The organism is Acinetobacter sp. 22512 (genome assembly GCF_052044755.1).
Lineage (GTDB): Bacteria > Pseudomonadota > Gammaproteobacteria > Pseudomonadales > Moraxellaceae > Acinetobacter > Acinetobacter pittii.
This window is the reverse complement of the sequence record NZ_JBQENP010000004.1, coordinates 230,687-279,808: the sequence shown is the minus strand read 5'-3', so window position 1 is coordinate 279,808 and position 49,122 is coordinate 230,687. Positions and strand designations below refer to the sequence as shown.

Here is a 49,122-nt window from a genome sequence, read left to right as displayed (position 1 = left end):
CACAAAATGACATTTGTTTTAAATTAGATCATTAAAAAGTAAGGATAAATAATGAGTTGGTTATTGTTTAAGAGGGGTTTATAAAGGTGGGGGGTTGGCAGCTATAACTTTATAGGTTGTAACCTTTTAACAAGTTTAAAGGTTACACCGCTCAATTAAATTATAAATAGAAATTAGACTTAACCTATTTTCATAAAATATAAATCAGTGCCTTTTGCAATTGTCTGCTCTTGAAAAGGTACTATCACAATACAATTCGCTTTAACAAATGGCTCTATCTGATATGACTGTTGTTGCTCAATAATTTCTAATACATATTCCCCATTTTCTTGAGCCTTATAACACCCCCATAACAACTTTCTATTTGTCACATCAGGAACAATTTCTATGTCAGTTTTACCTTTAAAGTAAGCATGATCAAAAAAGTCTGAGATGTGCTTATTCAAAATGTATTTCACAAAAGTATGCATTAGAATCGCAATATCTTGGATGTCACCCGGTAAATTAATAATAGTCGCTTTGTCTTCTGTAACGACTACACGCATACCTTTATGATTACCGCTTTCATCATATATCTGCACAGTCTCACGACTAGGTGGAGTCCTATCTTGTCCTTTAAGAATTTTAATTTCATTAGCTGGCATACAACGTGTATTCAAGGCTGATGACATGCTGCTTTGATCAAAAATTGGAAGTTTTTCAAGCTGGAATAAAGAAGAACGATTATTTTGATATGTGCAGCAAATAATGACATCAAAGTTTGAAGTTTGTTCTTCAAAGAATTTTATATAATCGTCCCTGCTTGTCGTTAATGAGTCATCTAAAGCTAGATCATTATCTTTTCTAAGATTATTAAATGCAGCATCAAAACGTTCAGGTTTGAGTGATTTGATTTCTACCTGCTTGTAGCCCCATGTTTTCAAGACATTTTTAACATACAGACTTTCCTCACTCATTTCTTCTTTATCAAAAGAATGCATACTTACAATGAGAATTCTGGGATTTTTATATATAGATAATTCTTTGATTCCAGCTCGTCTTAAAACAATTAATTTTTCAGGAGTCAGTTTCTCATCTTTTTTTAGAATCACATCGCCTTGTTTAAATATACTGCCCTTTGGGATAACACCATGCATGGCAGGAATAGAACCAGTAATCTTTTTAGCCTCAGTATCAGAAAGATCTAATCTTTCATCTTGTTCAGCAACCACTGAATCTAAAGACTCTGGTAATTTTGTATAGGCAGGAATTTCTAACAAACTTGGAGCTTTTAGATCTAATTTATACGGATTAATAGATCTATAAAGCTGTTGTCCCCAATAGTACCAATGAGTAATTAATAAAGGGCTATCTTTACTTGCAGATTGAGTTGTTTCTGAGTTAAGAGCCCAACCCGCATATTCAGATAAATTATGCAGAGGATAATCCTGTAAAGCATATACATCACTTGCGTTAACTTGATTTATTGCTTTATCCAGCTCTACAGTTTCTTTTAAATCACCTTTAGGCAAATTTATATTGATATGATAAAAAATGTCCGTTAAATGATTTGGTAAGTTATCTGGTATTGGAAGTTTTTTTTGCATAAATATAGATCCTAGAAGTACCTCAAATAGGAGGTACTTCGCTAATTTTAATTATTAATCAACATTAATAAAGAACTTATCACCATCTAAAACGCGTTCGGTATTAAAGAAAGACCCTAAGCGGCTACCTGCTCTACGGTTATCAGATGCATCAATTTTTTTCACTGAGGCACCTGTGCCGCCTTGATGAGTAGCTGCAAACGGGAACTCATCACAATCGCAATCAGTTGCAACTTCATCAGAATCACCTGTAAAGAAACATTTTGAACCGACCGTTGGTCCATATTTGACTTTGCACATTTTTACAGATTCGGCACGATTATCTTTACGAGTTTGAGCATCTCGTAACCGAGTTAAGGCAGATGCACTTGAACTAGGAAAAACTGAATTGGTTGAACCTGCAATAAATTTACCTGGCTGTCCAGCCGCAAATGCTTCTTTAATATGCTTTGCAGACTCATCTACATCTGGATCAGTAATTTTAATTGTAGTAAGAACAGGAGGTACATCTGGATATACACATCCTTTCGTATTTGCCTTAGCTTTACCTATGTCACAGCGAACACCTGGACTATAAATCCCTGGTTCATAACTTGCCGCATCATTAAATGAAGCGTTCGCTTTGACAACTTGAAAAGATATACTTGGAGATAAAAATAAGGGATTTGAAGAAGCCAATTCAGTGCTAGATGGGGTGAAAGTAGTGGTAGATTCTAAAGATAAACCATTTACTAAATTAATTGGATTGCCGTAGACAGTCTTTGTTGTACAGTTATAACAGTACAACTCAGGTCGTACTTTTAGAGAATCACCAATTTGCCCTATAATTTTTGTGCGCAGTTTATACTTGAATGTCCAAGTTAATGCATTTTTTGGATTATCAGAATAAACATATGCAACTACTTTCGCAGTACCTACATTTAATCCTTTTGCATCAGTCAATGGAATTTCAAATGGTTCTGACTCTAAACAATGCGCCCCTCTATTTATATAGCTATCTAGATCTTTACCAACTTTTTTACAAATTGGCGATACATCCAAAGCACTAGCAGCATAACTAGTTGTTACCATGAATATTGAAGCTAAAGCTATTATATATTTAGTTATATTTAACATGAAGTTTCCAATTTTATAAATTTAAAAAATCATTCTAATAAGCCATTTCGGCTTACCAAAATGAGGGCGCATAATAACATAATTAAAAAATAAGTAAATTTATTGATTATAATTGATAGCTTACATTTACCAATTGGTATTTTTTAAATTATGACCAATAAAAAATTTAAAATACTATTCACGTAATTACTGGTCAAAAATTTTACTAAAACATTTTATTTCAACTATTTTATTAAGCTTTATTTCAATGTATTCAAATAAGAAATTATATTCAAAAGCTTAGATATCATTATTTTTAACTCCCTTAGCTTGGTCTTACAAAAAGAAGGATTTACTTTTTAATTATTATTTTTTTAGAAGCGATCTCGGTTAAGAAATTTATTAAACCAATAAAAAAAGCCCTAAACCATTATAGTTTAGGGCTTTTTAAGTCATATAAAGCTATCGAGTTTATATGACTTTAAATCTTGGTAGGTATATCCAGACTCGAACTGGAGACCTCTACGATGTCAACGTAGCGCTCTAACCAACTGAGCTATACACCTAGAATGGAAAGCATAATATTCATTTTTCAAAAGCAAAACAAGTGATTTACCATCGAAAAAAATACAAATGAGCAAACTTTAAGCAAACTCTTTTTCGTTTTCCAAAAAAGAAAAACGGTACATGGTTTAACCACATACCGTTTCTTTAGCTGACTATTAATCTCAACTTAACAAGGACATTTCTTTAAATTACCACCTGCCGATGGATATCTCGAATCAACACAATGACGATAGAAAGTCGTCGCATCCATTGGTGTTAAATCAGGATGATGAGCTTTCATGTGCTCCAGATAAGTTTGATAGTCTGGAACGCCAACCATCAGTCGAAAGCTTTGCTGCAAACGTTGCCACAAGGTTGCAAAGCGCGACCAGTTCTTTGGAGAAAGTAATAGCTCTTTTTGCGAGAGCACTGTCATTTTAATAATTTTCGCAATAATGACAGTTCCATTTTTTGCAAATTTAAAATTCATCATTACTCTCCTCGTGGGGTTACCACTTTCGGATCAGCATATACAGCTGGTGCTTCATGAGCAGTTGGTGTCGGGCTTGCTAATGCACGGCGCACAATACCAATCGCAGCAATCACCATCACAATCGCAACGATCATAAAGAAGCCACAAAGTGCAGCGTTGATTTGATTTGACATCACAATTGTCTGCATTTCTTCAAGTGTTTTTGCTGGTTTAAGAATTTCACCACGCGCAATCGCATCTGAAAATCTATTCGCTTGTGCTAAGAAACCAATCTTTGGATTTTCGTGGAAAATCTTTTGCCAGCCCGCAGTCATACAGGTAATGAATAGGAAAATTGTTGGGAAAATCGTTACCCATACATATTTTTCTTTTTTCATTTTAAACAGAATAACTGTACCCAAAATGAGTGCCATTGAAGCCAACATCTGGTTACCCACACCAAATAAAGGCCAGAGTGAGTTGACACCACCTAATGGATCAATCACACCTTGATAGACGAAGAAGCCCCATCCACCTACCGCAACAGCAGTACCTAGCAAGTTACCAAAGAATGAGCTTGAAGATTTAACCGCAGGAATAACAATACCCACAGTGTCTTGCACCATGAAACGACAAGCACGAGTACCCGCATCTACAGCAGTTAAAATGAATAATGCTTCGAATAAAATCGCAAAGTGGTACCAGAACGCCATCATTGAACGGCTGTTAAAAATTTCCGAAATGATATGTGCCATACCAATCGCAAAGGTAGGCGCACCACCTGTACGTGAAAGAATTGAGCTTTCACCCACTTCCTGAGCCAATACAGTTAGCATTTCAGGCGTAACCACAAAGCCTAAATTACGCACGGCTTCTGCCGCAGATTCTACAGTTGTACCGAGTACAGCAGCAGGCGCATTAATTGCAAAGTACACACCTGGGTCTAAGACAGTTGCACAGATCATCGCCATAATACCGACGAAAGACTCCATGAGCATGCCGCCATAACCAATCACACGAATGTCAGCTTCGTTATCAACGAGTTTTGGTGTTGTACCACTTGATACAAGCGCATGGAAACCAGAAATGGCACCACAGGCAATAGTAATAAATAGGAATGGAAATAAACTACCTGAGAATACAGGACCAGTACCGTCAATAAAATGAGTCACTGCCGGCATTTTCAATTCAGGTAATGCAATCACAATACCAACGGCCAAGCCAAGAATGACACCAATTTTAAGGAATGTTGATAGATAATCACGTGGTGCTAACAATAACCAAACTGGTAAAACTGATGCGATAAATCCATAAATGATTAAGCACCATGTAAGCTGTGTTCCTGTTAAGGTGAAAAATTCACCCCAGTATGGATCTGCTGCAACCTGTCCACCATAAACAATGGCAAGCATCATTAAAACGAAGCCGATAATAGAAACTTCGGCAATACGTCCCGGGCGAATAAAACGCATGTAAACGCCCATAAACAATGCAATTGGAATCGTCGCTGCAATACTGAAAACACCCCATGGACTATGGGCAAGTGCTTTCACCACAACTAATGCCAGTACCGCAAGGATAATAATCATTACCCCAAGCGCACCAAGCATGACCACAATACCGGCAAAAGAACCGAGTTCTTGTTTTGCCATTTCACCAAGTGAGCGACCGTCTCGACGTGTTGAAATAAATAAAACTAAAAAGTCTTGTACCGCACCCGCCAGAACCACACCGACCAATAACCAGATCGTTCCTGGTAAAAAGCCCATTTGTGCAGCCAAAATTGGTCCAACTAACGGCCCCGCTCCTGCAATGGCAGCAAAGTGGTGACCGAAAAGCACATATTTATTGGTGGGAACATAATCCAGACCATCGGCCAAGCGATGTGCTGGGGTTAAACGTCTTGGGTTTAATTCAAATACTTTAGTTGCAATAAATAGACTATAAAATCGATATGCGATGCTATATACACATGCTGCAGCAAGTACAAGCCAAACCGCATTGACATGTTCACCACGACTGAGTGCCAGCATCCCAAAAGAAATTGCACCTATTATTGCCACTAGGCTCCAGACCAGCTTGGAGGGAAGCGTAGATTTCGCTTGCATTGTGTCCATTCTTAACCTCTCAATAAATAACTACAGCATTTTTATATTGTTATGTACTGTTTCTCTTAATCCCTGTGACTCTACTCCTCCTTTTTCTTTTTTCCTCTTATACTTTCGCATAAAAAAAGGGATGATTTACATCATCCCTTCGATAATAGTGTATTTTTTAACTATTATGCACGCTCTAAATAATCGCCAGTACGAGTATCTACACGAACGCTTTCTTCTTGCTGAACAAATAACGGAACACGAACAACCGCACCTGTTTCAAGCTTAGCTGGTTTACCACCACCGCCAGATGTATCACCACGTACACCCGGATCAGTTTCAACAATTTTCAATACAACGAAGTTCGGTGGGCTTACTGTTAAAGGTACGCCGTTGAACAACATAATTGTACATTTTTCATTTGAATCGTCTTTTAACCATTTAGCAGCATCGCCCATTGCAATTTTGTCTGCAGCGATTTGCTCAAAAGATACAGGATCCATGAAGTTCCACATTTCACCATCGTTGTATAGGTATTCCATTTCAACTTCAACGATGTCAGCTGCTTCTAAAGAGTCACCTGATTTGAAAGTTTTTTCTAATACTTTACCGGTTTTAAGGTTACGTAATTTTACACGGTTGAACGCTTGACCTTTACCTGGTTTTACATATTCGTTTTCCATGATTGAACATGGGTTACCATCAAGCATAACCTTAAGGCCTGCTTTGAAATCATTTGTAGAATAATAGGCCATGAAAGGCACACTCCAAACTTAACAAGTCAACTATGCGATATAATGCGTTGTTGCATTATCTTAATCGTGTCAAATGATAAACTATTTATACCAAGAGCAAAACTGGCAATCTCAACTGAGTGACCTTATTACTGATCCTTCGGAATTGCTAAGCCTACTCGAGTTATCCTCAGAACAGCTATTATCGGGTGCGATTCTGGCTTCTGAAAAGTTTAAATTGCGTGTTCCTCGTGCGTTCGTCGGAAAAATGAACGCTAAAAACCCGCTTGACCCGCTTTTGCTACAAGTATTACCCCATCATCTAGAGCTTGAAGAACATCCTGAGTTTGTGACTGACCCATTAGGCGAAGAAGCAGCAAATCAATTACCGGGTGTATTGCATAAATATAAATCGCGTTTTTTACTGACTTTGACAGGTGCATGTGCCGTACACTGCCGTTATTGCTTCCGTCGTCATTTCCCCTATCAAGAAAATTTGCCAAAAAATGAAGATTGGCTAAATATTAAAAACTATATTGAAGCAAACCCGAATATTAACGAGATCATTTTAAGTGGTGGCGATCCGCTTACGCTTTCTAACCGTAAATTAGCACTTTGGTTAGAACGCCTATCATCTCTCAAACAAATTCAGATTCTGAGAATTCACTCACGAGTCCCAATTGTTATTCCTAACCGGATCGACGAACAGCTAATTTCTTTATTAAAAAACAGTAGGCTGCGTATAGTTCTGGTGGTACACTCAAACCATGCTTCTGAACTCGATGACTTTACTTGTTCAAAATTGTTGCAGTTATCCGACCATCACATTACTGTACTAAATCAGGCAGTATTGCTGAAAGGTGTCAATGACTCTGCACAGACGTTAATTGATTTAAGTTATCGTTTATTTGAAGCTCGCGTTATGCCTTATTACTTACATGTTTTAGATAAAGTAAAAGGTGCACAACATTTTGATTTAGAATCATCCGAGATAGATGATATCTATCGTGACGTGTTAGCGAACCTACCGGGGTATTTGGTTCCTAAACTCGTCAGGGAAATTGCGGGCGAAAAGAATAAAACACCGCTTTTTGGGGCTACAACTTTTTGAGTTATATAATAAGTGATGATGAATAATGCGCTGTCGGACATTTTTCACAATCAAACCGAACTCACTCGTGAACGGTTAAGCTTTTGTGAAGCCAATATTAAAGATCTTAATGAATGGGTCACTACCCTTTCTATTATGCAACTCGGTGATACGTCAAAAGCATTATTCACAGCTATTTTAGAGCTCAATGAATTAAAATGTAGTGAAACCTTACGTTTCGATCTCATACAAACGCTTCATCCGACCATTAACAATGTACTCGCCAGCCTAGAGAAAAACTTCTTTAACCAAGGCGTGATTAGTACAGATCGTAATGAGCACATTATTGAATTAGCAATGTTGCTCCGCTGCTATTTCGCCAGTATTTATTTAAATATTGCGCAAAATAGTCATGAGCAACTACAGCATCAAAAGTTTTCACTCTTTGCCTATAAGCAAAAAAAGAATTTGCAAACGGCACGTATTTTATCGACTTTTCATGCTCTGCAACAATTAACCAATCTCCTCTATCAGCAGCACATGCTTTATAGCGAGCCTCTTAAAGGTCAATGGTTAATTGCGCATCAGCTGTATGAAACCGCAGTTCAACACAAATACCATCTCATCAATATCAATCATATTCAGGGCATACAACACCCTTTAGCGAATATTACACAAGCTTATGCTCAGTTGATTTTGCTGGATATTTTAAATACGAACCAGATTCGTCAGTCAGAAATTCAAGCATTGTTTCAATGTAGTTTTGACTGGGCAAGAATGATTCATATTTTGCCGAAAGATACCGCGTTAACGAAATATGTGGTCGATCCAAATAAAGACCATCCACCTGTTTATAATACAAAGCGTAGCTCTAACTTTAACCCTAGCATCTTCATCGGTACGCAAGCTTTACTTGAGCATGTCACTGCAACCATGCATAAAAATGCTCAATATATTTCTAAGAATGAAAAGTTTTATTTAAGCCCAGCTTTAAAGTTTCATGTTCAAACGATTTTAGGAACCACGGCTCAACGTCGTCATGAACGTTATGAGTACAATGCAGAGCTCCAAATTTGTTTTGGTTTAAGCACTGCCCATTTCTATCTATCTAAAGCAAAAAACTTTGAAGAAACGCTACAGCTTAACCATAACTATAACTTACAAAGCGAAGCTAAAGTTTTATCCAACTTAGAGAAAAAAGAACAACAAACCAGCTCTTATCAACGCTTAAGTCGTGAAAGCAAAACCATTTATCAAACCACCGTTCTCGATATTAGTGTTAATGGATATCGTATTAAATGGTCTGGCGAAGCACCAAAGAACTTAAGAACTGGTGAATACATTTTAGTTAAAGAAACTTTGCATGGACAATGGCGCGGCGGTGTAATTCGCTGGATTAAACAATCGACAGAAAAATCCCTAGAGTTAGGTTTAGAGATTTTGTCGCAAGCCATGTTCCCTTGTTCAGTGCATATTCAAGCTGAGCGCCATACTCGCAATTATCATCCCGCACTATTACTACAAACACAAAATCTAGAAGAAATACAAAATACGCTTATTTTACCGGGCTCTCAAATTTTTAGAGAGCAACAAACAATTCATTTACGATTGGGGACAGAAGAAATCAAAGTGTATCTACTCAAAGCACAACTCATTACGCAAAGTTTTATTCAATTTCATTTCGAACTTTTAAATGAGCAGCAACAAGGTCTGCTTGATCAGTTCATGATGAAAAAGGGTAATAACTCTAGCACTCAAGATTTATGGGAAGCACTAAAGTGAGAAACTCTTTATTATCTAAAAAGTTAAAACGTACTGAAACACGTTTACTCATTATTGATGACAACCAGCTACGTTATAACCAGATTTTAAATTTATTATTGGGGAATGATTATCAAGTTCAGGCATTATTACTTGATGATTTAAAAAGTTTTGAAAAACAGTTAAATACGCCGTGGGATGCTATTATTTTTGGTCGTGCTTATGACCTAAAAATTGAACAAACTCTCTCCCTCATTCAAGCATCTGAACAGCCAAATTTACCTGTTTTATTATTACAACCTGACGATTATCAACCTCAGCAATATCAGGCTTATATTCAAAAAGGTATCTATGATGTAGTTCCATTAGAACCATTAGATTATTTTTATATCACTCTTATTCGGACCTTGTCGTATAGCCACTTATTGCAGACTGAACAACGCCTGACAAATGAGTTAGAAACAATTCACTCCCATACACAAACATTGGTCAATAACAGCCATAAAGCTGTTGCCCTTTTTCAAGAAGGGATGCATGTTAAGGCAAACACAGAATACCTCAACCTTTTTGGGTTTAAGCAAGAAGACGAGATTATTGGTCTACCGATTTTAGATGTTTTACAACCTGATGATTTAAATGTTTTTAAACAAAGATTTAAGAAAATTTCATTAGGCCAATTTGATCAGGCCCGCTTTGAAATTCAGAGTCAACATGCAGCAATCGCAGGTAACAATGCTCTAAAACTAGAGTTTATTCCTAGTCAGGAAGAAGATGCTGTACAGCTAACCATTGACTATCAACTGGATTTAGCAACACCTGCAAATACACTTTTTTCAGAAAAGAATTATGGTGTGCAAGCACCTTGGCAACAAATTAATCGACAACTATCGACCTACCCTGCTCAAGCCAACGCATTAATTTTATTTAAATTAAATCAGTGCCCAGAGCGAGTATTTCAACAAGATTGGCAAACTCCTGCACAATATTTCAATCAGCTGCACAGTTTCTTAAAAGAACACGCGCAAATGCCGATTTTTAATATTGAACTTGGCGCATATGTTGGCGTTTTACAAGCTGAAAACAGCACAGTCCTTAACTCCCAACTGACTAGTCTGCAAAGTTTGCAAAAAGAGCATTTATTAAAGATCAATGAGCTTAACTACTCGATCCAATTTAAGCTGAGCTATGCCCCAATTACTGAACCTTTAAATGAAGATAGCTTTTCAAGCTTACTTGCTCAAACAAGTCAGCAAGAGTTACCTAAGGCGCAGGCAGAAATTGAGTTGGCACCAACCATCGATATTATCGCTCCCGAACCTGTTAAATCTTCTATATCGCTTGATCTAAGCCTTGAGCAAGTCGATGCTCCTTTGCAATCTTCGTTATTGCAGCAATTAAAGCAGCAGTTAGCTCGAAGTGAAATTCATTTAAAATATCAGCAGATCTACGATAAACACGATCAAGAAACCCATAACTATGAGGTGACTAGCGGTTTTATCAGCGATGAACAATGGTATGACATAAATGACTTGGCTGAATTAAGAGAAGACAGTGAGCTTTCTATTCAATTAGATCGCTGGATTTTGGTTGAGGCATGTAAGCAACTACATAACTTTATTACTCAGTACCCTAAAGCCAAACTGATTATTAACCTGAATATTGATATCTTGTTCAAAGATAAATCCTTCCCCGAGCTAATTTCAAAACTACTCACCATTATTGGTAGTAAGCTTGAAAGCCCCCTAGTTTTACAATTTTCAGAACAAGCAATTCAGCCTCATCTTGCAATTGCCCAGCAACACATAGCTCGCCTGCGTCAACACGGCGCAGAAATTTCGATTCGGGATTTCAGCTCCTCTATGTATAGCGAATCAATATTGCAACAACTAGACGTTCAATATTTAAAACTGCAATCGAAGAAAACTGAGCTATTAAACTCAGATGATGGTCTAACACGCTTACAAGAAAAGGTTTTGAACTATTTGACTGTAAAACCTGTAGGGATTTTACTTAGTGATCTAGATGATATGAACTTATTTGCTAATGCATGGAATGTGGAAACACGTTTCTTACAAGGTCGCTATTTCCAGAAAAAACTTGATCGATTAACAGACGTACAAGACCAATAATGGTCTTGTACTGAAAAACAAAAAACGGGCATAAAGCCCGTTTTTTGTTTCGTATTGCAGTATTAACGCTTGATAGAGCGAGACATACCAGCAAAACGTTGTTTGAATTTGTCGATACGACCACCAGTGTCTACATTCTTTTGCTTACCAGTGTAGAATGGGTGGCAAGCTGAACATACGTCAAGGTAGATAGTTTCTTTACCTAAAGCAGAACGAGTTTCGATTACGTTACCGCAAGAACAAGTTGCAACTAATTTTTCATATTTTGGGTGAATATCGGCGCGCATCGTCGATTACTCCTAATTGGAAGAAAGGCTTAAGCTGTCATCGCAATTGATCACTCTCAACTTAAGTTGAGGACAGGCTCAAAATGAGCAGATCAACACCACAACAGACCATTCTTTTGGCCCACCGAAACCTCTAGGGTTAGAGCTAAGCACAACAAGTGGGCAACATTATACGTCAAATAATTTTCTTTTGCGAATTAATCTTGGGATTTAGCCAAGTAATTTGCGATCACCCCACACACCATTAACTGTATTTGGTGAAAAATCATAATAGGTAACACGATCATGCCTAAAGGTTGGCCAATAAATAAGATTTGCGCCATCGGAACACCACTCGCCAAGGTCTTTTTGGAGCCACAAAAGAAAACTGTAATTTGATCTGCTCGGTTAAAACCTAAAGCACGCGGTAGGTAAAGTGCTAATAGCATAATAATTGTTAAAAGTACTGAACACGCAATTGTTAGAATGAGTAAAATTTTCCAACTTACTTGATGCCAAAGACCTGCAACTACGGCTCCACTAAATGCGCCATACACCACCATCAAAATCGAGCCTTGATCGAATGCTTTAACAATACTCGGAACTTTTGCCATATAAGGGAAAATATAAGGACGTAATAATTGACCTAAAATAAATGGCACTAACAGTAATAATGTAATTTGTATAATTGAAGTCGTCGGGTCAAATCCATGTTGGCTTTGGCCTAAAATAAAAAAGCTCACCAAGACTGGTGTAATAAACATACCAATCAAGTTTGAAAAAGATGCACTGCATACCGCTCCCGCCACGTTCCCTTTTGCAACCGACGTAAATGCAATAGAGGATTGAACTGTAGAGGGTAAAAAGCACATAAATAAAAAACCCCAGTAGAGCTGTTGACCTAACAGAGGTAATAAAATTGGCTTAGCCAACAGACCAATCACAGGGAAAATAAAGAAAGTAAATGCGAAGACCAGTAAATGCATTTTCCAATGCAAAATACCTTCAATTACAGCCTCACGTGATAGTTTCGCGCCATGCAAAAAGAATAAGATTGCAATCGCGACTGTGGTCAGTGTATTGAAATATTGAGCTGCTTGACCACTGACTGGAAAAAATGTTGCTAGTAGTACCATTCCAACTAACAAAACTGTAAATCGATCAAGAGCCAATAACTTCAGCATAGCCATATCCTATGATTATTCTAGATAAATAAAAAACCCAGTTGATAAATTGACCATTTGGTCAAGCGTTCATCATACTGGGCTAAAAAAATAAAGCTAGGCTTTTAAGAACTAATTCTTAAAGCATCACAGTCAATTTTTAGTTATTTGTCGCATTAGCATCTTGTTGAATCAATTCGACTTTATAGCCGTCTGGATCTTCAACAAATGCGATAACGGTAACACCACCTTTCATTGGCCCTGCTTCGCGTACAACTTTGCCACCACGTGCTTTAATTTCTTCACACGCTTTATAGGCATCGTCAACACCAATAGCAATGTGGCCATAGGCATTGCCTAAATCATAACTTGATGTATCCCAGTTATGGGTAAGCTCAAGCACGGTATTGGTTTCTTCATCGCCATAGCCAACAAATGCTAGTGTAAAGCGCCCTTCTTCATAATCACGCTTACGAAGTAACTTCATCCCTAATACTTCGGTATAGAACTTTAAAGATTGTTCTAAATTGCCTACTCGCAACATTGTATGAAGCATTCGCATATATTTATCTCCTAGGAAACTTTCATTTTGATGATTGATTAGCCAACAACTTACCCACCCAAATCACGAGTAATAAAATTGGTAATCCCATCAAAAATGTAGCCGTAAAAAAGCCTGAATAACCGATATGATTCACTATTGTACCTGAGTAACCACCAATCGTTTTTGGTAACAACAGCATTAGCGAGCTAAAAATAGCATATTGCATGGCGGTAAATGACACACTAGTTAAACTAGAAAGAAATGCAATAAAAACTGCCCCAGCTAATCCGGAGGCTAAGTTATCAAATATGATGCCCATTACTAACCAAACTTTGCTATAAGGAACAACTACTTTTCCTTTCAATTCGATATCCATATTTTTATCAATCGGAATCGCTGGAATATCGGATAAATTCATACGATAACGAGGTTGATTCTCTTCTAGCTGCTTTTGATAAGAATGGTTTAAAGTTAAAGTATGTATTTGCTTATTGGCTTCATAATTTGCTTCTACTTGTATTGAATTAAGTTTAGCAAGATCATTTCCAGGAATAATAACATTCCAATCACTACCTTTAATCTTACCTTCTATTTTATTTTGTGAATTCAATAAAATACTAACGGATTTTAGCTCACCATTTTTAGGTAGATTCAATAAACTACCATGAAGAATTACATCTTTTTTCAGCTCATCTTTATATAAAAGATTATCTCCACCAATTGCTTGAACATAAATATCTGGTTGTGATTCTGAGTTAAATACTTTTAATGGAAGGTTTATCTTTAAAGGTTCAGCATAGCCTACAGGCTGAGAATTAATTGAGACTTCATTCTGAGCTGACGTCAATGTATTACTCGGGAATTTTAGTGACCAGTTTCCCACTTCATCAGGGCTTGTTGTATAAGTGTGATCCCCTATATGAACTTGAACATTTTGCATAGTAGCGCCAGATTTAACTAATCCAACAAAAATCAAGTTGGTAGTGCTTGCTAAAATTGCTCCTAACAACATCATTTTCATTACATTATAGCGTTGCGCTAACATTCCTCCGAGAAAACCACCCAATATGACAAAGAAGATCGCAAAGAACTTATTAAACCAAGCAATTTCCTCTTTATCAAAATTCAAGTCTAAATAGAATAAATTAGCCATTACACCAGCAACGACATCTGAAATACGATAAAAACCTATTAGCAATAAAATTGCTAAAGCAACTTTTAATCCATATCGCTTAAAAAAATCTAGTAAAGGTGACAACCATGTTTCTACAACAATTTTCTTATTAATTAGACCAAACTTAATTAACCCAAAAATTACAATCACCGCAATTGATATACTAATTAAAAATTTAATAACTAAAAGTAGAAAGTTTAAAAAAGCATCTTCGATAGAAAACGAATCAAAAATTAAACCAATTTGGTAAAAGCTAATCCCAAAAACGATGGTTGAAATAACAAAAACTGAGAATAACTGAAAATAGTCTTTAGCTTGATAGTGATGTTGAATACGTTTAACTTCAGGCTCATGAATAAATAATGTTGTAATTATTCCTATACCCATGAGGCCTGCCATTAATAAATATGTAGTTCGCCAAGCTTCATATATATAATTACCAACAGCTGTACCCAGTGAAGCTGCAAATAATAACGCACCTAATTGTGTAATGATTGTAGCAGTACGATATCCAGCATTATACGTTGAAGCTAAAACAGTTTGCACATTAGGATCTTCAGTCAATTCAATACGATAAGCATCAACAATAATATCTTGAGTAGCTGAAGAGAAGCCAAGGAAAATAGCAGCTGCTGCCATAATAGTCAGATTTGAAAATGAGCCAAAATCAGAAGTATTCGGTAAGGGATTTGTAAATGCCATTAAACAAATTGCACAGATAACCAAAATTTGTGCAACTAATAGCCAACTACGTCTTAACCCCATTTTTCTTGTTAAATAAGGAAGTGGTAATTTATCTATCAAAGGTGCCCAAATAAACTTGAACGAATAAGCCAAAGCTGCCCAAGAGAACATGGTGATAGTACTTCTGTTAATTCCAGCTTCAGTCAACCAAAATGATAAAGTTGAAAAAATTAGAAATATGGGAATTCCTGATGAAAAGCCTAAAAACAACATAATAATTGCTCGGCGATCCAAGAAGGCCGTAAAGGAACTTTTCCACCCTTTTGATTCAGCACTCATTCGTTTTTTATTTTCCATAAATTATAAATGTGCCTATTCAAACCCTTCTTACAATTGCTTTCAAGATTCTTTATGCAATCAATTTTGTTTTGGCGATAAAAACGGCAAGTTTGCTTGATATTTTATGCTAAACCTGTATACCTTTAAGCTTCAACCTTCGTTTTCTTTTGCTGGATATCAACAGTGACACAAAAACTTGATCAAGTGACCATCTCAACTTTATCACTCGCTAAAACAAACACCACAAACGTCACAATAAATGCATTTCCTTCAGCTTTTGAGCAACCTGATATAAAAATGACTTTGGATAAAACAGCCTTAAAACCCGAACAACTAACACATATTCCAGATTTTGAAAAAATTCCAGCTTCTACAAAACGTATAAAACCGCTTAATAACTTTTTAGGGCAAGACCGTGCCAAAGCATCGGTAGAAGCGGGTATTTCTTTACCCTACTCTGGCTATAACATTTTTGCAGTAGGAACAGCAGGCTTGGGTAAACGCACCATGATTAAGCGTTTACTCCAACAACATGCGAAAACAATGCCTACCCCAGATGACTGGGTATATGTCTATAATTTTAAGCAGGCACGCCAACCACTTGCTTTACGCTTCCCTGCTGGACAAGGAACCAAGTTTCAACATGCCCTTCATCAAACTTGGCAAATTATTTTAAAACAGCTTGAACGCCGTTTTAGTGCGGAGACCTATCATAACCGTATTGAGCGTATCCGTGAGGAAACTGGAGATGAGCAGCAACAAGCGCTTGTCGAGTTAACCAAAGAAGGTGAAGAACTCGACTTAAAACTCATCTCCCGTAATGAAAAGCATGGCTTTGTACCTGTACAAGTAAAAGATGATCAAGTGCAAGAACTGACTCAAACAGAAATTGATGCTCTAAATACTAAGCAACGTGCTGAAATTGCAGCGAATGTTCGCTACATGGATAAAAAGCTCGAGCGTCTTGGTTTGCATTTAGGTGATTTAGAAGATGACGCACGTGACAAAGTCTCTGTGTTGAATCGAGACATCGCGACTCAAGTGGTTAAGCCACGCATGGATTTGATTTTAAATAAATATGGTCAAGTCAAAGGCCTTGAAGATTATTTAAAACAATATGCTCAAGATGTAATTGATAATGTTGAACTCATTTTAGAGCAAGAAGAAGATGACTTTGCTCCGGCAATGTTCAATCGTGTGCCTGCACGTTATCAGGCCAATGTAATTGTCTCAAACAAACCAAACAGTGGCGCACCGGTTATTTTTGAAGATTTCCCAACGCACTACAACTTGCTTGGTCATGTTGAACAACTTACTCACAACGGCACAATTACCACAGATTTTACTCTCATTCGTCCAGGTGCTCTACATCAAGCGAATGGTGGCTTTTTAATGCTTGAGGCCGAGCAATTACTCGAACAGCCTTATGCATGGCAAGGTTTAAAGCGTGCCTTGAAATCAGGTCAACTCAAGCTTTCTTCTCTTGAACATATGCTGACGTTAACAGGCTCTATCTCGATTGAACCTGCTGCTGTTCCACTTGATATTAAAGTGGTTCTTATGGCAGAACCTGAAATTTATTATGAAATTTTAGAAGTAGAACCAGAGCTTGGCAGTGTCTTTAAAATTCGTGCAGATTTTACCGATACTCTGCAACGTAATGACGAAAATGAGCAAGCCTACATGCAGCTAATTGCTGATTATGTACAAGCGGATAAATTACTTCCGTTTGATCGCAGTGCTTTAGCAGCATTACTTACCGACTCAAGTCGTCAGGCAGAAGATCAAAGCTCGCTGTCATTACATGCTTCAACTTTGGGCGACCTCATTCGCGAAGCACATCACCATGCTTTTAAAGCCAATGAAAAGCTTGTAACTGACCAGCACATTAACTTGGCACTACAACACAGACAGTATCGCTTAGGCTATTTAAGAGAGCTTTACTGGCAAGATTTGTCACGTGGAACTCAGTTAATCGAAACTTCAGGTCATCGTTTAGGTCAAATCAATGCCCTCTCTGTTATTCACTATGCAGATGTTGAGTTTGGTTTACCTTCACGTTTGACTGCATCAGTTTATCAAGGCGGCGGCGATATTCTTGATATTGAGCGTAGTGTAGAACTTGGCGGTTCACTGCATGCCAAAGGCGTATTGCTCATGTCTAGCTTCTTGAAAGCTCATTTTGGTCGTGAACAGATTTTACATTTCTCTGCTGCTCTAGCCTTTGAACAAAGTTATGGACAAGTGGACGGCGACAGTGCAACAGTTGCCGAGCTTTCTGCATTAATTTCTGCAATTAGCCAAATACCAATTGATCAATCATGGGCAATTACGGGTTCTATGAACCAGTTAGGCCAAGTTCAACCAATTGGTGGTGTAAATGCAAAAATTGAAGGCTTCTATGATGCATGTAAATTACAAGGTTTAACTGGTAAACAAGGTGTCATTATTCCACGTCAAAACATGCAGCACTTGATGTTACGCCAAGATGTAATTGATGCGGTACAAAGTGGTCAATTCCATATTCATGCGATTGATACTATTGATCAAGCGCTTGAGATTTTAATGGCCCGCCCTGTCGGTACACTCGACAAAAAAGGTAAGTACAGTAAACACTCTATTTATGCTGCTGTAATGGAGCAACTCGAATATTGGCAAGCCATTGAAGATGGCGCAGAAATTGAAGAGGAGCCAAAGAAGAAAAAGAAAAATAAGAAAAAAATTAAGAAGCATGAAGAGCTTACGGCGGAAGACCTACCACAAGAAAGCGTAGAAGAAGTCGCAACCTTAAAACAGAAGTAATAAAAAAGGGCCTGTCAAATACAGGCCCTTTTTACTTTTAGAGTGGCAAAATTAACGAACGATTTGGATCGCTCGTCCTCCTGCTAACTGACTAAAATATTGTTTAAGTGCTTCAACACAGCGCTGAATTTTCATTGGCTGTTGGTCATGCTCGGCAACTTCTGCATACAAAGTAAAAGTTGGTAATTTCCAATCTGGCATGAGTTCAATTAAAGAACCATTTTTTAACTCTTTTTGAGCATCTAAATATAAAATTCTTGCAATACCATGTCCTTGCTGACATAACGCTTTTGCAACTTGTAAATTATTGCTTTGCAAACGGCTTTGCATTTCAACATTAAGTGTTTCACCCGTTTTTACATGTTGAAAATGGAAATGGTGCGCGTCATTCATGACATTAATTGATAATAACTCATGATCTCTTAAATCATTAGGATGCACAATTGGACTAGATTGATTCAGATAACTTGGAGAAGCTACCAAAATCTGATCGACAAAAGCCATCGGAATGACAGAGCTGCTTTCTTCTACCGGCGTAGAACTCATGCGCACTGCAATATCAATTCGCTCTTCAATTAAGTCGATATAACGATGCCCAACTTCAAAATGCACAGATAAACCGCGATGAGCTGACATCCAGTGAGATAACGCAGGAATGAGGTGCTGAACTGCTAAATCAGGAGTAGTTGCGATACGCAAATCCCCAATTAAGTCATCCCTCAACTCATTAATTCTGATTTTCCCCCTTTCAGCAGCCGCCAACATTTCTTGACAGCTTGAAAAAAAAGCCTGTCCGGCTTCTGTCAAACTGAGTTTACGCGTGGAGCGATGTAATAGAATTACATCCATTTCATGCTCAAGGGATCGAATCTGCTGGCTCACCGCACTTGTTGTAATTCCTAATTCACGTGCCGCACCACTAAATGAACTTTTTTCAACCACACAAGCAAAAACACCCATCGCACGAAGCTGATCTAACATAGGTTTCCTCAAATCTAATTCTAAATTTATAAAAAAATGCTTATTGTTGTAATGAAAGCAACCAATTATATTATACGAGGAAACCTAAGTTTTATGCATTAGCTATTTTGGTAAAAGATTTATAGGATTAATTGGTTTTCCATCCAAACGGATCTGGAACTCAAGCATGACCTGAGAAGCCCCAGTAGAGCCCATCTCGGCAATTTTTTGTCCAGCAGTTACATTGTCACCGCTTTTCACCAACATCTTGCTATTGTGGGCATAGGCACTGATATAGCCGTCAATATGCTTAATTAAAACCAGATTGCCGTATTCTTTTAAGCCATCAGCTGCGTAGACAACTTGACCATCTGCTGCGGCATAAATAGGGTCCCCCTGATTTCCACCATAACGGATTCCTTTGACATTATTTGCCAAATTAAACCCTTGAATCACTGGTCCATTATTCGGTTTTATCCAGCGTAAACTAGAATTTGGTGCAACCGAGGTCACTGTCGTATTCGTTGATGGTGCGGTCGTTGTAGGCTGAGTTACTGGTGTAACAGGTTGTGTGGTTGGTAGAGCAATAGTTTGACGTTTGATTTGCTCAGGTTGTGCTATGACTTGCGTAGATACTGTTCTTGGTGAAGAACCTTTCTTCAAACGCAAAGACTGATTAACATAAATACGATATGGCGGAGCAATATCATTCATTTCGGCAATACTAATATAGTCGAGACCATAACGCATTGCGATACCACTTAAAGTATCACCTGAACGAACTGTGTAATAGTTAGGAGCCATTGCATAGCGAGAACTATTATTAATTTGTGGTTTAGAAGCACACCCTGCCATAGCAACGGTAAAACCTACAGCCACAGACAACAACATAATTTTCATTATTTTGTCTTTTTGGATATGCACTCTGCTTTGTTGCCCAATTAAATGCATTGATCTCCCTCACTAAATGCTACAAATCATTTCGGCTAAGAGTACCAAAAAAGTAAGAGGAAACACGTTCCTCTTTTTCTTTATTCACAAAGTTATAACATTCGAGGCAAATTATTGACTCAAACTGATCTGTAAATCTTCTAAAACAGCGTAATTTGTTGCATCCATTTGAATAGGGGTAACACTTACATAACCGTTTGCAACGGCAAAGAAATCAGATTGAATCTGGCTAGAAACACGTTGCGGATCTGTAACCGCCTCACCTGCTAGTCCAATCCAGTAAACTTGACGGCCTCGTGGATCGACATGACTGGTAATAGGCTTAGATTGAGCACGGCGACCTTGATATGTAATCTGCGCCCCTTTTAACTGCGGTACGTCAGGAATATTGATATTAAAGATATGTCGCGGAGGCAAAGCTGGTAATCCGCTTGCAATAAAATCATGTACCCACTGAGCAGCCTGAGCATAATCTTCTTTATTGTTATAGGCACGCACATCAGGACCTGCTAAAGACACAGCGATTGCAGGTTGTTTCATTAAACGACCTTCAAATGCGGCCCCTACCGTTCCCGAATATAAAACATCATCACCTAAGTTCGCGCCACTATTGATTCCGCTCACGACCAAGTCAAACTCAAAATCAAACAATCCATTCATGGATAAATAAACACAATCTGCTGGTGTACCATTCACTGCCCAAACATCTTCGGCAATTTGAATGGGGCGTAATGGTCGATCCAATGTTAATGCACTTGAGAAACCACTTCTTTCACTTTCTGGCGCAACCACAACCACGCGTCCAAGTGGTCTTAATGCTTCAGCTAAAGCCTGTATACCTGGCGCAAAAACACCGTCATCATTCGCAATTAAAATATTCACTAAAATCTTTCTCTACAAATAAACCTAAAGGTTTTCACAATTGAATTATTTGTTGAATTATATATATTTATGCCTCCATAGCATTATAAAATTGTGAAAAAATGAAAACTTTCGCTCCTTTTTTTCAGGTATTGGGGATCAGTATCACATTGTGTACGCAAGCGGTTTTTGCAGATGAGGATATCTCAACACAAGAGGCTGATAGCTTAATTAAAGATGACATTGCCGCAACGCAAGTTTTGCAGGAAATCTGCCCAGCTTTTGTCGGAACAAATAAAAAACTTGAGTCAAATGCTCAAAAGATTATTGCAATGTATTTAAGTGGTTATTCAAATAAATCAATGACCTTAGCGACTCTACAAAACGATGCTGAATTTAAAACTTTATTAAAAGAAGCACGTCTTGCAGCAAAACAAATGGACCATCATGAACAACATGAGCTCTGTGAAGAGATCGTTAATTATAAAGAATAGATCTTACTCTTTTGTGATATAGAGACTTATTCATTTTGGGTTTTCTGTTTGCCATTAAGCAGAAAACCAACATAACAATACATTTTTTCCATTTTTTTAAACTCTAAATTGGTTAAGCTAACGGCATATTTAGAAATTTTATTTTGGGTTATCGATGTTTATGAAGAAAAGCTTAGTTCAATCGCTCTCTTTGGTTTTACTTATGAGCATGGCAACAGCTGGTTTTGCTGCTGATAAGAAGAAAACAACTGAAAAGAAAACCGAAAATGAAAACGTTGTTGAAGTGACTCCACAACAAGGCACGACTCCTGAAGAATTAGCTGCAATTCAAGTGCTTTCTGAAATTTGTCCAAGTTTGATTGGTAAAAAAGACGCTGATTTTGCTCAAGGCTATGAACGTTTAGTTAAAGACTACCTACCAAATGAAACTGATGCTGTTTCTGCATTAGAAAAACGTAGTAAAGACAAAGCTTTCAAGAAATACTTAAAAGAAGCACGTAGCGATGCGAAAGCTGCTGGTGATGAACAAAACACATTAGTTTGCCAAGACGTGAAAGCATATCAATCGCAAAACTAAATTAGTAAAAAACTCTTGAGTTACAATACTGTTTGAAAAAGCCGACTTCTCCCGTAGAAGTCGGCTTTGCTTTATCCTAAAATGCTAGGCTCTTCTGCTTCATACAAGATATTGGAATTACCTAGAATGACTCGAAAAAGCGCTATTGCTGCACTACTCCTCTTACCAAGTTTTTCTTATGCAGCAACTGTCTTATCAGCTCCGCCAGAATTAAATAATAAGTCTTATGTATTAATGGATTATGAGACAGGCCAAATTCTCGCTTCTAAAAATGAAAACGAAAAGCTTGCACCTGCGTCTATGACAAAAATGATGACCAGTTACATCATTGAACAAAAATTATTAAAAGGTGAACTGACTGAAAATGAGCAGGTCCGTATGAACGAGTCTGCATGGTGTAAAGGAAGTAGCTCTGAATCATGTATGTATGTTCCTTTAAACGGTACAGCGACAGTTCTAGAAATGCTCCGCGGTATTATTATCCAATCAGGTAATGATGCATCAAAAGCAATGGCTGAACATATTGCAGGAAATGAAGGCACGTTTGCTCATATGATGAATCAGGAAGCAAAACGTATCGGCATGGTAAACACCCAGTTTATTAACTCGACTGGTATGCCAGCTGAAGGCCACTATTCAACTGCAAAAGATATGGCTGTGTTAGCACAACATATTATTAAAGACAGCTCAAAATACTACCCAATTTACTCTGAAAAAGAATTTACTTTTAATGGTATTAAACAAGGTAACCGTAATGCCTTGCTTTACACCGACCCAAGTGTAGATGGTTTAAAAACAGGTCATACAGATGAAGCTGGTTACTGCTTAACTACTTCAAGTAAACGCGGTCCAATGCGTTTAATTTCAGTGATTTTTGGTACTCCAAGCATGTCTGAACGTGCAGACCAAACGCGTACATTACTGGCTTGGGGCTTTGCAAACTTTGAAACTGCAAATGTTCAACCAGCCAATCAGGTTCTTGCAAAAGCAAAAGTTTGGTTTGGTAAAGAAGATGAAGTTCAAGTTGGTTTAGCTGAAAACTTTAGTGTGACTATGCCTAAAGGTAAAGCTGATGGCATTAAAACTCAGTTAGTGGTTCAACCTAACTTAAATGCACCACTTCAAAAAGGTCAAGTTGTCGGTAAGCTTGTTGCTAGCCTAGACGGCAAAGTAATTGCTGAAAAGCCGTTAGTTGCATTAAAGCCAGTTGAAGAAGCAGGTTTCTTTGCTCGTTTAATCGACCATATCAAGCAATTCTTCAGCAACTTATTCTAATTTTTGAATAGTTGAATTAAGCACTCATGCTATTTAGCCTGAGTGCTTTTTTATTTTATAATTCGACTAAATTTTATTTTGATACTTCTTATGGCAAAGAACATTCGTCCTTATCTTGAACACCACCCTCAAGTAGATAAAACATGTTATATCGATGAAATGGCTGTTGTGGTTGGTGACGTTAGCTTATCTGAAAATGTTTCTGTCTGGCCTTTTGCAGTCATCCGTGGTGACGTAAATAGTATTCAAATTGGCAAAAACAGTAACGTACAAGACCATTGTATGTTACATGTAAGCCATAAAAATGATGCCAAACCGAATGGCTCACCTCTGATTATTGGTGAAGATGTAACGGTTGGACACCATGTGACTTTACATGGCTGTACCATTGGCAACCGTGTTTTAGTCGGAATCAACACCGTTATTCTAGATGACGTGATTATTGAAGATGATGTGATGATTGGTGCAGGAAGTTTAGTTCCGCCTCGCAAAGTCTTAAAAAGCGGTTATCTCTATGTAGGAAGCCCCGTACAACAAGTGCGACCATTGACTGAAAAAGAACTGGCGTTTCTTCCTTATTCAGCAAGACATTATGTAAAAGTGCAAAATAATCATAAAAATAGTGAAGTCTAACTTTGCTATTTTTAGTTTAATTGATACATATATTGCACTTACAAAAATAAGAAACCTTTGAGAAATAAATAATGAGCTTAGATAATACCCATAATTGCCCTACTGAACATGAGCTAATAAACCAAATCAAAATCAATATTGAAAAATATGGATTACAAGTTATGGGAATTAGTGCAACGAACTATTTACCTTCTTTCAGTTACAGTGTGGGTTTATATGAGAGTTATCAGCATCCTGAAATTATTTGTTTTGGATTACCTACGGATCTAGCTCATCTCATTATTAATGATGTAGCAAACCTAATTAAAAATGGCGAAAAAATTACCTCCTATCAAGATTATGATGATCAGTTTTTTAAAGAAAGTCGTGCTCAGTTTTTACCTGTAGACTTCAGGAATATTGATGATTATTTTGGTGGGGCGTTAAATTATTACCAACATAATAAATTCTCAGCTTTACAATTAGTCTGGACTGATCGCAATGACAAATTTCCTTGGGAAGATGGATATCAAGAAGAGTTTATTTATGATCAGCCTTTACTAGATCGAAATGCTGATTTTAAATTTAGAGAGGCCAAAAATTTAGGGGTTTTCACCACTCGACAGTGTCTGGAGTTCAATCAACCTATTTTAAGAGTTGTACATGATCATGATGGAGATTGGCAATTTTTGACAGGTAATCAAGAACCTGAAGATATTCGTCTTGTCGCCTTAGAACAAATGATATTAAGAGATTCGAGCTTAAATGAAGTTTTTGATCTTGACTACGGCCAAACTGCTGAGAGAGTCTCCATTAATAATTCATGGCAAAGAACAAATCTTGATGAGTAAAAAGATTTATAAAATAATACTCTAATCTATAAAAATCTTATCGTAGCCAAAAACACCTAAATTTCGTATTATACGTCTTTTAAATCATGGTGCTTTTTTATGGCCGCATGGACTCCTCATGTCACTGTTGCTACAGTCGTAGAAAAAGACGGACGCTATCTTTTTGTAGAAGAGCATAGCGAAGGTTTTGTGCACACAGTATTTAACCAACCTGCCGGTCATGTAGAATGTGGTGAGTCATTAACAGAAGCTGCCATTCGAGAAACACTTGAAGAAACAGGCCATCATGTTGAAATTGATGCCTTGCTTGGTATTTATACTTATACCCCGCCAATGTTTCCCGATCGCACTTATTACCGTTTCTGTTTTCTAGCACATGTAACTCAGGTTGAAAGTGATCCTCAACTCGACACAGGTATTATCGCTGCTGTGTGGATGACACCCGATGAACTTAAAGAATCTGCCCGTGCTCGCAGTCCTCTTGTGCTAAAAGCAGTTGAAGATGCTATGAAAGGCCACCATTATCCTTTATCGCTTATTTATGAGCACCCCTTCTCTCCCTCATTAACTTCTCATTTGGATGCCTAGTCCTATGCAACAACGTGTCATCGTCGGTATGTCTGGTGGTGTAGACTCTTCTGTTTCTGCAGCACTTTTACTTCAACAGGGTTATCAAGTTGAAGGTCTTTTCATGAAGAACTGGGAGGAAGACGACGGCACGGAATACTGTACGGCAATGGAAGACTTAGCTGATGCCCAAGCAGTAGCTGATAAAATCGGTATTAAGCTGCATACAGCAAACTTTGCGATGGAATATTGGGATCGAGTGTTTGAACTTTTCCTAGCTGAATATGCTGCTGGTCGTACGCCAAATCCAGATATTTTATGTAATAAAGAAATTAAATTCCGTGCATTTTTAGATCATGCCATGACTTTAGGTGCAGACTTCATCGCAACGGGTCATTACGCACGCCGTGGTGAAACCGCATATAACTCTAAAGGCGAAGCATACGCACCATTATTACGTGGTGTAGATAACAATAAAGACCAAACCTATTTCTTACATGCCGTTCATGGTAGAGAAATTAATAAAACATTATTTCCAGTCGGCGAAATCGAAAAACCTGAAGTTCGCAGAATTGCTGAAGAACTTGATCTTGCTACAGCCAAGAAAAAGGACTCAACAGGAATCTGTTTTATTGGGGAACGTCGTTTTAATGACTTCCTTAAACAATATTTACCCGCTCAGCCTGGGAAAATTGTACTTGATACAGGTAAAGAAGTTGGTGAACATCACGGTCTGATGTACTATACGCTCGGTCAACGTGGTGGAATTGGTCTAGGTGGTTTGAAAGGTGCAGCTGAAGGTGCATGGTTCGTACTACATAAAGATCTTGCCAATAATCGCCTCGTTGTTGGTCAGGGACATGAACACCCACTCATGCAAAGTACTCAACTGTGGAGTGAGTCAATTGACTGGGTAGCTGGTGAACAAAATATTCCAGTTGAGGGATTACGCTGTACAGCTAAAACGCGTTATCGCCAACCTGATCAGGGATGTACAATTTTTATTGATGAAAACACTGAACACGGTGTTCGCGTTGAGTTCGATGAACCTCAGCGTGCTGTTACACCGGGTCAAAGCGTTGTATTTTATTCAGATGAAGTTTGCTTAGGCGGGGGTGTCATTCACCATACAAATGCCCCTACACCAAATTTTATTTAAGGGAATGAATGGCATGGTGGAGTTACCATTTCAACAATCACAAGCCTTGAATGTTCGCCAAAACCGTGCCCTTGCCTTGGCTGGGGTATTTCAGGCCACTCAGCTCACCCATATGACAGCCATGACGGGTCAGCAAAGTATTGGTGAAAGTGGTAACTTCTATTTTGAACTATTAATCAAAGCAAGTTTAAATATTCGCCCTACAGCCAACAATGGTGTTCAAACCTTAGATTTTTTTAATCAGTTGGCAGATATCTCTTTAGGGCTTAAAACACTCGAAAATTGTATTACTCAACCTTTTTCAAACATGCCTAAGTCTCGCCTTCCAAAAATGGGCACGGCCAAACTGCCAATGTCCTACGCGATGTCGCTCTTACAGCTAGAAAAAAAGGTTTATAGTAACCCTGAATATGTCGCAATCATTGAAAAAGCTCAGCAGAAAATTTTAAAACAGCTTTCTTTTTTTGATAATAACTACTTACACCCGAGCATTTTAGCTAATTTGGCGCAAACTTATGTTGATACGGCTGGCCAGATTAACCCACGCATTTTAGTTCGTGGTAATGCAGAAGCATTTAAAGATACCAACCATACTAACCGCATCCGTGCTTGTCTGTTTACTGGCTTACAAATGGCCCATTTATGGCGACAACTCGGCGGTAGTTCATGGAACATGATTTTTAGCAAACGTAAATTGCTACAGGATATTCAAGCACTTGCTCGTTTACAGTACCAAGTCGTTTAAGACTATAAACGAGATTTTTTTAGTTTTATGTTTATTCCAACATTAAGGAATCGTTATGAACGCTTTAACCGCACTATCACCATTAGATGGACGTTATGCCAGCAAATGTGATGCGCTACGCCCTTTTCTTTCTGAGTTTGGTTTAATCCATGCTCGTGTCACTGTAGAAGTGCGTTGGTTACAAGCACTTTCTAACCGTCCAGAAATTGTTGAAGTTGCACCTTTTTCAAACGAAACAAATGCAGCTTTAGATGCAATTGTTAGCAACTTCTCTGAAGAAGATGCAAATCGTATTAAAGAGATTGAACGTACGACTAACCATGACGTTAAAGCAGTTGAGTATTTCTTAAAAGAGAAAATTGCCGGTATCGCAGAATTACAAAATGCGGGTGAATTCATTCACTTTGCATGTACTTCTGAAGACATCAACAACTTGTCTCACGCGCTTATGCTTAAAAATGGTCGTGAAGTTTTAGTATCAAGCATGAAGCAAATCCTGAATGCGATCTCTGCTTTGGCAACGACTCACGCTGAACAACCAATGTTGTCTCGTACACACGGTCAAACTGCTAGCCCAACAACTTTGGGTAAAGAAATGGCGAACGTGGCATACCGTTTAGCTCGTCAAATCAAACAATTTGAAAACGTTGAGTTACTTGGCAAAATCAATGGTGCTGTAGGTAACTACAATGCTCACCTTTCTGCTTATCCAGATGTTGATTGGGCTGCTCACGCACAAGCTTTTGTTGAATCTTTAGGTTTAGCATTCAACCCTTATACAACTCAAATCGAACCACATGACTACATGGCAGAGTTGTTTGATGCGTTACGTCGTTTCAATACGATTTTAATCGACTTTAACCGTGACGTATGGGGTTACATCTCTTTAGGTTATTTCAAACAAAAATTGAAAGAAGGCGAAGTTGGTTCATCAACAATGCCACACAAAGTTAACCCAATTGACTTTGAAAACTCTGAAGGTAACTTAGGTATTGCAAATGCAGTATTGGCTCACTTAGGTGAAAAATTACCAATTTCACGCTGGCAGCGTGATTTAACTGACTCAACTGTATTACGTAATATGGGTGTTGGTTTTGCACAAAGCTTAATTGCTTTCGATGCGTGCTTAAAAGGTGTTGGTAAACTTGAGTTAAATGCAAACCGTTTAAATGAAGATTTAGACCAAGCTCAAGAAGTTTTAGCTGAACCAATTCAAACTGTAATGCGTCGCTACAATATTGAAAAACCATACGAAAAATTAAAAGCATTAACTCGTGGTCAAGCAATGACGCGTGACATGATGGTTAATTTCGTAAATGGTGAAGAGCTTTCTCAAGTACCAAGCGAAGAACGTGCGCGCTTAGCTGAACTTACGCCTGCAACTTACACAGGTAATGCAGCTGAACAAGCGAAACAAATTAACGATTTAATTAGCAAAATCTAATTAAAAAGTTTACAAAAAGCGGAGCTTAGGCTTCGCTTTTTTATTACACTCATATAAATCACAATAAAGACTTCATAAAATGATCGAAAAACAATTCAAACTTAAACACTATATTGCTCTTGGCTTGCTTTTGATTGCGATTGTCATTTCAGCTATTCAGCCTCTTGAATTTGAAGCCTATTTACTTCATCAAGCGGGCACAGTGTTTATGTTGATTTTGCTCTTTGTTATTTTTAAGAAGATTGGACTCGATTTTTTAAGTTTTACTTTCTATCTGCTGTTTTTGCTCATCCATATTGTTGGCGCACATTACCTTTATTCATACGTTCCATACAATGATTGGATACAACAGGTATTCAATTTTAATTTAGATCAATACATGGGTTGGTCCCGTAATATGTATGATCGTTTGGTTCATCTTGCCTATGGTATTTTTCTCTACCCTCTTACTTATCGCGTGTTTCAAGTGTGGTTACCATCAGTAAAGCCATTCAGTCTTTTTTTATTAGTAGTTCAATTTGTAATGGCATCAAGTGTTTTATATGAACTTATTGAATGGGCAATTGCTATTGGATTATCTCCCGAAGAAGCCGAAAATTATAATGGGCAACAAGGCGATATGTGGGATGCCCATAAAGATATGCTGTTAGCGACTATTGGGGCAATTTTCTATGGACTTCTTGCACTGATGCTTCCATCTAAAACAAATAACTCATAAATAAAAAAGCGCTCAATGGGCGCTTTTTTTAAGATCACTTTAGACAACAGGATAAGTTTGTTCTAAAAGGCTTTGTAAAACTGAAGAAGTTGTATCAGGTAAAACATGCTCAAGATTGGCAGTGATATTACTAGCGTTCGTAGTTATATCACTCTGATCATTTACCTGAGTAGGCTTTAATGCCGCTGAAGACAAAAGAGTTTCAATTGGGTCTGGTTCACTAGACGTAGAGCTTTTTAACAAATCATCTATTGGCACAGATTTCTGCTGCTGGCTATCCGTTTCATTTGTTGTGCTTTGTACTAACTTTAATGTATTTAACCCAGCACTATCAGCAACAGATACAGTTTCTGTATGAGCAGTATCAACAGCTACCTCACTTAAACTTGTAACCTTTGGAGCGACCACATAAAACGTAAATGGTGAACTCACTTCACTTGTAAGGCCTGCTGCATCTGTTTGAGTTAAAGTAATCGTATGTTTACCAATTGCTAAGTCTTTATCGAGTGTAAAGCTCCATGATCGACTACTACTTACATTTACAATCCCAATAGCAACACCATTATCATAAATGGTTAAAGTTGCATTTGCCTCACCTGAGCCTGTCAGCTTTGGTCTTGCATCGTCAGTTTCTGAACCAGCAGTAATCGCACCTTTTAGAGCACCAACATCATCATCCACACTGTTTAAAACAGGTTTTGCAGGTGGTGTTGTGTCCTTAGTACCAATAATATCAAGAACCTCAGATTTATTTCCTGCACTATCAATAGCCGCAACTGAAGCATGTTTGTTATCAGTTAAAGCAGGCGAAATCGTAATTGTAAATTTTCCATTTGCATCTGCCGTTCCCGTACCAATGACCTTACCTGTCGTATCTTTAATTTCAACTTTTGCATTTGCTTCGGTTGTACCTGTTACGGTTGTTCCATCAGCATTAATTTGAGCAACAGGTTTATCAGGTGCAATAGAGTCATAACTTGGAGAAACTTCTAAAGGTTTAGAGGTATTACCTGCTGCATCTTCAACAACAACTGTTGCCTTTTGTGACTCTTTTAATGCTGGAGAAAGCGTAATTTGAAATTCGCCTTGAGCGTTTGCGGTACCCGTACCAATTACTTTACCATCAGCATCTTTTATCTGAACTTTTGCATTAGGCTCAGTTTGTCCTTCAACCGTGGTACCTTCTTTATTGACTTCAACTAAAGGAACATCTGGAGCGAAAGTATCCTTTCCGGCAATAATTTTAGTTGGTTCAGATTTATTACCCGCTGCATCTTCAGCTATAACTTTTCCACCCGCGTCACTCGTCAATGGAGGAGTAAGTTTTAAAGAAAAAATACCATCTTTATTCGCAGTTACAGTGCCTAGTACATTACCACTAGCATCATAAACAGTGATTTTTGCATTTGCTTCAGTTTTACCAGTTACCAATGAGCCATCATCACTCAGCTGAGTTTGGGGAGCATCTGGAGCAATTGTATCTTTGGTACCTGTAATCGAAGCAGCAGTGGACTCACTGCCACCTTCACTTTGAGCTGAAACATTTAATTTATTTCCATCTGTCAAAGGTTTATCGAGCTTAATCGTAAAATTACCACTTGCATCTGCGTTACCTGAAGCAATTACATTTCCACTTAAATCTTTAATATAAATTTTTGCATTAGCTTCGGCTTTACCAGTGACCGTAACAGCATCATCTGCAAGTTTTACTTCTGTTGGTTTCGCAGTGGTTGGAACATTAACAGGCGAGTCATCTTTGTCATCATTATCAAAAGCCCAAAGATATAAACCTTCAGCGGCTAAAACCGCTAAACCTGCTTTTAGCACGTTACCCATCGAAAAAGTTGGGGAATCATCAACCGCCATTGTTGAAGCTGGTTGGCTCGTGCTGGTATAGGCTAAATCTGTGACATGGTTTAAACCTGTATAGTGGATCACCTTACCCTGAGCGTCAAATTGTGCTTCAACAAATTTTCCATGTTCAGTCGGAAGAACAAGTGAATGTTCTGTTGTATTCGTTGCTCCATTAAAGAAATTTTCTAAAACAATAGTCTCTCCATTTTTTAAATGGACGACTAGATTTCCACCTTGTTTTTCCACCGATGCTATATCTTTTTGACTTACGCCAATTTGAATAATAGAAGGTTTACTTAACACGACCTTATTGAGCTGACCATCTTGCAGAACGTCCAAACCCTCTTTGGATGCTACAATTATTCTTGTCATTATTTCCTGTCCTAAATTTCAGTTATATTTTTAAATGTCTAACTTTTTAAATATTTCATTTAAAAGCTATTTTATTGCTGTTTAAAATATCAAAACCATGTGTTTATCACAATTCAAAAATTATATTTATCAACATTTATTTTTTACTTTCCATTAAAAATCTAAGCACATTTAATAAGACAATTTTGAATATTAACTTTATAAAAAAACCAGCATTTAAGCTGGTCTTTTATAACATTTGAATTAGATAAACTTATAGTTTTGGATCACGTACCTGCACAAGCGTCGTATTCGCCTTTGCTAGGCTTTCCATGACTTTACTCATTACAGTAGGAATCAAACTATCGGCCATTTGCGCTGCTTGTAAACCCAGCTTTTCACCTAAGGTCGCTTTCTTACGTGTATTAATGACATAAACATCATGTTGTGGCAATAAAGCTAATAAATACTCATCAGATGTTTGTAATTTATCAACAAGGTTCAGATCTAGGGCATCTTCACCATACCAATGCTCACCTGTCGCCACCTTATCAACATTAAGCTGTGGGCGATATTTTTCAACAAAGTGCTTAAATAAAACATGAGTTTGTTGCAGTTCTTCTTCGAACTTCGCTTTACCTTCAGGCGTATTTTCACCAAACATGGTGACTGTACGCTTATACTGCCCTGCTGTGTAAAGCTCAAAATCCACATTGTGTTCTTTTAAAAGACGATTAAAGTTTGGAACTTGAGCAACCACGCCAATTGAACCCACAATAGCAAACGGTGCTGCAATAATTTCATTTGCAATACATGCCATCATATAGCCACCACTTGCAGCGACTTTATCAACACAAATTGTTAAATGAAAACCTGCATCGCGTAAACGCACCAACTGAGCTGCTGCTAGACCATAACCATGCACCATACCACCTGGGCTTTCAAGACGAACTACAATACGATCACGTCCTGCTTTAGCAGTTGCTAAAATCAGGGTAATTTCTTCACGTAAGTTTTCAACTGCCGAAGCTTGAATATCACCTTTGAAATCTAAAACAAAAATTTTCTGATTATTTTTACGGCGAATTTTAGCTTCTTTAGCAAGTTGTTGAGCTAATTGTAAAAGTTCTAAACGGCTTGCCGTAGTTTGTGCAATTTTTTTTCTCTGTTCATTTACACGTGCATTTAAATGACTAACACGTATTTCCGCAGGGAGTTTAGGCAAATGGAATAACATAAAATTCTAAGCTCATAAGTTTATCTTTATAGCCTTAAGATGTGGTCCTTTTGATTAAAATTCAATAGCGATTTTGCAAAATAGATTCATTTTCATTTATAAAATAAAAAAAAGAGCACGTGGCTCTTTTTCTTTTATTGTTTATTAATCAACCGAAGCGACCAGTAATATACGCTTCCGTTAACTGATGGTCAGGTTGAGTAAAGACTTTTTCAGTTGAGTTGACTTCAATTAAATCACCTAAATGGAAATAAGCAGTACGATCAGAAACACGTGCCGCTTGTTGCATTGAGTGAGTCACAATCACAATTGTGTATTGATTCGACAATTCAGAAATAAGTTCTTCTACTTTTGCTGTTGCAATTGGATCGAGTGCCGAACACGGCTCATCCATTAAAATCACTTCAGGACTAACAGCAATGGTACGTGCAATACATAAACGTTGTTGCTGACCACCTGATAAACCTGTACCTGGCTGATTCAAACGGTCTTTAACCTCATCCCACAAACCAGCTTTACGTAAGCTATTTTCAACAATTTCTTCTAGGTCATATTTATCACGCGCTAAACCGTGAAGTTTAGGGCCATAAGCCACGTTGTCAAAAATAGATTTAGGGAATGGGTTTGGCTTTTGGAACACCATACCAACCTGAGCACGCAATAATACAACGTCTAGATTTGGGTCATAAATATTGTGGTTATCAAGGGTAATTTTACCTGTTACGCGGCAACCATCAATCGTATCGTTCATACGGTTTAACGTACGAAGAAACGTTGATTTACCACAGCCTGAAGGACCAATAAATGCGATCACTTCATTTTGGTAAATATCTAGGTCAATACCTTTGATAGCTTCAAAATCACCATAATAAACATGGGCATCTTGTGCACTAATTTTGATTTCGTTTGAGTTCTGCTTTTTTGAAGTATGTGGTTCAAAATGCGAAACATACGAAGTGCCATGATTCAGCGATTTATCTGTAAATTGAGATTGTTCAGTATTCACTAACTTATCCTTTTCTAAGGAATTCGTAATATCAATAGTATTCATGATTTATCCTCTATTACCAACGCACTTCGAACTTTTTACGTAACCAAATTGCAAGACTGTTTAAACCAATCATTAATGCAAGCAGTACGATAATCGCAGCAGCAGTACGGCCTTCGAAGAAGTTACGCAACTCATTACCCTGCCATAAGTAGACCTGTACAGGTAAAGCAGTTGCTTGATCAAATGGAGTTGCTGGAATACTTGCAACGAATGCACTCATTCCAATTAAAAGTAAAGGTGCGGTTTCACCAAGCGCATGTGCAACACCAATAATTGCACCTGTCATAATGCCCGGTAATGCCAACGGTAAAACGTGATGGAAAATCGTTTGGAACTTAGAAGCTCCCAAACCAAGTGCCGCTTGTCGAATAGAAGGTGGCACTGCTTTTAATGAAGCGCGCGTGGTAATGATGACTGTTGGTAGTGTCATTAAGCTTAAAACCAAACCACCCACCAGCGGAGCTGATAAAGGCAAATGCATCCAACCAATGAAAATTGCAGCACCAAGTAAACCAAATACGATAGAAGGAACAGCAGCAAGGTTATTAATATTTACTTCAATAATGTCGGTCAGAACATTTTTTGGAGCAAACTCTTCAAGATAGATTGCGCTGGCAACACCAATTGGGATCGCAATGATGATCACAATCAGCATCATGAATAATGAACCCATGAATGCACCTGCAAGACCACTAATTGCTGGAGAACTACGAGAGTCAGGATTCTTAAATAAGTTCAAGTTAAATGTACTTTCAAGAACACCTTTCGCCTTTAATTCATCTGCGAGCTTACGCACTTCTGGATCGAGTTGTTGCTGATCATCTGGTAATGAACGATCAATATTACCTTTTAACCAAACATCGACATTCGCATCACCTAAGAAGGTAATATTTTCTTTTTTACCAATAAGTGATGGATCTGCAAAAACCATATCACGTAGACGATAAGCTTCCGAGCTTGCATATAAGCTACTCAAGTAGTCACGTTGTGATGCAAGTGCAGGATCTTTAGCAATCATTCCATTTACAATGATGCCATCCCAATCGACCATACCCATTTTAGTTTGCCAATCGACATAACGTTCTTGGTAATGCGCAGGTGTTTCACCTTGAGTACGTACAGGTACTGGTCCTGCATCAATCACTTTAGGGTCAAAGTAAATTGGAACATTCATACTGGTTTGCCAAAAAGCAGGTAAACCTTTTGCCAAGATACTACCGAACAAGAGAGCAACGAATGCAAGACCAATAATGACTGCCGAGAAACCCGCAAAACGGAAAGCTTTTTCTTTGCGATGACGTTTAGCCAAAGATTTTTCAATAACCTGTTTACGTCGTTCACGTGTTTCGGCAGCAGTTTTCGGATCAAATACGTTCTGATCCATAGGAGACGATGTATTTGATGTACTCATTCGTATTGCTCACGGTATTTACGCACAATGTACAGTGCTACAATATTTAATCCCAAGGTAATAACAAATAGTGTTAAACCTAGCGCGAATGCAACCAATGCTTGTGGACTTGAGAAGTCTGTATCTCCAGTCAACTGTTTTACAATAGTTACTGTCACTGTCGAAACAGCTTCAAATGGATTTGCGTGTAAAAGTGGGCTGTTCCCTGCTGCTAAAACCACAATCATGGTTTCCCCAACAGCGCGAGAGACTGCCAATAAGAAAGCGCCTGTAATACCCGGTAAAGCTGCTGGTAATACGACTTGACGAATTGTTTCAGACTTAGTCGCACCAAGTCCTAAAGAACCGTCACGTAGTGCACGCGGGACTTGAGTAATAATGTCATCTGACAAAGATGATACAAACGGGATAATCATAATTCCCATTACAAAGCCAGCAGTTAAAGCACTCGTCGCATTAATCTCTAAACCAACATATGCACCCGCTGCTTTAAAGAATGGTCCAATAATCATCATGGCAAATACACCATAAACAATTGTTGGAATACCCGCTAAGACTTCAATTGTCGGTTTTGCCCATGAGCGGAACCATGGTGAAGCATATTCAGCTAAATAAATTGCGATCATTAATCCAACTGGTACAGCAACGAGTAGAGCGATACCACTGACCATGAGCGTCCCCCATAGCAATGGTAATAAACCATAACTGCCTTCAGCATTACCAGAAGTACTAAAGCCCGGATTCCATTCTGTACCAAAGAAAAAGTCCATTGGACTGACAAAACGGAAGAAGTGCATTGCTTCGCCAAACATCGACATTACGATACCGATGGTTGTCAAAATCGCAACACCAGAACATAAAATCAAACCAACATTAATGGCACGTTCAACTTGGTTACGAGCACGATATTGTTGGCTGATTTTTTTCTTTGCCCAAACCAACCCCAATAAAGCAGCACAAATTACAACAGCAAATTTGGCAAAAGAGCCAATGGTTTGAAATTTTGCAAACTGTTGAGCAGCAGCTAATTCGTAGGCTGCCGGTTTATCGCTCACCCCAAAACCTGAAGCAATTGATTGAACACGATCAACCAATACACTTCTACCCGCTTCATCAAGAGAAGCACTTACAGACGCCGGAATATTATTAAAAATAATATGATTTAAAATACTTGGTTCAACCAAGTTCCAAATGATCAAAATTAAAAAAGCAGGGATACCGCACCAAAGACCAACCAGTGCGCCATAATAACCAGGACGAGAATGTAACGTCGCCGAGTTGCTTCCCTTACCTGCTATGTTACGGCTCTTTCTCAGCCCAAGTTGATATGCGATGGCCACAAGGGCTAACAGCACACCGATAAGTAGCAGATTCATGTACTCTCCACTGTTTTCTCAATTGTCATAATTTGGAAAAACAAGTTAGACAAAAAGGCTGATGAACTCTTAAGATCACCAGCCTTCATTCAAACTAACTTATTTAACAGTTTTACCTGCTTTAAAGTCAGCCAAAACTTTTGCACGTTCAGCATCAGACATCGCGATTAAACCATCACGTTCAGCTTTAGAACCTTTACCAGTTGCTTTCTTGCTTACGAAATATTCTACATATTGCGGTAAGCCTTTAACTGATTTTAAGTGTTCGCCTTTCACGTAGAAGTACAATGGGCGAGATACAGGGTATGTACCATTCAATACTGTCTTCTCAGATGGAACAACGTTGTTTACTGTTGCTACACGTAACTTGTCACGGTTCATGTCATAGAAACTTAAACCAAACACGCCTACTGCACTTGGAGAAGTCTTTAAGCGCGCTAATGTTTCTGTATAGTCACCAGCGATTTCAATTACACGGCCATCTTTACGGAAAGTAGAACATGCTTTCTTCTGAGCATCTTTATCTAAGCTCTTGAAGTATTCATATGCTTCACAACCAGCTTCAACCATTTTCTCTTGGAAAACTTCACGAGTACCGTGGTTAGATGCAGGGATTACAAGAGTAATCGGTTCATTTGGAAGTGTTTTATCAATTTGATTCCAGTTTGTATATGGGTTTGGAACCAATTTACCTTTTGAAGGTAACTGTGCAGCTAAAGCAGCAAACACGTGGTAAGGTTTTAATTTATAAGCTGCTTTGTTTGAGTTAGACGCGAATACAATACCGTCGTAACCGATTTTGATTTCTTGAATTTGTTTTACACCAGCTTTGTTACAAGCTTCGATTTCAGTGCTTTTAATTTTACGAGAAGAGTTAGCAACGTCGATCGTGTTATCGCCAACACCTTGACAGAATTGTTTCAAACCAGCAGAAGAACCGCCAGAACCAACTACAGGAGTTTTAAATTGAGGGAAAGTATTACCAAACTCTTCAGCTACAACGCTGGCAAACGGTAATACAGTTGAAGAACCAGCAATTTGAATCGTATCACGAGCTGCATTTGCAGTCGTTGTTACAGCTGCCCCAGTTACTGCTAACGCAATTGCGATTTGACGTGGATTTAAGCGCATTCTGTTCTCTCTCATTAATGCAATAGGTTGTACGTCACTTTTTGTTGAGTGCTTGTACGCTCTTCGATAGCTGCATTGTGAATAGAAAATATGACAATTAAGTTACAGTATGATGACGCTTTAATGATTTCGATATTGTTAACTGTCACATTAATATTTTTTATGTACTATCAATTAGTTATTTTAAATACAGAGATTATTTAACCCTCTCTATCAATCTATATTATGACATTAACTAAAAATATTAAATTTTTATTTTTTATAAAATATAAAAACAAAAGGTATTATAAATATATTAAAAAACGGTAATTTACTGATTTATTAATTTTATTATTTAAATATTTTCTGTCATTAAAATTATTATTAAAAATTTCTAGAAAAAAACAATTTCTTTGTAACATGAAAATAATATGACAAAAGATAAAGGGTTACCGACCCTAAGGCTGATAACCGCAATATCATTGTCAATTTAAAGGATCAATTCGATTGTACTTCTGGCAGAACAACCATTTTTTTACGATATTTTAAGAAGTACATCACAGCTAAAACAACAAGCCAGATTGGCCCTAAAATAACTGCCAATCTCATATCTGGAGTCATCGCCATAATAATAAGAATAAAGCATACAAAGCTAATGGTTAAATAATTACTCCAAGGACTCATAATGCTTTGGAACTTAGTTTGGCGTCTTTGCAATTTCATTGCTTTGGTAAATTTCAAATGCGTCACTGAAATCATGAGCCAGTTAATGACAAGTGCAGCCACCACAAGCATCATGAAGAGCTGAAAAGCTTGACCAGGAATCAGATAATTCACGACCACACATATTGCTGTAATAGATGCAGAAACAACTGCTGCTGGAACTGGAATACCGCGACTGTTTACTTTTTTCAAAATTGCAGGAGCATTACCCTGCTCTGCCAAACCATGCAACATACGGCTATTACAATAGATACAGCTGTTATAAACTGAAATAGCAGCAATCAAGACCACAAAGTTCAGAACGTTCGCAACACCGTTACTATTGAGTGACTGGAAAATCATAACAAATGGACTGCCGCCTTCTGCCACCATGTTCCATGGATAAAGACATAAAAGAATACCGATTGCACCGATATAAAAAATTAAAATACGGTACACAATCTGATTTACTGCTTTAGGAATAGTGGTTTCCGGTTTCTTCGTTTCAGCTGCAGCAATACCAATTAATTCCAAGCCACCAAATGCAAACATAATGACAGCTAAAGCCATGACAAAACCGTGAATCCCGTGCGGGAAGAAACCACCGTGTTGCCATAAATTTGCAACACCCGCTTGCGGACCTGCTGAGCCTGAAAGTAAAAGATAAGCACCGAAACCAATCATACTTAAAATGGCAACAATTTTAATGCAGGAAAATAAGAACTCGGATTCCCCAAAAAAGCGGACATTTACCAAGTTAATGCCGTTAATTAAAATAAAGAAAAATAAAGCAGTCAGCCATGTCGGAATTTCAGGCCACCAAAACTGTATAAACGTCCCAATCGCACTCAATTCAGCCATGCTGACGAGTACATATAATACCCAATAGTTCCAGCCAGACATAAAACCCGCCATTTTGCCCCAATATTTGTTCGCAAAATAACTAAAAGAACCACTGACCGGCTCTTCAACAACCATTTCACCTAAATGGCGCATAATTAAAAAGGCAATAATTCCTGCAATTGCATATCCTAATAAAATTGAAGGACCAGCCAATTTAATTGTTTGTGAAAGACCTAAGAATAATCCTGTACCAATCGCCCCTCCGAGTGCGATGAGTTGAATATGCCGATTGGATAAGCCTTGTTTTAACTCGTGCTTATTGTTTGCATCCATAACATTATCTCCAATGTTGGTGTCACTTCCTGTACACCTTTATTCAGCACCATATCCGAAGGCCAGAACCCGGCCTTCGGAAATAAGTAGCTTTAATATGAGTCCATTTAATTTTTGAGAAGACTTGTCCTGTCTTCTATTTAAAAAGAGATTGCATCCTTACATTTAATCGGTTGGGAACGCTCCTTTAAAATTTCGTAACCGCGATCACCGTAGTCAAAACGAGCAATCACAGAAGCAAATTTTTTCAAACTTACCGGCGCATCCATTGCTGGTAGTTTTAATTCAATGAAAGTTAACTGATCATTTTGCTGAACATTTTCTAAAACGCTCTTGAGCTGGCCAGCGGTTTCAACCACATAAGTTGTATGGCCTTTTTTACCGTTAAATACCGCAGGAATTTCAGTGTATTTCCAGTTTTGCACGTCGTTATAGGCCGCGTTTTCACCCATAATTAAGCGCTCAATGGTATAGCCGCCATTGTTCAGCAAGAAAATGATTGGTTTTAAACCATGACGGATAATTGTAGAAAGCTCTTGTACCGTAAGCTGGAAAGAACCATCGCCAATAAATAAAATTTGACGGCGTTCAGGAGCTGCCAGCAAGCTACCAAGTAAAGCTGGCAAGGTATAACCAATAGAACCCCAAAGCGGCTGAGCAATATATTTAGCTGTAGCAGGAAGTTTGATACCTGACAAAGCAGAGTTTGATGTTCCTACCTCACCAATAATCACATCATCTTCTTTTAAGAACCCTGAAATGTAATTCCAAAGCACATCTTGGCTTAGCTTTTGTTGAGCTGGAGCTTCAATTACTTTCTGAGGTTGTTTTTCAAGAAGAGGGGTTGTTGATTTACGTGGCGCAACTTTTTTATTTAGCTCGACAAGTAATTGTCCAATTTCAATACCTGGAAAATCCTGACCAAAAATATTTAGGCCATAAGATTTAATTTCGATGTAGTTTTTGGTCTCAATTTGATGAGTAAATACAGCTGAGCCTACATCGGTAAAGCGTGCACCAACACCAATTAAACAGTCGGATTGTTCAATGATATTTTTCACATGAGGCTGGCTTGCCCCACCCACATAAGTTCCAATGTAACGAGGTGAACCTTCATCCATAATATTTTTTGCAGTATTCATGCCTGCAAATGGAATTGAGCATTTTTGAGATAAATCATTTAAAAGTGAAGTTACACCAAAAACTGAAGCTTCATTATCTATTAAAAGCGCTGGACTTTGAGCATTCTCAATAATGTCACAGAGTTTGCTTACCACACTCTGCAATAATTCAGGTTCAACAGCTGGGTAGCTTAAGTCAAGCGGACGTTCAGATACTTCAATCTTAACGTGAGTAATATCGCCTGGTAGTTGAATGTGCACAGGACGGCGTTCCAGGAAACACTGACGTAATACACGGTCAATTTCAAAAGCTGCATTTGCAGGAGTTAAACGTGTTTGGGCAACTGTGAACTCTTTCATACAGTTCATAATATTGTCGTAGTTACCATCGACAAGCGTATGATGTATTAGTGTGCCCTTTTGAACCGCATGTAACGGTGGAATTCCTGAGATATGAATAAGAGGTACATTTTCTGCATAGGCACCTGCAATACCATTAATCGCACTTAAGTCACCTACACCATAAGTGGTTGCCAAGGCAGAAAAACCGTTAATTCGTGCATAACCATCAGCTGCATAGGCAGCATTTAATTCATTACAATTTCCAATAAATTCGAGTTGTGGGTCTGCTTCAACTTGTTCTAGATATGAGAGGTTAAAATCACCAGGTACACCAAAAAGATGTTGGATACCCATTTGTTTTAAACGAAGATTTAAAAAGTCACCGATTTCTATGAACATTGCTCTATATCCTTTGAGACCAATTTTTATTCCATAGAAAAATAATATTTCATCTATCTTTTATATTTTGTGCATAATGGAAACGCATTTTAATAAAAATACATGATTTGTGTATCATAAAAGGATTTTATGCAATGGATAAGTTCGACTGGCAAATCATTCAGGCACTACAAAAGAATGGGCGGCTCACTAATCAAGAAATAGGAGATTTAATTGGTTTATCTGCTTCGCAATGTTCACGACGACGTCAATTACTCGAGCAAAAAGGCATAATTCTAGGCTACACTGCACGCATCCAGCAGCAGGCGCTAGGACTGGAAGTTACAGCAATGATTCATATTAATTTAAGGACACACGAGGCAAAATCACAGCAGGCTTTTCAAGAGCTCATTGAAGCTGAAGACAACATTCAGGATGCATTCTCAATTAGTGGTGATGCAGATTTTATTTTAAAAGTCGTTGCTGAAAACTTAGAACAGCTTTCTCAATTTGTGACCGAAAGATTGCTTTCTTATAATTTTATTGGCCATATAAAGTCTTACATTGTTCTTAAAAAAATTAAAGAACAGAATCATTTTTTAATCAAACCTAAAAGTATGAGCTATCATCACTCCCAATAAGTAAACTAAGCATTTCACTCTTAAATAAAGTGAAAATAAAAAGGCGGATAATAGATCCGCCTTAAAGTTAATATTTAGACTTTACTAATATGGACTGTTTGCCCAATTGTATTTTCAAGCAAACCTTCCAAGCCAAATTCAGCACCTAGGCCAGACATTTTCCAGCCGCCAAAAGGCGCATGAGGAAGAACTTCTGCATGGGTATTAATCCAAACAGTACCACATTGAAGCTGACTAGCGTAAGTCTGTGCTGCTTTAATATCTGACGACCAGATTGAACCACCCAAACCAAACTCACTGTCATTGGCACGAGCAATTGCATCGTTGATATCGGTATATTTTAAAACAGGTAATACAGGGCCAAACTGTTCTTCTTGCACCACGCGGCAAGAATCAGAAACTTCAGTCAATATAGTTGGTGCAATAAAGTAGCCCTGCTCTGGTAGCTGCTGTTGCCCAGAAAGTGCTTTTGCTCCTTGAGAAATGGCATCGGCAATAAGTGCTTTCACTTTGTTATATTGCATTTTGTTTTGTACTGGACCAAATGTTGTAGAAGATGCCATACCATCACCCACAACTTGAGCGTTGGCAATATCAGCTAACTTTTGAGATAAAGCTTCATACTGGCTTTCATGAACGTATAAGCGCTTTAAGGCTGCACATGTTTGACCGGCATTCAAGAACGCCATATTAAAAATCTTAGGTGCAATTTCATCGATATTTGCATCTGGTAATACAATACCAGCATCATTACCACCCAACTCTAAAGTTAAGTGTTTTAGCTGCTGAGCTGCACCGGCCATAATGTGCTGGCCTGTTCGAGTTGAACCCGTAAATACAACTTTTTGTACATCTGGATGAGAAGATAATGCTTCGCCAATCTCACCAGCACCAACCACAATCGAAATTACACCAGCAGGAACTTCTTGCTGAATGATTTCACATAAACGCAAAGTTGATAGTGGTGTGTATTCAGAAGGTTTGCTAATGACCACGTTACCCGCACGCAATGCAGGCATGATGTGCCAAACTGCAATCATCAGTGGCCAGTTCCATGGTGTAATTGAAGCCACTACACCTAATGGTTGGCGATGGCGCTCAATACGCTTGGTTTCACTGTCTTCAATTACTTCTACAGGTAAATCCATCGCAGCCGCATAGCGAGTCCAGCCAATTGCGCCCTGCACTTCCATTTGAGCAAGTGCGAGTGGCTTACCTTGTTCAAGCACAACCAACTCTGCGAGCATTTCAGCGTGCTTTTCAATGCTATCGGCAATCTTGTTCAAGATTAACTTACGCTCTTCGTGTGAAACTTGTTGCCAAGCTTTAGATGCTTGTTTAGCAGCACTCACTGCCTGATTTACTTGCGCAACCGATGCTTTTGCACAACGTGCAGCAGTTAAGCCAGTAGCAGGGTTAAGAATTTCTAGTTCACCTTGTTCACCTGAACAAAGTTGACCGCCAATAATGAGTTTAAATTCATTGAGCATATTCGCTTGTTGCATTTCTTCTTCCTTGTCTTAATTGTAATTACAGCCACTTACTTTTTTCAGTTAAAGCGGGATTATTTAAAGTAAGTACGATATTGATATATCAATGTGACCAAAAATATTGGGGACATACCAATACAATAAGAAATTTGCTCCCCATAAATCATGCATAATTATTTTTGTTTTTTGAAAATATGCATGATTTGTGCATGTATTCTTTTCTTCATACACAATCCAAATAAAAACAATCTGCCATAAAAAAGCCCGGTAATAAACCGAGCTTTTTTTGTTATCAACTCAATTAGTCGATTGGTGGTACATAGTTACCAGAAGCAATTGCATCTTTAATGCGGTCAGCTTCAGCCAATACTTGACCTAAAAGGTTTTTAACGTTTTCGAATGTCACAACAGGGCTTAATGTTGTCATTTTCAATGACTGTACATTACCCACTTTTGTTACACCGATATTTGCTTCACCACGTGCAAACAATTCGTCCGCTACGTTTTGGTTCAAGCTATCGATAAACTCAGCTGGGTAGCCTTGTGGAACAACACGGAATAATACCGAAGCAAACTGAGGCTCAACTAAAAGTTCTAAACCATCAGTTGCCTTGATGTAATCTGCAACTTCACGAGTAAGTTTTACACCATGGTCAATCATTGAACCATAAAGGTCTTCACCTAGTGATTCAATTGTCATCCACAATTTCAATGCATCAAAACGACGAGTCGTTTGTAATGACTTAGACACAAGGTTTGGTACACCGTGCTCTTCGTCATAAGCAGAGTTCAAGTATTCAGCTTCGTAGTGCATGAAACGATAGTTCGCTTCATCTTTCAACAAGAACGCGCCACAGCTAATGCTTTGGAAATAATGCTTATGGAAGTCGAGGGTAATCGAGTCAGACAACTCAATACCATCAAGCATTGCACGATAGTCATTTGACAGAATTAATGCACCGCCCCATGCCGCATCGATATGCATCCATGAACCATATTTATTGGTAATTTCACGGATTTTCTTCAATGGGTCAATTGCACCGGCATCAGTCGTACCTGCTGTCGCAACGACACAAGCAACAACTTTACCTTCAGACTGAAGATGCGCCATCGTTTTTTCGAGAGCATCTACATCCATTTGTGCATTTTCATTCACAGGAACAGTCACAACTGACTGGAAGCCCATGCCCATCATTGCCATGTTCTTTTGCACAGAGAAATGTGCATTTTCAGAACAAATGACTTTGACGTTTTTCATTGCATCGGCAGGAATACCATCACGCTGTACAGACCATGGATTACCATTTTCGTCTTTCCAGTTTTTCGAGATGCACCAGTCACGAGCAAGCAATACACCCATCAAGTTAGATTGAGTACCGCCAGAAGTGAAAACACCAGCCTGACCAGAACCATAACCTACTTTTTGACGCAACCAATCAATGAGCTGAACTTCCATTAATGAACCTGCCGGGCTTTGATCCCATGAGTCCATAGATTGGTTAGTTGCATTGATTAACACTTCCGCAATCTGGCTCATCACCATGGTTGGGCAGTGTAAATGTGCTAATGAATGTGGATGATGTACTTTCAAGCTTTTATTCAAGAAAAGCTCAATCATACGTTGAAGAGATTCTTGTACACCCATACCTTCTTTTGAAGGTTGGAAAGAAATTGCTGAACGCAATTCTTTAATGCTACCACCAGTGTACATCTTTTCATTTTGCAACCATGCTGAAACGGCTTTTACCGCTTCGCCCATTGCTGACTCATAGTCAGCAATGGATTGTGCATCATTGCAGAGTAACGCTTTACGATGTTCTGCAAAATCCACCATACTTATGCGCCTCGTACTGCAACCAATGCTTCTGCAATTGCTTTCTTAAAGCGAGCAACTACTTCAACACACTCGTCTTGAGTGATGATAAGCGGGCAAAGTAAACGAATTACCGTACCGTTACGACCACCTTTTTCAAGCAATAATTTATTGTTGAAACAAGCAGTTTGAATTGCAGCAGCTAATTGTGAGTCAGCAGGATGCGAACCAATACGATCAGCTGGTTTACGCTCGTCAACGATCTCAACACCGATCATTAAACCGCGACCACGTACGTTACCGATACATGGGAATTCTTGAGCTAATTTTTTAAATTCAGCTTGTAAGAAGTCACCACGCTCTTGCGCATTTTGAGCAAGATTTTGTTCGCTAATCGTTTTTAATACGACAAGACCAGTACCCATAGCAAGTTGGTTACCACGGAAAGTACCCGTGTGACCAGCAGGCTGCCAAGCATCAAATTTACGTTTAATACCTAATACTGCAAGTGGTAAACCACCACCTACTGCTTTAGACATTACAACAACATCAGGTTCAATACCTGCATGTTCAAATGCAAACATTTTGCCTGAACGTGCAAAGCCAGCTTGAACTTCGTCTAAAATTAAAACGATGTTGTGCTTTTCAGTCACTTCACGGATTTTTTGCAACCATTTTACTGGAGCTGTAACTACGCCGCCTTCACCTTGAATCGCTTCAAGAATAACAGCAGCCGGTTTTGTTACACCGCTTTCTACATCTTCAATAAAGTTTTCAAAGTAGTAAGTTAAAGCGTCAACACCAGCTTCACCACCTAAACCAAGTGGGCAGCGGTATTCATGCGGATATGGCATGAATTGTACGCCTGGCATTAAACCGTTAACTGCATTTTTTGCACTTAAGTTACCAGTCATAGCAAGCGCACCATGGGTCATACCATGATAACCGCCTGAGAAACTGATCACTGAGCTACGGCCAGTGTAAGTCTTAGCAAGTTTGATTGCTGCTTCAGTTGCGTCTGCACCTGCAGGACCACAGAACTGCAAGCAATATTCTTCTTTACCACCAGGTAAATATGCTAACAATGCTTCAGTGAATGCATCTTTTAAAGGTGTGGTTAAGTCTAAAGTATGCAATGGCAAACCACTTGCCAATGTATCTTGAATACTTTGAATCACCGCAGGATGATTATGACCTAAAGCCAATGTACCTGCCCCAGCTAAACAATCAAGGTACTGTGTACCTTCAACATCAGTAACCCAGCATCCTTGTGCTTTCGCTATCGCTAACGGTAATTTACGTGGATAGCTACGAACATTTGATTCCATTTGACTTTGGCGAGTCAAATAATATTCGTTAGTAGCATTAGTGGCAGGGTTAACGGAAGTAACGCTCATATCGGATTACCATCTCTGATAGGGGTAGAAAGAAATAAGTCTGGTGACGATTGGTCCTTTGACTCGGTGCTTTATAGAACTAGTAAAGACACTTATTTTATATCTTGTAACTAGGAGCGCGATGATACCTAATTTTACAAGAAAAAAAACGTCTTTTATGTACTTTACTCATCTAATCTTATTGAAAAAATGTATCATCCCAATAGTTATGATGAATTATCATCATACTATGTGACAACCTAAAGAAAATATTCTTTTTTTATATTACTTTGATTTTTTAAGTTACATTGAAACACTTTAATTTTAAGCTTTTAATTTTTAAAGACTTTATATTTACCAAAATTTAAAAAAACCTGATCTGAATATTACAAATACGCCACAAAATCTGCAAAAGTTATGCATAAGTTATGTTTAACATTTCCTAATGAAAAAAATTAAATTTATATTAATTTTTAAAGGAAAAATTTATGCGTACTTTAGCCGTATCCACCCTTCTTTTAGGTTCTCTCCTTAGCCCTTTAGTTTTTGCTCAGGATGATAATGCTTTGAACTACAATATTGTAAATGTACAAGCGGAAGCTTCTCGCCAAGTTTCTAATGATGAAATGCATGCAACTTTATATATTGAAAAAAGTAACAAACAACCAGCCGAGCTTTCAAACCAAATTAATCAACTGATGAATCAGGCACTTAATGTTTCTCGTAAATATCCACAAGTAAAAGTGGAAACTGGTGCTCAAAGCACTTATCCAATTTACGATAACGATAGCAATAAGTTAAAAGAATGGCGTGGCCGCGCTGAAATCCGTCTTGAAAGTAAAGACTTTAAAGCTGCTAGCCAGTTAGTAAACGAATTACAGCAAAACTTCCAAACTCAATCAATTAACTTTACGGTTTCTGATGAACAACGTAAAAAAGTTGAAAATGAGTTAATGGTAGAAGCATCTAAAAACTTCCAACAACGTGCTCAAATGTTGACCCAAGCTTGGAATAAAAACCAATATAGTTTGGTCACTCTAAACCTGAACACGAATAACTATTTCCCACAACCTGTAATGCGTGCCAGCATGGCTAAATTTGCTATGGCCGAAGCTGCACCAGCTCAAGACATGGCAGCTGGTGAGTCTAAAATTACTGTGAATGCAAACGGTTCAATTCAGTTTAAATAATTTGTTTCTCTAAAAAAAAGCCCTGATTAGTTCAGGGCTTTTTTTGACTTATTTTTTAAAAGGTAAAGCGTATTTAAATATACGGCCTACCACTTGTCCAAACTGTTTAGCCAGACTTGCATTGTTATAATTTAGACCATATTTTTTACATACAGCTTCAACTTTTGGAGCCATTTGGCGATAACGACGCGCTGGGATATCAGGGAATAAATGGTGCTCAATCTGATGGCTCAAATGTCCGCTTAAAATATGTAATGCTTCTGAACCTTTCAAGTTAGAAGAGCCACGAATCTGGCGCATATACCAGTGACCACGGCTTTCTTCTTGTAAAACAGACTTTGGAAATACTTCCGCATCTTTTGTGAAATGACCACAAAAAATAATCGTAAATGTCCAGATATTACGAAGACCATTTGCAACCAAATTACCAGTGAATACAGGTAAAGCTGCTGGACCTGCAATTAAAGGGAAGAAAACATAGTCTTTAAAAAGTTGTTTTCCAATCTTTTTATTAACAGGTTTTAACTCTTCCAAGAATTTTGCCATGCTCTTACGTTTATAAAGGACACGTCCAATTTCAAGATTCTGAATAGCTACGCCCCATTGGAACAATAAACAGAATGGGATGCTATAAACAGGTTGAAGTAAGAAACCCGGCTTCCAGCGTTGCTCTGGGAATAAACGAAGTAAACCGTAACCGATGTCATCATCAATACCTTTAATGTTGGTATAGGTGTGATGTTTATAGTTATGAGTTTGGCGCCAGTTATCAGAAGTACCGACAGTATCCCACTCGTAAGTTTGACCA

Annotated in this window: 40 protein-coding genes and 1 tRNA gene (1 of these 41 running past the window's edge); 16 read left to right on the top strand and 25 right to left on the bottom strand. The window is 38.2% G+C overall.

Translation table 11 applies throughout. The annotated features are described in order from the left end of the window. Window positions 1–179 precede the first annotated feature (179 nt). The 6 genes from ACTJJG_RS06960 to efp all read right to left on the bottom strand — a co-directional run bounded on the left by ACTJJG_RS06960 (window position 180) and on the right by efp (window position 6,550). Window positions 180–1,586 (bottom strand): molybdenum cofactor biosysnthesis protein MoeA, encoded by a 1,407-nt coding sequence (locus ACTJJG_RS06960; protein WP_032063052.1) that lies wholly within the window; start codon window positions 1,584–1,586, stop codon window positions 180–182. Window positions 1,587–1,640: 54 nt separating this feature from the next. After that, on the bottom strand, window positions 1,641–2,702 hold the full coding sequence (locus ACTJJG_RS06955) for a NucA/NucB deoxyribonuclease domain-containing protein (protein ID WP_032070363.1): 1,062 nt from the start codon (window positions 2,700–2,702) through the stop codon (window positions 1,641–1,643). Between the two features lie 468 nt (window positions 2,703–3,170). Continuing rightward, window positions 3,171–3,247, bottom strand: a tRNA-Val gene (locus tag ACTJJG_RS06950). Window positions 3,248–3,414: 167 nt separating this feature from the next. Then, window positions 3,415–3,720, bottom strand: coding sequence for a YbdD/YjiX family protein (locus ACTJJG_RS06945; protein ID WP_372552529.1), 306 nt, complete (start codon window positions 3,718–3,720; stop codon window positions 3,415–3,417). Next, window positions 3,720–5,816: a carbon starvation CstA family protein gene (locus ACTJJG_RS06940; protein WP_017399304.1), complete on the bottom strand. Its 2,097-nt coding sequence runs from the start codon at window positions 5,814–5,816 to the stop codon at window positions 3,720–3,722. Before ACTJJG_RS06940 ends, ACTJJG_RS06945 begins: the two co-directional genes overlap by 1 nt. A 164-nt stretch (window positions 5,817–5,980) precedes the next feature. Next, a complete protein-coding gene (efp, locus tag ACTJJG_RS06935) occupies window positions 5,981–6,550 on the bottom strand; it encodes an elongation factor P (RefSeq protein ID WP_002118666.1) in 570 nt (189 codons plus the stop codon). Window positions 6,551–6,623: 73 nt separating this feature from the next. Here efp and epmB point away from each other — a divergent pair, with 73 nt between their 5' ends. The 3 genes from epmB to ACTJJG_RS06920 are packed head-to-tail and all read left to right on the top strand — an operon-like array spanning window position 6,624 to window position 11,509. Then, entirely contained in the window at window positions 6,624–7,640 is a 1,017-nt protein-coding gene (gene epmB, locus ACTJJG_RS06930) for an EF-P beta-lysylation protein EpmB (RefSeq protein WP_017387258.1), read from the top strand. Between the two features lie 15 nt (window positions 7,641–7,655). Then, window positions 7,656–9,401 carry a hypothetical protein gene (locus ACTJJG_RS06925; protein WP_025466548.1) on the top strand — a complete coding sequence of 582 codons (1,746 nt, stop codon included), beginning with the start codon at window positions 7,656–7,658 and terminating at the stop codon, window positions 9,399–9,401. Further along, complete coding sequence (locus tag ACTJJG_RS06920; RefSeq protein ID WP_081318536.1) at window positions 9,398–11,509, top strand: EAL domain-containing protein; 2,112 nt, start codon at window positions 9,398–9,400, stop codon at window positions 11,507–11,509. Before ACTJJG_RS06925 ends, ACTJJG_RS06920 begins: the two co-directional genes overlap by 4 nt. Window positions 11,510–11,571: 62 nt before the next feature. On the opposite strand, the gene rpmE is transcribed toward ACTJJG_RS06920, so the two are convergent. The 4 genes from rpmE to ACTJJG_RS06900 form a co-directional block, all read right to left on the bottom strand. After that, on the bottom strand, window positions 11,572–11,796 hold the full coding sequence (gene rpmE, locus ACTJJG_RS06915; protein WP_001200845.1) for a 50S ribosomal protein L31: 225 nt from the start codon (window positions 11,794–11,796) through the stop codon (window positions 11,572–11,574). 197 nt (window positions 11,797–11,993) lie between these two features. Beyond that, window positions 11,994–12,965 (bottom strand): bile acid:sodium symporter family protein, encoded by a 972-nt coding sequence (locus ACTJJG_RS06910; protein WP_081318531.1) that lies wholly within the window; start codon window positions 12,963–12,965, stop codon window positions 11,994–11,996. Window positions 12,966–13,098: 133 nt separating this feature from the next. Beyond that, window positions 13,099–13,500 carry a lactoylglutathione lyase gene (gene gloA, locus ACTJJG_RS06905; protein ID WP_005067992.1) on the bottom strand — a complete coding sequence of 134 codons (402 nt, stop codon included), beginning with the start codon at window positions 13,498–13,500 and terminating at the stop codon, window positions 13,099–13,101. A 22-nt stretch (window positions 13,501–13,522) separates the two neighbouring features. Next, window positions 13,523–15,697 carry an AmpG family muropeptide MFS transporter gene (locus ACTJJG_RS06900; RefSeq protein WP_032055292.1) on the bottom strand — a complete coding sequence of 725 codons (2,175 nt, stop codon included), beginning with the start codon at window positions 15,695–15,697 and terminating at the stop codon, window positions 13,523–13,525. Window positions 15,698–15,862: 165 nt separating this feature from the next. Here ACTJJG_RS06900 and ACTJJG_RS06895 point away from each other — a divergent pair, with 165 nt between their 5' ends. Next, window positions 15,863–18,481 carry a Lon protease family protein gene (locus tag ACTJJG_RS06895; protein WP_005067989.1) on the top strand — a complete coding sequence of 873 codons (2,619 nt, stop codon included), beginning with the start codon at window positions 15,863–15,865 and terminating at the stop codon, window positions 18,479–18,481. A gap of 51 nt (window positions 18,482–18,532) precedes the next feature. Here ACTJJG_RS06895 and ACTJJG_RS06890 read toward each other — a convergent pair whose 3' ends face one another. The 3 genes from ACTJJG_RS06890 to surE form a co-directional block, all read right to left on the bottom strand. Next, window positions 18,533–19,462, bottom strand: a complete 930-nt coding sequence (locus ACTJJG_RS06890; RefSeq protein WP_372552530.1) for a LysR family transcriptional regulator — start codon at window positions 19,460–19,462, stop codon at window positions 18,533–18,535. Window positions 19,463–19,564: 102 nt separating this feature from the next. Next, complete coding sequence (locus tag ACTJJG_RS06885) at window positions 19,565–20,392, bottom strand: peptidoglycan DD-metalloendopeptidase family protein (RefSeq protein ID WP_032055289.1); 828 nt, start codon at window positions 20,390–20,392, stop codon at window positions 19,565–19,567. Between the two features lie 111 nt (window positions 20,393–20,503). Next, window positions 20,504–21,274, bottom strand: coding sequence for a 5'/3'-nucleotidase SurE (gene surE / locus ACTJJG_RS06880; RefSeq protein ID WP_032055287.1), 771 nt, complete (start codon window positions 21,272–21,274; stop codon window positions 20,504–20,506). Window positions 21,275–21,375: 101 nt separating this feature from the next. Here surE and ACTJJG_RS06875 point away from each other — a divergent pair, with 101 nt between their 5' ends. The 10 genes from ACTJJG_RS06875 to ACTJJG_RS06830 all read left to right on the top strand — a co-directional run bounded on the left by ACTJJG_RS06875 (window position 21,376) and on the right by ACTJJG_RS06830 (window position 29,695). Then, on the top strand, window positions 21,376–21,747 hold the full coding sequence (locus tag ACTJJG_RS06875) for an MCR_0457 family protein (RefSeq protein ID WP_032063056.1): 372 nt from the start codon (window positions 21,376–21,378) through the stop codon (window positions 21,745–21,747). 154 nt (window positions 21,748–21,901) lie between these two features. Further along, window positions 21,902–22,324 (top strand): MCR_0457 family protein, encoded by a 423-nt coding sequence (locus ACTJJG_RS06870; RefSeq protein WP_002118406.1) that lies wholly within the window; start codon window positions 21,902–21,904, stop codon window positions 22,322–22,324. A 126-nt stretch (window positions 22,325–22,450) separates the two neighbouring features. Further along, on the top strand, window positions 22,451–23,599 hold the full coding sequence (gene dacC / locus ACTJJG_RS06865; RefSeq protein ID WP_002118558.1) for a D-alanyl-D-alanine carboxypeptidase PBP5/6: 1,149 nt from the start codon (window positions 22,451–22,453) through the stop codon (window positions 23,597–23,599). Window positions 23,600–23,689: 90 nt separating this feature from the next. Further along, window positions 23,690–24,232 carry a gamma carbonic anhydrase family protein gene (locus ACTJJG_RS06860; RefSeq protein ID WP_032035857.1) on the top strand — a complete coding sequence of 181 codons (543 nt, stop codon included), beginning with the start codon at window positions 23,690–23,692 and terminating at the stop codon, window positions 24,230–24,232. 71 nt (window positions 24,233–24,303) lie between these two features. After that, window positions 24,304–25,062, top strand: a complete 759-nt coding sequence (locus tag ACTJJG_RS06855; RefSeq protein ID WP_032063057.1) for a DUF4262 domain-containing protein — start codon at window positions 24,304–24,306, stop codon at window positions 25,060–25,062. Window positions 25,063–25,161: 99 nt separating this feature from the next. Continuing rightward, entirely contained in the window at window positions 25,162–25,650 is a 489-nt protein-coding gene (locus ACTJJG_RS06850; RefSeq protein WP_032063058.1) for an NUDIX hydrolase, read from the top strand. 4 nt (window positions 25,651–25,654) lie between these two features. Beyond that, window positions 25,655–26,788 (top strand): tRNA 2-thiouridine(34) synthase MnmA, encoded by a 1,134-nt coding sequence (gene mnmA / locus ACTJJG_RS06845; RefSeq protein ID WP_032035860.1) that lies wholly within the window; start codon window positions 25,655–25,657, stop codon window positions 26,786–26,788. Window positions 26,789–26,801: 13 nt separating this feature from the next. Continuing rightward, window positions 26,802–27,533 carry a high frequency lysogenization protein HflD gene (gene hflD / locus ACTJJG_RS06840; RefSeq protein ID WP_002118587.1) on the top strand — a complete coding sequence of 244 codons (732 nt, stop codon included), beginning with the start codon at window positions 26,802–26,804 and terminating at the stop codon, window positions 27,531–27,533. A 55-nt stretch (window positions 27,534–27,588) separates the two neighbouring features. After that, a complete protein-coding gene (purB, locus tag ACTJJG_RS06835; RefSeq protein ID WP_032063059.1) occupies window positions 27,589–28,977 on the top strand; it encodes an adenylosuccinate lyase in 1,389 nt (462 codons plus the stop codon). Window positions 28,978–29,056: 79 nt separating this feature from the next. Further along, the gene (locus tag ACTJJG_RS06830) at window positions 29,057–29,695 is read left to right on the top strand and encodes a DUF2238 domain-containing protein (protein WP_017387269.1); all 639 of its coding nucleotides are present in this window, start codon (window positions 29,057–29,059) and stop codon (window positions 29,693–29,695) included. Between the two features lie 39 nt (window positions 29,696–29,734). Here ACTJJG_RS06830 and blp2 read toward each other — a convergent pair whose 3' ends face one another. From blp2 to ACTJJG_RS06790, 8 genes are all read right to left on the bottom strand, one after another. Next, window positions 29,735–31,921 (bottom strand): Ig-like repeat protein Blp2, encoded by a 2,187-nt coding sequence (gene blp2, locus ACTJJG_RS06825; protein WP_372552531.1) that lies wholly within the window; start codon window positions 31,919–31,921, stop codon window positions 29,735–29,737. Window positions 31,922–32,174: 253 nt separating this feature from the next. Further along, window positions 32,175–33,137 (bottom strand): protease SohB, encoded by a 963-nt coding sequence (sohB, locus tag ACTJJG_RS06820; protein ID WP_002118820.1) that lies wholly within the window; start codon window positions 33,135–33,137, stop codon window positions 32,175–32,177. Window positions 33,138–33,285: 148 nt separating this feature from the next. Then, on the bottom strand, window positions 33,286–34,188 hold the full coding sequence (gene pstB / locus ACTJJG_RS06815; RefSeq protein ID WP_005067963.1) for a phosphate ABC transporter ATP-binding protein PstB: 903 nt from the start codon (window positions 34,186–34,188) through the stop codon (window positions 33,286–33,288). Between the two features lie 13 nt (window positions 34,189–34,201). After that, window positions 34,202–35,599 carry a phosphate ABC transporter permease PstA gene (gene pstA / locus ACTJJG_RS06810; protein WP_005073268.1) on the bottom strand — a complete coding sequence of 466 codons (1,398 nt, stop codon included), beginning with the start codon at window positions 35,597–35,599 and terminating at the stop codon, window positions 34,202–34,204. Next, a complete protein-coding gene (gene pstC / locus ACTJJG_RS06805; RefSeq protein ID WP_002119004.1) occupies window positions 35,596–36,975 on the bottom strand; it encodes a phosphate ABC transporter permease subunit PstC in 1,380 nt (459 codons plus the stop codon). The genes pstA and pstC overlap by 4 nt, the downstream gene beginning before the upstream one ends. Before the next feature lie 99 nt (window positions 36,976–37,074). Beyond that, the gene (locus tag ACTJJG_RS06800; RefSeq protein ID WP_005073265.1) at window positions 37,075–38,106 is read right to left on the bottom strand and encodes a substrate-binding domain-containing protein; all 1,032 of its coding nucleotides are present in this window, start codon (window positions 38,104–38,106) and stop codon (window positions 37,075–37,077) included. Window positions 38,107–38,583: 477 nt separating this feature from the next. Further along, the gene (locus ACTJJG_RS06795) at window positions 38,584–39,963 is read right to left on the bottom strand and encodes an amino acid permease (RefSeq protein WP_005073263.1); all 1,380 of its coding nucleotides are present in this window, start codon (window positions 39,961–39,963) and stop codon (window positions 38,584–38,586) included. A 140-nt stretch (window positions 39,964–40,103) separates the two neighbouring features. Beyond that, window positions 40,104–41,825 carry an alpha-keto acid decarboxylase family protein gene (locus tag ACTJJG_RS06790; protein ID WP_032055272.1) on the bottom strand — a complete coding sequence of 574 codons (1,722 nt, stop codon included), beginning with the start codon at window positions 41,823–41,825 and terminating at the stop codon, window positions 40,104–40,106. A 134-nt stretch (window positions 41,826–41,959) separates the two neighbouring features. Here ACTJJG_RS06790 and ACTJJG_RS06785 point away from each other — a divergent pair, with 134 nt between their 5' ends. Next, a complete protein-coding gene (locus tag ACTJJG_RS06785; protein WP_004700117.1) occupies window positions 41,960–42,445 on the top strand; it encodes an Lrp/AsnC family transcriptional regulator in 486 nt (161 codons plus the stop codon). Window positions 42,446–42,519: 74 nt separating this feature from the next. Here the strand turns inward: ACTJJG_RS06785 and ACTJJG_RS06780 are convergent, their stop codons facing one another. The 3 genes from ACTJJG_RS06780 to ACTJJG_RS06770 all read right to left on the bottom strand — a co-directional run bounded on the left by ACTJJG_RS06780 (window position 42,520) and on the right by ACTJJG_RS06770 (window position 47,145). Then, the gene (locus tag ACTJJG_RS06780; RefSeq protein WP_032055269.1) at window positions 42,520–43,950 is read right to left on the bottom strand and encodes an aldehyde dehydrogenase family protein; all 1,431 of its coding nucleotides are present in this window, start codon (window positions 43,948–43,950) and stop codon (window positions 42,520–42,522) included. A 286-nt stretch (window positions 43,951–44,236) separates the two neighbouring features. After that, window positions 44,237–45,769 (bottom strand): pyridoxal phosphate-dependent decarboxylase family protein, encoded by a 1,533-nt coding sequence (locus tag ACTJJG_RS06775; RefSeq protein ID WP_017399290.1) that lies wholly within the window; start codon window positions 45,767–45,769, stop codon window positions 44,237–44,239. A gap of 2 nt (window positions 45,770–45,771) precedes the next feature. Next, a complete protein-coding gene (locus ACTJJG_RS06770; RefSeq protein ID WP_002118718.1) occupies window positions 45,772–47,145 on the bottom strand; it encodes a diaminobutyrate--2-oxoglutarate transaminase in 1,374 nt (457 codons plus the stop codon). A gap of 467 nt (window positions 47,146–47,612) precedes the next feature. On the opposite strand from ACTJJG_RS06770, the gene ACTJJG_RS06765 reads away from it, so the two are divergent. After that, window positions 47,613–48,314: an SIMPL domain-containing protein gene (locus ACTJJG_RS06765; protein WP_014207320.1), complete on the top strand. Its 702-nt coding sequence runs from the start codon at window positions 47,613–47,615 to the stop codon at window positions 48,312–48,314. A gap of 48 nt (window positions 48,315–48,362) precedes the next feature. On the opposite strand, the gene ACTJJG_RS06760 is transcribed toward ACTJJG_RS06765, so the two are convergent. Next, a protein-coding gene (locus ACTJJG_RS06760) for a fatty acid desaturase family protein (protein WP_002118415.1) crosses the window boundary here: on the bottom strand, window positions 48,363–49,122 show its 3' portion. 335 nt of this gene lie beyond the right edge of the window; 760 of the gene's 1,095 nt are visible here — the last part of the coding sequence; the start codon falls outside the window, past its right edge — the gene reads right to left on this strand; its stop codon occupies window positions 48,363–48,365.

Coding starts and splice junctions, on each gene's coding strand:
- ACTJJG_RS06960 (WP_032063052.1), bottom strand. CDS start 1,586: ATGCAAAAAAAACTTCCAATACCAGATAACTTACCAAATCATTTAACG.
- ACTJJG_RS06955 (WP_032070363.1), bottom strand. CDS start 2,702: ATGTTAAATATAACTAAATATATAATAGCTTTAGCTTCAATATTCATG.
- ACTJJG_RS06945 (WP_372552529.1), bottom strand. CDS start 3,720: ATGATGAATTTTAAATTTGCAAAAAATGGAACTGTCATTATTGCGAAA.
- ACTJJG_RS06940 (WP_017399304.1), bottom strand. CDS start 5,816: ATGGACACAATGCAAGCGAAATCTACGCTTCCCTCCAAGCTGGTCTGG.
- efp (WP_002118666.1), bottom strand. CDS start 6,550: ATGGCCTATTATTCTACAAATGATTTCAAAGCAGGCCTTAAGGTTATG.
- epmB (WP_017387258.1), top strand. CDS start 6,624: ATGATAAACTATTTATACCAAGAGCAAAACTGGCAATCTCAACTGAGT.
- ACTJJG_RS06925 (WP_025466548.1), top strand. CDS start 7,656: ATGATGAATAATGCGCTGTCGGACATTTTTCACAATCAAACCGAACTC.
- rpmE (WP_001200845.1), bottom strand. CDS start 11,796: ATGCGCGCCGATATTCACCCAAAATATGAAAAATTAGTTGCAACTTGT.
- ACTJJG_RS06910 (WP_081318531.1), bottom strand. CDS start 12,965: ATGGCTATGCTGAAGTTATTGGCTCTTGATCGATTTACAGTTTTGTTA.
- gloA (WP_005067992.1), bottom strand. CDS start 13,500: ATGCGAATGCTTCATACAATGTTGCGAGTAGGCAATTTAGAACAATCT.
- ACTJJG_RS06900 (WP_032055292.1), bottom strand. CDS start 15,697: ATGGAAAATAAAAAACGAATGAGTGCTGAATCAAAAGGGTGGAAAAGT.
- ACTJJG_RS06890 (WP_372552530.1), bottom strand. CDS start 19,462: ATGTTAGATCAGCTTCGTGCGATGGGTGTTTTTGCTTGTGTGGTTGAA.
- ACTJJG_RS06885 (WP_032055289.1), bottom strand. CDS start 20,392: ATGCATTTAATTGGGCAACAAAGCAGAGTGCATATCCAAAAAGACAAA.
- ACTJJG_RS06875 (WP_032063056.1), top strand. CDS start 21,376: ATGAAAACTTTCGCTCCTTTTTTTCAGGTATTGGGGATCAGTATCACA.
- ACTJJG_RS06870 (WP_002118406.1), top strand. CDS start 21,902: ATGTTTATGAAGAAAAGCTTAGTTCAATCGCTCTCTTTGGTTTTACTT.
- dacC (WP_002118558.1), top strand. CDS start 22,451: ATGACTCGAAAAAGCGCTATTGCTGCACTACTCCTCTTACCAAGTTTT.
- ACTJJG_RS06860 (WP_032035857.1), top strand. CDS start 23,690: ATGGCAAAGAACATTCGTCCTTATCTTGAACACCACCCTCAAGTAGAT.
- ACTJJG_RS06855 (WP_032063057.1), top strand. CDS start 24,304: ATGAGCTTAGATAATACCCATAATTGCCCTACTGAACATGAGCTAATA.
- ACTJJG_RS06850 (WP_032063058.1), top strand. CDS start 25,162: ATGGCCGCATGGACTCCTCATGTCACTGTTGCTACAGTCGTAGAAAAA.
- mnmA (WP_032035860.1), top strand. CDS start 25,655: ATGCAACAACGTGTCATCGTCGGTATGTCTGGTGGTGTAGACTCTTCT.
- hflD (WP_002118587.1), top strand. CDS start 26,802: ATGGTGGAGTTACCATTTCAACAATCACAAGCCTTGAATGTTCGCCAA.
- purB (WP_032063059.1), top strand. CDS start 27,589: ATGAACGCTTTAACCGCACTATCACCATTAGATGGACGTTATGCCAGC.
- ACTJJG_RS06830 (WP_017387269.1), top strand. CDS start 29,057: ATGATCGAAAAACAATTCAAACTTAAACACTATATTGCTCTTGGCTTG.
- blp2 (WP_372552531.1), bottom strand. CDS start 31,921: ATGACAAGAATAATTGTAGCATCCAAAGAGGGTTTGGACGTTCTGCAA.
- sohB (WP_002118820.1), bottom strand. CDS start 33,137: ATGTTATTCCATTTGCCTAAACTCCCTGCGGAAATACGTGTTAGTCAT.
- pstB (WP_005067963.1), bottom strand. CDS start 34,188: ATGAATACTATTGATATTACGAATTCCTTAGAAAAGGATAAGTTAGTG.
- pstA (WP_005073268.1), bottom strand. CDS start 35,599: ATGAGTACATCAAATACATCGTCTCCTATGGATCAGAACGTATTTGAT.
- pstC (WP_002119004.1), bottom strand. CDS start 36,975: ATGAATCTGCTACTTATCGGTGTGCTGTTAGCCCTTGTGGCCATCGCA.
- ACTJJG_RS06800 (WP_005073265.1), bottom strand. CDS start 38,106: ATGCGCTTAAATCCACGTCAAATCGCAATTGCGTTAGCAGTAACTGGG.
- ACTJJG_RS06795 (WP_005073263.1), bottom strand. CDS start 39,963: ATGGATGCAAACAATAAGCACGAGTTAAAACAAGGCTTATCCAATCGG.
- ACTJJG_RS06790 (WP_032055272.1), bottom strand. CDS start 41,825: ATGTTCATAGAAATCGGTGACTTTTTAAATCTTCGTTTAAAACAAATG.
- ACTJJG_RS06785 (WP_004700117.1), top strand. CDS start 41,960: ATGGATAAGTTCGACTGGCAAATCATTCAGGCACTACAAAAGAATGGG.
- ACTJJG_RS06780 (WP_032055269.1), bottom strand. CDS start 43,950: ATGCAACAAGCGAATATGCTCAATGAATTTAAACTCATTATTGGCGGT.
- ACTJJG_RS06775 (WP_017399290.1), bottom strand. CDS start 45,769: ATGGTGGATTTTGCAGAACATCGTAAAGCGTTACTCTGCAATGATGCA.
- ACTJJG_RS06770 (WP_002118718.1), bottom strand. CDS start 47,145: ATGAGCGTTACTTCCGTTAACCCTGCCACTAATGCTACTAACGAATAT.
- ACTJJG_RS06765 (WP_014207320.1), top strand. CDS start 47,613: ATGCGTACTTTAGCCGTATCCACCCTTCTTTTAGGTTCTCTCCTTAGC.